The organism is Nostoc linckia z4 (assembly GCF_002608075.1).
In the GTDB taxonomy this organism is placed as follows: domain Bacteria; phylum Cyanobacteriota; class Cyanobacteriia; order Cyanobacteriales; family Nostocaceae; genus Nostoc; species Nostoc linckia.
Genome location: NZ_LAHA01000065.1, coordinates 1 through 46,480 on the forward strand (window position 1 = coordinate 1; position 46,480 = coordinate 46,480).

38 protein-coding genes and 6 pseudogenes are annotated in these 46,480 nt (G+C 45.3%); 17 read left to right on the top strand and 27 right to left on the bottom strand.

Annotated elements, in window-relative coordinates; translation table 11 throughout:
• The first annotated feature begins 232 nt into the window (after positions 1-232).
• The 5 genes from ssb (at position 233) to VF06_RS32375 (ending at position 4,568) form a co-directional block, all read left to right on the top strand.
• Positions 233-580 (top strand): single-stranded DNA-binding protein, encoded by a 348-nt coding sequence (gene ssb, locus VF06_RS32355; RefSeq protein WP_099070195.1) that lies wholly within the window; start codon positions 233-235, stop codon positions 578-580.
• Between the two features lie 73 nt (positions 581-653).
• Positions 654-1,073, top strand: a complete 420-nt coding sequence (locus tag VF06_RS32360) for a hypothetical protein (RefSeq protein ID WP_053458066.1) — start codon at positions 654-656, stop codon at positions 1,071-1,073.
• A gap of 138 nt (positions 1,074-1,211) precedes the next feature.
• Positions 1,212-2,006 (top strand): ParA family protein, encoded by a 795-nt coding sequence (locus VF06_RS32365; protein WP_099070194.1) that lies wholly within the window; start codon positions 1,212-1,214, stop codon positions 2,004-2,006.
• Between the two features lie 207 nt (positions 2,007-2,213).
• Positions 2,214-3,497, top strand: coding sequence for an RNA-guided endonuclease IscB (gene iscB / locus VF06_RS32370; RefSeq protein WP_099070193.1), 1,284 nt, complete (start codon positions 2,214-2,216; stop codon positions 3,495-3,497).
• Between the two features lie 84 nt (positions 3,498-3,581).
• Positions 3,582-4,568: a ParB/RepB/Spo0J family partition protein gene (locus tag VF06_RS32375; protein WP_099070192.1), complete on the top strand. Its 987-nt coding sequence runs from the start codon at positions 3,582-3,584 to the stop codon at positions 4,566-4,568.
• 307 nt (positions 4,569-4,875) lie between these two features.
• Here VF06_RS32375 and VF06_RS32380 read toward each other — a convergent pair whose 3' ends face one another.
• The 14 genes and pseudogenes from VF06_RS32380 to VF06_RS32445 form a co-directional block, all read right to left on the bottom strand.
• Positions 4,876-5,472 (bottom strand): nucleotidyltransferase family protein, encoded by a 597-nt coding sequence (locus VF06_RS32380; RefSeq protein WP_099070191.1) that lies wholly within the window; start codon positions 5,470-5,472, stop codon positions 4,876-4,878.
• Positions 5,451-6,611 carry an XdhC family protein gene (locus VF06_RS32385; protein ID WP_099070190.1) on the bottom strand — a complete coding sequence of 387 codons (1,161 nt, stop codon included), beginning with the start codon at positions 6,609-6,611 and terminating at the stop codon, positions 5,451-5,453. The genes VF06_RS32380 and VF06_RS32385 overlap by 22 nt, the downstream gene beginning before the upstream one ends.
• Positions 6,612-6,668: 57 nt before the next feature.
• Positions 6,669-8,960, bottom strand: a complete 2,292-nt coding sequence (locus VF06_RS32390) for a xanthine dehydrogenase family protein molybdopterin-binding subunit (RefSeq protein ID WP_099070189.1) — start codon at positions 8,958-8,960, stop codon at positions 6,669-6,671.
• 119 nt (positions 8,961-9,079) lie between these two features.
• Entirely contained in the window at positions 9,080-10,072 is a 993-nt protein-coding gene (locus VF06_RS32395; RefSeq protein WP_099070188.1) for an FAD binding domain-containing protein, read from the bottom strand.
• The gene (locus tag VF06_RS32400; protein WP_099070187.1) at positions 10,059-10,901 is read right to left on the bottom strand and encodes a 2Fe-2S iron-sulfur cluster-binding protein; all 843 of its coding nucleotides are present in this window, start codon (positions 10,899-10,901) and stop codon (positions 10,059-10,061) included. Before VF06_RS32400 ends, VF06_RS32395 begins: the two co-directional genes overlap by 14 nt.
• A 103-nt stretch (positions 10,902-11,004) precedes the next feature.
• A pseudogene (locus VF06_RS32405) lies at positions 11,005-11,268 on the bottom strand (transposase); the annotation flags it as partial.
• A 192-nt stretch (positions 11,269-11,460) separates the two neighbouring features.
• A complete protein-coding gene (locus VF06_RS32410) occupies positions 11,461-12,015 on the bottom strand; it encodes a general stress protein (protein WP_099070186.1) in 555 nt (184 codons plus the stop codon).
• An 80-nt stretch (positions 12,016-12,095) separates the two neighbouring features.
• Entirely contained in the window at positions 12,096-13,358 is a 1,263-nt protein-coding gene (locus VF06_RS32415) for an RNA-guided endonuclease InsQ/TnpB family protein (RefSeq protein WP_099070185.1), read from the bottom strand.
• Between the two features lie 233 nt (positions 13,359-13,591).
• A pseudogene (locus VF06_RS32420) lies at positions 13,592-14,152 on the bottom strand (HdeD family acid-resistance protein).
• A 105-nt stretch (positions 14,153-14,257) separates the two neighbouring features.
• The gene (clpB, locus tag VF06_RS32425; RefSeq protein WP_099070184.1) at positions 14,258-16,879 is read right to left on the bottom strand and encodes an ATP-dependent chaperone ClpB; all 2,622 of its coding nucleotides are present in this window, start codon (positions 16,877-16,879) and stop codon (positions 14,258-14,260) included.
• A gap of 61 nt (positions 16,880-16,940) precedes the next feature.
• Entirely contained in the window at positions 16,941-17,249 is a 309-nt protein-coding gene (locus VF06_RS32430; RefSeq protein WP_099070183.1) for a chaperone modulator CbpM, read from the bottom strand.
• Positions 17,246-18,253 carry a DnaJ C-terminal domain-containing protein gene (locus VF06_RS32435; RefSeq protein WP_099070182.1) on the bottom strand — a complete coding sequence of 336 codons (1,008 nt, stop codon included), beginning with the start codon at positions 18,251-18,253 and terminating at the stop codon, positions 17,246-17,248. Before VF06_RS32435 ends, VF06_RS32430 begins: the two co-directional genes overlap by 4 nt.
• A 270-nt stretch (positions 18,254-18,523) precedes the next feature.
• Positions 18,524-19,498, bottom strand: coding sequence for a YfdX family protein (locus VF06_RS32440; protein WP_099070181.1), 975 nt, complete (start codon positions 19,496-19,498; stop codon positions 18,524-18,526).
• Positions 19,499-19,654: 156 nt separating this feature from the next.
• On the bottom strand, positions 19,655-20,512 hold the full coding sequence (locus tag VF06_RS32445) for a YfdX family protein (RefSeq protein ID WP_099070180.1): 858 nt from the start codon (positions 20,510-20,512) through the stop codon (positions 19,655-19,657).
• A 180-nt stretch (positions 20,513-20,692) separates the two neighbouring features.
• On the opposite strand from VF06_RS32445, the gene VF06_RS32450 reads away from it, so the two are divergent.
• Positions 20,693-21,958 (top strand): RNA-guided endonuclease InsQ/TnpB family protein, encoded by a 1,266-nt coding sequence (locus VF06_RS32450; protein ID WP_099070197.1) that lies wholly within the window; start codon positions 20,693-20,695, stop codon positions 21,956-21,958.
• A 102-nt stretch (positions 21,959-22,060) separates the two neighbouring features.
• Here the strand turns inward: VF06_RS32450 and VF06_RS32455 are convergent, their stop codons facing one another.
• The 6 genes from VF06_RS32455 to groES form a co-directional block, all read right to left on the bottom strand.
• Entirely contained in the window at positions 22,061-22,834 is a 774-nt protein-coding gene (locus VF06_RS32455; RefSeq protein ID WP_099070179.1) for a ChaB family protein, read from the bottom strand.
• A gap of 185 nt (positions 22,835-23,019) precedes the next feature.
• The gene (gene dnaK, locus VF06_RS32460) at positions 23,020-24,909 is read right to left on the bottom strand and encodes a molecular chaperone DnaK (protein ID WP_099070178.1); all 1,890 of its coding nucleotides are present in this window, start codon (positions 24,907-24,909) and stop codon (positions 23,020-23,022) included.
• Positions 24,910-25,211: 302 nt separating this feature from the next.
• Positions 25,212-25,754 carry a DsbA family protein gene (locus tag VF06_RS32470; protein WP_099070176.1) on the bottom strand — a complete coding sequence of 181 codons (543 nt, stop codon included), beginning with the start codon at positions 25,752-25,754 and terminating at the stop codon, positions 25,212-25,214.
• 45 nt (positions 25,755-25,799) lie between these two features.
• Positions 25,800-26,270, bottom strand: a complete 471-nt coding sequence (locus VF06_RS32475) for an Hsp20/alpha crystallin family protein (protein WP_011316759.1) — start codon at positions 26,268-26,270, stop codon at positions 25,800-25,802.
• A gap of 337 nt (positions 26,271-26,607) precedes the next feature.
• The gene (groL, locus tag VF06_RS32480) at positions 26,608-28,245 is read right to left on the bottom strand and encodes a chaperonin GroEL (RefSeq protein ID WP_099070175.1); all 1,638 of its coding nucleotides are present in this window, start codon (positions 28,243-28,245) and stop codon (positions 26,608-26,610) included.
• A gap of 176 nt (positions 28,246-28,421) precedes the next feature.
• Positions 28,422-28,733 carry a co-chaperone GroES gene (groES, locus tag VF06_RS32485; protein WP_099070174.1) on the bottom strand — a complete coding sequence of 104 codons (312 nt, stop codon included), beginning with the start codon at positions 28,731-28,733 and terminating at the stop codon, positions 28,422-28,424.
• A 519-nt stretch (positions 28,734-29,252) separates the two neighbouring features.
• On the opposite strand from groES, the gene VF06_RS32490 reads away from it, so the two are divergent.
• Positions 29,253-29,702 carry a DUF1931 family protein gene (locus VF06_RS32490; RefSeq protein ID WP_099070173.1) on the top strand — a complete coding sequence of 150 codons (450 nt, stop codon included), beginning with the start codon at positions 29,253-29,255 and terminating at the stop codon, positions 29,700-29,702.
• A gap of 95 nt (positions 29,703-29,797) precedes the next feature.
• Here the strand turns inward: VF06_RS32490 and VF06_RS32495 are convergent, their stop codons facing one another.
• The gene (locus tag VF06_RS32495) at positions 29,798-31,051 is read right to left on the bottom strand and encodes an RNA-guided endonuclease InsQ/TnpB family protein (protein ID WP_099070172.1); all 1,254 of its coding nucleotides are present in this window, start codon (positions 31,049-31,051) and stop codon (positions 29,798-29,800) included.
• Positions 31,052-31,731: 680 nt separating this feature from the next.
• On the opposite strand from VF06_RS32495, the gene fldA reads away from it, so the two are divergent.
• The 4 genes from fldA (at position 31,732) to VF06_RS32515 (ending at position 37,744) form a co-directional block, all read left to right on the top strand.
• Positions 31,732-32,244 carry a flavodoxin FldA gene (gene fldA, locus VF06_RS32500; protein ID WP_099070171.1) on the top strand — a complete coding sequence of 171 codons (513 nt, stop codon included), beginning with the start codon at positions 31,732-31,734 and terminating at the stop codon, positions 32,242-32,244.
• A 170-nt stretch (positions 32,245-32,414) separates the two neighbouring features.
• A complete protein-coding gene (locus VF06_RS32505; protein ID WP_099070170.1) occupies positions 32,415-34,613 on the top strand; it encodes a response regulator in 2,199 nt (732 codons plus the stop codon).
• 583 nt (positions 34,614-35,196) lie between these two features.
• A complete protein-coding gene (locus VF06_RS32510; protein ID WP_099070169.1) occupies positions 35,197-35,580 on the top strand; it encodes a response regulator in 384 nt (127 codons plus the stop codon).
• 1,066 nt (positions 35,581-36,646) lie between these two features.
• Entirely contained in the window at positions 36,647-37,744 is a 1,098-nt protein-coding gene (locus VF06_RS32515; RefSeq protein ID WP_099070168.1) for a glycosyltransferase family 4 protein, read from the top strand.
• A 56-nt stretch (positions 37,745-37,800) separates the two neighbouring features.
• On the opposite strand, the pseudogene VF06_RS32520 reads toward VF06_RS32515, so the two are convergent.
• Positions 37,801-38,084 (bottom strand): annotated as a pseudogene (locus VF06_RS32520) (transposase); the annotation flags it as partial.
• Between the two features lie 87 nt (positions 38,085-38,171).
• Between VF06_RS32520 and VF06_RS32525 the strand changes: the two are divergent.
• On the top strand, positions 38,172-38,360 hold the full coding sequence (locus VF06_RS32525) for a hypothetical protein (RefSeq protein WP_099070167.1): 189 nt from the start codon (positions 38,172-38,174) through the stop codon (positions 38,358-38,360).
• 105 nt (positions 38,361-38,465) lie between these two features.
• Here VF06_RS32525 and VF06_RS32530 read toward each other — a convergent pair.
• A pseudogene (locus tag VF06_RS32530) lies at positions 38,466-39,060 on the bottom strand (IS4 family transposase); the annotation flags it as partial.
• A gap of 315 nt (positions 39,061-39,375) precedes the next feature.
• Positions 39,376-40,275, bottom strand: coding sequence for a hypothetical protein (locus tag VF06_RS32535; RefSeq protein WP_099070166.1), 900 nt, complete (start codon positions 40,273-40,275; stop codon positions 39,376-39,378).
• A gap of 113 nt (positions 40,276-40,388) precedes the next feature.
• Here VF06_RS32535 and VF06_RS39785 point away from each other — a divergent pair, with 113 nt between their 5' ends.
• Entirely contained in the window at positions 40,389-40,577 is a 189-nt protein-coding gene (locus tag VF06_RS39785) for a hypothetical protein (protein ID WP_100793681.1), read from the top strand.
• A gap of 312 nt (positions 40,578-40,889) precedes the next feature.
• On the opposite strand, the pseudogene VF06_RS43430 reads toward VF06_RS39785, so the two are convergent.
• Positions 40,890-41,090: pseudogene (locus VF06_RS43430) on the bottom strand (hypothetical protein); the annotation flags it as partial.
• A gap of 252 nt (positions 41,091-41,342) precedes the next feature.
• Here VF06_RS43430 and VF06_RS32550 point away from each other — a divergent pair.
• The 3 genes from VF06_RS32550 to zwf all read left to right on the top strand — a co-directional run bounded on the left by VF06_RS32550 (position 41,343) and on the right by zwf (position 44,337).
• Positions 41,343-41,834 carry a hypothetical protein gene (locus VF06_RS32550; RefSeq protein WP_099070165.1) on the top strand — a complete coding sequence of 164 codons (492 nt, stop codon included), beginning with the start codon at positions 41,343-41,345 and terminating at the stop codon, positions 41,832-41,834.
• Between the two features lie 26 nt (positions 41,835-41,860).
• Complete coding sequence (gene gnd, locus VF06_RS32555; RefSeq protein ID WP_257208147.1) at positions 41,861-42,862, top strand: phosphogluconate dehydrogenase (NAD(+)-dependent, decarboxylating); 1,002 nt, start codon at positions 41,861-41,863, stop codon at positions 42,860-42,862.
• Between the two features lie 98 nt (positions 42,863-42,960).
• Positions 42,961-44,337, top strand: a complete 1,377-nt coding sequence (gene zwf, locus VF06_RS32560) for a glucose-6-phosphate dehydrogenase (protein ID WP_099070163.1) — start codon at positions 42,961-42,963, stop codon at positions 44,335-44,337.
• A 493-nt stretch (positions 44,338-44,830) separates the two neighbouring features.
• Here the strand turns inward: zwf and VF06_RS32565 are convergent, their stop codons facing one another.
• The gene (locus VF06_RS32565) at positions 44,831-45,049 is read right to left on the bottom strand and encodes a metallothionein (protein WP_099070196.1); all 219 of its coding nucleotides are present in this window, start codon (positions 45,047-45,049) and stop codon (positions 44,831-44,833) included.
• A gap of 711 nt (positions 45,050-45,760) precedes the next feature.
• On the bottom strand, positions 45,761-45,892 hold the full coding sequence (locus tag VF06_RS43095; RefSeq protein ID WP_257207619.1) for a hypothetical protein: 132 nt from the start codon (positions 45,890-45,892) through the stop codon (positions 45,761-45,763).
• A gap of 88 nt (positions 45,893-45,980) precedes the next feature.
• Between VF06_RS43095 and VF06_RS43100 the strand changes: the two are divergent.
• Positions 45,981-46,247 (top strand): annotated as a pseudogene (locus VF06_RS43100) (oxidoreductase); the annotation flags it as partial.
• Positions 46,248-46,480 lie beyond the last annotated feature (233 nt).

Genomic DNA, 46,480 nt, shown 5'->3' on the forward strand with positions numbered 1-46,480 from the left:
TCAAATTTTTAGTCAAGCAAGTTGAATACATCTATTATTTGGGCGATACCGTAAATTGTTCATTCTGAATTTATAATTCAACAGGTTAAAAATCTTCTCAGCAATTGACAATTAAATTTTTCGAGAGTGCCTTCAGGTACAAGCAACGTTTTTAGCTGTTTTTGTTCTCGTAAGACACACGCGAACAAATTATGATTTATTCCACTATCTATTTTCCCTTAACCGAGCAGTATTGGGACAAGAACCCGATCTGAAATATTTCGAGTCCGGTGCAGTTAAGGCTTCAATCTCTATTGCAGTAAGACCGCCCTACAGAAGTGAACAAGCCCTTTGGTTTGATTTAGTCGCTTGGGGAAATCAAGCAGAAGTGATTGGAAATTACGTTCGTAAAGGAACTCAGATTGCAATTACTGGTGAGTTTGGATTCGACCGTTGGGCTGATAAAAATTCTGGCACTATGCGGCAAAAACCTGTAATCACAATCAACGCCATCGAATTATTAGGTTCACCCCGTAAGGAAGAATCTATATCTACTTCTGTACCAAACGAAACACAGGCTGTAGCTAACGCAAATTTCTAGAAAATTACAAATCGCCTATGCAGTATAAATCATAGGCGATCAACCATCTAATCAATCTACAAACCAAACGACCATGATTCATAATACTGCAACTATTAATCTTAAATCAGTGAACACAACCCACGACAAAGAAGGTTCCTTGATTGCTTTTGGGATTGCTGAATTCTACTATCGTTCCAAGGAAGGAGTCGTTACTGACGAGATACCATTCCGTTCCAAGGGCGCACCTGCTGTCGTCATCAACGAACAGGGGGAAGGCGTACATGGTACAGCAGAAGGATATCTTGATTTAGTGGTAGATAACAGGGGTGAGTACAAAGAAAAGATTGCCACATTCGTAATTAGAAACTTTATCTCAGCACAACCTATTAACGAACTTACCCAAGTTAGCAAAAACTCTCACTCGCCTGAAACTCCGGATTTTGCTAAGGAACTACTCGAAGATAACGTTACTTCGACAAATGAAGACCTAGATGAAGAACCTCCATTTTAGAAGCAATTAACTGAATAATGCTAGTCCAGACAGGTTTACTTGTTTGAACTAGCGTTATTTTTTTTCAAAAATCTAAAATAAAAATCCACTGTTTGGTAGAATCGCTGACATAAATTCAAAAAATCGCTTCAGCAACATATGTTATCAACCAAAATAATCGCAACTTTCAATCAGTCAGGCGGTGCAGCTAAGACAACTATTACACACAATCTTGGATACCACCTTGCTAAAAAACACCGTGTACTGCTTGTGGATATGGACCCACAAGCATCACTAACAGCTTTTATGGGATTAGGAGAAGTCAAGCTGCAAACTGAACAAACTATCTATGGTGCGATCGCTGAAGAAACTCCCCTGTATATATGGGAAAAACCTATTCACGGGATGCACATTGTACCAACAAATATCCAATTGGCAGGTACGGAGCAAAAAATTTTTCATGACTTGACCATCGACAACCGCCAACGGCTCAAGTTTGTGCTATCAAATGTACTTGACCAGTATGATTATATTTTGATTGATTGCCCGCCTTCTCTAGGAATCCTAAGCATTATGAGCTTAGTAGCTGCTTCACACGTTATTATTCCTGTTGAAACGCAATATAAGTGCTATCTTGGCACCAACCAACTGCTAGAAACAATTGCCCGGCTCAAAAAAGGAGGACACCAGAAATTACAAATTGCCTGTATAATTCCAACCAAATACGATAATCGTAATCTTCAAGACACAGGAATACTGGAAGAAATTAAACAACAGGTTGAAGGACGGATACACGTTACTGCCCCCATTCCTAAATCAACAGCTTTTCCTGATGCAACCCAAGCACATCTACCACTTGCACTCCACAAGAAAAACCACCCCGCAGTTAGCATACTCGAAGAAATTACAAAATATATTACTCAACTGTCAGTAACTCAGGGACAAAGCCACTGAGCTTGTAAAAGAAATCAAGCAAGCTGTACTGACCAGTCTAAGTCTTAGCTGACTACGTTTTTTGAGTCACGATACCAGAGAATGCGAAGCTAGTTTTCTGCTCTATCATTTGCAATTAAACAGTTTTAAAGTCACTGAAACAGTGTTGCAAATCTAAAAAGCTCTTAAAACATTGACGAAGCTAACATTACCCGAAAGGAGGGACTAATGTCCAAAGTATTTGTTTTAGATACCGAAAAAAGACCCTTAGACCCAATTCATCCAGCGCAAGCTAGACAGTTATTACGAAACAAAAAAGCAGCAGTATTTCGGCGTTTTCCTTTCACAATTATTCTGAAAGAATCTAGAGCAGATGCATCTGTATCTGACTTGAGAATTAAGCTAGACTCTGGAGCTAAAATAACGGGAATAGCATTAGTCAATGATTCCACAGGTGAAGTAGTTTTTGCTGCTGAATTAAAGCATAGAGGCTTCGCTATCAGAGATGCTTTGATTTCTAGAAGGCAACTAAGACGTAGTAGGAGGAATCGCAAAACACGATACAGAAAACCCAGATTTCTCAACAGAACTAGACCAGAAGGATGGTTAGCTCCTAGCCTTATGAGTCGGGTTCACAATGTAGAAACATGGGTAAACAGATTACGCAAATTCGCACCAATCACAGCGATTAGTACCGAATTAGTCAAGTTTGATATGCAATTAATGCGTAATCCTGAAATCGAAGGTAAGGAATATCAACAAGGTACGTTAGCTGGATATGAAACCAGAGAATTTCTTCTAGAAAAATGGAACAGACAATGCGCCTATTGTGGTATCAAAAATATACCTTTACAGATTGAACACATTCACCCACGCTCAAAGGGAGGTTCTAATTCAATCACTAACCTTACTTTGAGTTGCGAAAAATGTAACGTCAAAAAAGGGACTAAAGATATTAAAGACTTTCTCAAAAAAGATCCCACTAGATTACAGAAAATTTTGGCACAAGCCAAGAAACCATTAGCTGATGCAGCAGCAGTCAATGCCACTAGATACAAACTTCTAGAGGTTTTAAAATCAACTGACTTACCCGTTGAGTGTGGTTCTGGTGGATTAACGAAGTTCAATAGAACTAATCAACAATTACAAAAAACTCATTGGTTAGACGCTGCTTGTGTTGGTCAATCAACTCCAATATTAATTATCAAAGGTATCAAACCGTTGTTAATTACCGCTAATGGACACGGAACAAGGCAGATGTGTAGAACTGACAAATTTGGATTTCCTAATAGATATGTTCCCAAACTGAAATTTATCAAAGGTTTTCAGACAGGTGATATTGTTAAAGCTGTTGTCACCAATGGAAAAAAAATTGGTGAATACATTGGACGTGTAGCTGTACGTTCTACAGGTAGCTTTAATATCTCTGCTCAGAGAGGATTGATTCAAGGAATAAACTATAAGTTCTGTAAATCAATTCACAAAAAAGATGGTTACAGTTATTCAAGTTAAAAAGACCTCAGCGAATAAATTCGCTCCCGTCGCTTCCCTCTCAGGGCTAAAGCCTCTGAGTTTCCCGCTTACCGAGGATTTTGTATGAGCCAAAAACGCGAACTAGAAAAACTTACTGGACTTGATAATTTATTTGGAGATGAAGAAGAACAATCTTTATCTGATTCCACTTTACCTTTATCTCAAATTATCCTTCCGCCAAGTCAGCCCCGTCGCTATTTTGACCCCATAAAACTCAAATCACTCGCTGACAGCATCAAGGAAGTGGGGTTACTAGAACCCATTGTCGTTAGAAAGCTTCAGGAAGACAAGTACGAGCTAGTAGCTGGTGAACGCCGTCTCAAAGCTTGTGAAATTGTAAAACTTGAGGAAATACCCGTAGTCATTATTGAGTGCGACGAGAAAAAAGCTCGTAAACTACGCTTGGTTGAAAACCTCCAAAGGGAAGACCTCAACGCTTACGAGGAAACTATCGGAATTCTCGAATTACTAGCCGAAGAACTCGATGTTGACCAAGAGACAGTGGTCAAACTGCTCTATGACATGAATAACGAAAGCAAAGGTAATTCTAACCATAACGTTATGGTTAGTGATGAAGGACGAATCATACAAGATGTATTCTCGAAGTTAGGAAAAATTACTTGGCAGTCATTTGTAGCCAATCGTCTTCCTTTACTCAAACTCCATTTAGATATCCAAACTGCACTGCAAAAAGGCGAAATTGAATATACAAAAGCTAAGGAAATCAACCGGATAAAAAATGATGATGAAAGACAGAAAGTCTTAAATAAAGCGATCGCAGAAAGTTTATCACTATCTGAAATTAGGATTCTAGTAGGAAATATTCTTCAGCAACAGTCAGAAAGTAAGCCATCATCTCATAACCAAGAGCAAAAAGAAAAAGTTGACAAAATATACAAAGCACTTAGAAAAAGTAAAATTTGGAATGATGAGAAAAAGCTAAAAAAAATTAATAAGCTTTTTGCTCAAATTGAAGCACTTCTAGAAGAAGAAAACAAAGATGATATTTCTTTACAGTCAGGTAGTCTAGTCTCGGAGAACTCTTTGTAAAAGGTACTGGATGGCTAGAAGTCAACTCATAAATTAAGTCATCATTAGAGAGTATGTTAACTGAGCTATAAGGACTAATATAATCAGAACTGTGAAAATCTCGATTTAATAGTATTTTTGAAAACGGGTGTGGTCAAAACCAGTTGTTGGCTAGTACTCAACGCTTAACCATTAACTGTCCGCTTGGCATAGATGTATGCCTGGACAACTACCCACTTCTGACTACATCCCTTACAGTCGTATGAGCATTCATGCTAGTCTATTGCATACTTTTGCTTATTGACTAATAGCTCTAAAGCTTAACTTGTTAACGATGATGCTTGTGAAGTTGTTCATAATCCTCAAGAGTATCTAGATCAATAACTCCCTCAGCAAAATAAATGCTTGAACAGTTTGAATAATGCTGACGAATGATTTTTCTAGCACCGATATCATCCTGGAGAAGAGCTAGTTCTGAAAATAACGTTTTGTGAAATATAGTAGGAACACCAAGGATACCCGCGTATTCCGAAGCAACTATCATCGAATTTGTAGCTTGATATCTTGTAACAAGTTGATTAATCAGGTCGGAGGAAACAAACGGTTGATCGCATAACATCAGTACGATCGCTTCAATATCAGATGCGATTGCCCCAATAGCATTTAGTCCACATCGAATGGAACTGGCCATACCAGTTGACCATTTTTGATTATAAACAATGTGGATATCTAAATTTCTCAGATGCGGCTCAATAGTTTCGACGTAAGCACCCAACACAACAACAACTGGCCGACACTGAGAATTAATCGCCGCCTCCGTGATATGTCGAATTAGTGATTTACCTTGGTAAGCTAGGATCTGTTTAGGCTGACCAAGCCTTGTGGAAGCGCCTGCTGCCAAAATTATAATGCCAATGTTAGACATGGTTGCTCTAAGAGAGAATGGATCGAGCCTGGGCGATCGCGCAAGAAACTACCCCTACGTCCGCCAATTACAGCTTGAATTTCTGCCACGATGGACAGGGCGATTTCTTGGGGTGTTTCCGCAGCAATGTCTAGTCCTACAGGGTTATAAATTCGTTGTTCTTGTGCAGATCTGGTAATGATATTTTCTTCAGACAGATCATCCCACAATTTTTGCATCCGGCGTTTTGGGCCTAACACTCCCAGGTAACGCACCTGGGACGGAATCAGAGTCTTGAGAAATGCTAGGTCGCTTAGATAGCGGTGTGTCATAACAACTGCTACAGTTTGCGGTGTCAGCAAATGTTTGTATGAGTGGGAATCATTGAGTTCGCACCAGAGAATTTGGTCAACTTGAGGAAAGCGATCGCCCCTCAAATACCCTGGTCGATCGTCAATTACGGTAACGTGCCAACCCAGATATTTCGCCAAATGCACCACGGGAATCGTATCATATCCAGAACCAAATACGAGCAGTGGTACTAATGGATGAATTACTTCAATCAACACATCAGTGCGTCCTTGAGGTAAAGTATATGACTGTACGCAAGTTTGTTTTTTTCTCAGTGCCTGGTGAGTGTCTATTTCTATCTTTTGAGCAATAAAAATATTAGCAACGTGATTGATGACAGTGCCATCCCATTTCAGCATCATTCGAGAACCAACTGTAATATCTGACGCTCCCTCTATTTTAAAGACAGTAGCGATCGCTCCCACTTGCCCAGACTGCAAACAATCTTGAATGAAAGACATTTGGCTAGCAGCAGTTTCATCACCTAAAGATTCAATCAAAACATCGACAACGCCATTACACCCCAACCCAAAGCCAAATACAATGTCTTCATCCGATGTAGTGTCATATCTTACTACTATCGGTTCACCACCGCCAAACATCAGCGATTGCGCCCGTTCAAAAACATCACCTTCCAAACAGCCACCGCTAATCGCACTAATCATTTGTCCATCTTCAACCAGTAACATCCTCGCCCCTGGTCGGCGATAAACCGAGCCACTTGTTTGTACTACCGTTGCTAAAGCACTACGCTGTGCTGACTTTTGGCTATGTACAAATGCTTGCAGGATATGCTGTAACTCGTTCATATAGTTATTGCTCACTTACGGAACTATGTAATGGCGCTAAATTTGCGGCAGCAAATTCTACAAGAGTTTGTCAGGCGTGATGGGCAAATCTCTGATTCGCTTGCCGGTCGCGTGAAAAACCGCATTGGCGATCGCCGCCGGAATTCCGACCATACCGAGTTCGCCCATGCCTTTAACACCGAGCGGATTGACGATTTTATCGTCCTCCTCAACAAAGATCGTTTCGATCTCCAGAATATCGGCATTAACCGGCACATGGTAGTGCTGCAAATTCGGGTTCACGATCCGCCCGTAACGATGGTCGATTTCAGTCGCCTCTTGCAGTGCCATGCCGATGCCCCAAACAACGCCGCCAATTTCCTGGCTGTGCGAGGCCTTCGGATTCAAGATCTTGCCGCTGGCGGTCACTTCAATGGCCCGCGTAACGTGGACAGTCCCCACATCCGGATCGACCTTCACTTCAATGAACTGCGCGCCGTGCGCCAACGTCGCATACTTCTCGCGCTCCTCTGAGGGACGCGACTCGAATGTTTCCGTGATTGCGGTGAGACCATTACGCTTCATCACTCCAGAGATATTGACGAAACGCGACGGGTCGCTTTTTAGTCGCAGTCTCCCGTCGAGCATCTCGACATCGGCGGCGGCTGCCCCCTTGAGCGGAGAATTCGGTTCCTGGTTCGCGAGTGCGAGCAACTTCGTGCCGATGGCCAGAGCCGCCCCGCGCACCGCCGAGCCGACGCTCGCCGTCGTCCAAGAGCCCCCCTGCGACGGTGAGCGAGGGAACTTCGTGTCGCCGAGTTCAAATTTCACTTGCTCCAACTTCAGCCCCAGATACTCGGCAGCGATCGCGGTCATCACGGTGTAGGTGCCGGGGCCGATGTCGCTGGTCGCACTAGCAACTTGCGCCGTGCCATCCACCCGCAGCGTGATGAGGGCGGCAGCAGGCATCTGGAAAGCGCCCCAGACGCCGGTTGCCATACCCCAACCGACGAGTAGGCGTCCGTCGCGCATTGAGCGCGGCTCAAACTGGCGCTTCTTCCAACCGAATTTTTCCGCGCCGAGCCGATAGCACTCCCGCAACGCCTTACTCGAAAATGGCTTGCCGCTCTCGGGGTCTACTTCGGCGTAGTTGATCAGCCGTAGTTCGAGCGGGTCGATCTTGAGCGCGTAGGCCAGCTCATCCATCGCGCATTCGAGCGCGAACATACCGCTAACGGCCCCCGGTGCACGCATCCAGGTCGGGGTGGGGAGGTCAGTGTTGGTAATCTTCAGCGGCGCGTAGAGGTTCGGGCAGGCGTAGACCTGGCGCGTGAAAAGTGTGGTTTCGTCTGAGAACTCCTCGATGTTGGAGGTGTTGTGTACGACTTCATGAATCATCGTGGAGAGCTTTCCCGATCGCTCTGCGCCGAGCGCGACCTTCTGAATCGTGTACGGACGATAGCCGTGGCCAGTGAACATTTGTGTGCGCGTATAGACGACCTTGACTGGGCGTTTGAGTTCCCGGGCAGCCATCGCCGTCAGCGCCGGATAATAGTTCGGGCGCAGCGACGATCCGAAAGCCCCGCCGACGAAGGGTGAGAGCACGCTCACGTTTTCCTCAGGCACGCCGAAGCTCGAAGCCAAATGTGCGCGCACGCCATAGACCCCCTGCGTCTTGTCGAAGATCGTGAGCTTGTCGCCTTGCCAGACCGCGATGGCCGCGTGCGGCTCTATGGGGTTGTGGTGCTCGATAGGAATGCGGTACTCGGCCTCTACCTTCACAGCCGCTGTACGCATCGTCTCTTCGGGATTACCGCGCGTTAAAGTATGTTCAACAACTAACGGCTGAGTCTCAATCGCCGCTGTACGCATCGTCTCTTCGGGATTACCGGGCGGCTCTAGAGGCGGCGCTTGGGTGGGGACGCGCGCGATCGCTCGCACCGCCTCGGTGTCGGTCGTGTGCGGCTCTGTGTTGTAGGAGACTTTGACCAGACGTGCCGCATAACGCGCTTGCTCGTATGTCTCGGCGACAACGAGTGCCACAGGCTGCATATTGAAGAAGATTTTGTCGGACTGGAGCGCCCGAAACGACTTGTCGTGCTCATCGGTAGCGCGCGACGGAGCCTGCACCATGGAAAACTTCGGATCGAGCTTTGGTGTGTTCAGATGCGTGAAGACGCGAATTACGCCCGCAGCGCATTCAGCCTCACGCGTGTCGATTGATTTAATCGTGCCCTTTGCTACGGTTCCCAGCACGATAAAACCGTAAGCGAGATTGGAAACCTGAAATTCTGCGGCGTATTTTGCCTTGCCCGTTACTTTTGCGATGCCGTCTACGCGGCTCATTTCTTTTCCGATGTATCTTGCCATTTCTTTTATTCTCCCTACTTATACCAATTCTCTATAATCTCGCAACAGATCAATCTCCGCGTCTCCCTGTCCCTGCGTCCCAGTGTCATCATCTGTAGCCATCTTTTGGGGAATTGGTATTACGCAACACCGCCCGACATCGCTCGCTGCAAAGCGAGAACAATGGCGCGTTTTCCGAGTTCGACTTTATAACCGTTATGTTCAAGCGGTTTCGCATCTTTGAGAGCCACTTCGGCAGCAGCCCGAAAAGTTTCTTCCGTCGCTGGTTTTCCGATCAAAACTCTTTCCGCTTCGGCTGAACGCCAAGGTTTATGCGCGACGCTTCCCAAAACAACGCGTGCCTGTTTGATGTTGTTGCCTGTTGTTTCTAAAGCAGCAGCCACGGCAACCAGTGCGAAAGCATATGAAGTGCGATCGCGAACTTTTAGGTAATAAGACTTGTCGGCGAAGTTATTCCTCGGCATTTCGATGGCAACGATCAATTCGCCATGCTGAAGATTGTTATCTTTTTCCGGCGTGTCGCCCGGCAAGCGATGAAAATCCTGGATCGGGATTGTGCGTTCTTGCCCGTTCGTGCCGCGAATCCTCACTACTGCATCAAGCGCATAAAGCGCATTCGCCATATCGCCTGGGTAAGTTGCCACGCATTTATCGCTGTAGCCAAAAATGGCATGAATGCGATTGAGTCCCTGAATAGCTCCGCATCCGCTGCCAGGCTCGCGTTTGTTACACGGCATAGCGATGTCGTAAAAATACTGGCAACGGGTACGTTGCATTAAATTTCCCCCGTTGGTCGCCATATTGCGAAGCTGTACGGAGGCACCAGCTAAAATCGCCATTGACAGAAGCGGGTAATTTTGCCGGACGAGCGCATGGTTGGCCGTATCAGTATTTTTGGCTAACGCGCCGATAGAAATTCCGTTCGAGGTCGAGCTAATTTGCGCCAGATTCAAACCTAAGATGTCAACAAGTTCGCTGGGACGCTCGACGTATTCTTTCATCAAATCAATCAAATTTGTCCCGCCTGCGAGAAACTGTGCCGTTTGATTAGCGGAAACGGTGCCAACGGCGTTTGCTACGTCGGTTGCGCTAGAATATTTAAACGATTTCATCGGCTTTGCCCTCATTGAATGCAATGGCAATTTCTTCATCGTTTGCAAAATGCCTGGTCTGGGCTGTTTCGCGCCCGGAATGAACTTCTCTGATTGCCGCAACGATTCCTGGATAAGCGCCGCAACGGCAAATGTTGCCGCTCATGCGTTCTCTGATTTCTTCATCAGAGAGCTCTAAATTCTGGGGACTCGTCCGCAAATTGTTAGTGACATGACTCACGTCGCCGTTTTTGGCTTCCTGCAAAAGCGCCACTGCCGAACATATTTGCCCCGGCGTGCAGTAGCCGCACTGGAAGCCGTCGTGTTTGATGAACGCCGCCTGCATGGGATGAAGATTGTCGGCGTCAGCCAGCCCTTCGATGGTCGTCACCTCTTTTCCCTCGCAGCTCGCGACAAGTGTCAGACACGAAAGCACGCGGCGTCCGTCAACGATCGCTGTACAAGCACCGCACTGTCCTTGATCGCACCCTTTTTTGGTGCCGGTCAATCCAAGTCTTTCGCGTAGGGCATCGAGCAGCACCGTGCGCGAATCCACTTCCAGGCGTTGAGTAGAGCCGTTGATTTTCAATAAGACTTTAACGGCGTTTTCCACCCCAGCGGTCGAAGCGAAAACTGCGTCGGGCGAAGCGGCGAGCGTGGCAAAGACCTCCTCTTTAGCCAGCAGGTGGAAGGCGAAGGTGCCGAGTGCCGCAGCCATGTTTTGCCCCAAGAATTTTCGGCGAGCAGCACCAACAATACCGAGTTCGTCGAGTAGTGTTTTTTCGTCCGCGCTGAGTTGCTCATCGCTTTCGGTTAGATCGAAGTCTTGTCGTTCTTGATTGTCGTCCATGATTCTCCTTGCAACATTCTCGAACAAGCCCTGGACAAGTGTTTGTTTTTCGCGCCGACTCTTCTCACGGTCTGCACCCACCAAAGGCGCAGAAGCACCTTCGCTCAATCCGCCCTTGCACTGCAAGAGTTGCTTGTCTATCAGATAAATTCTCTAGATATTGCATCACCAGTATCATCGCCAACCGCCAAGGTGCTTGCGCTGGCTGACCCCATTGTGGATACAGTGATGCGAAATCTTCATCTTTATAAAAGACTCCAAGTTCATCACGCAGTCGCATATATAAATTACCTTTGGGGAACGCGGCTTTGGCTACACGTACCGTTTCATCAGGAATAGGAGGAAGTTCTTCGGCATGTAAGCACATATACTGCCTCCATAAGTATTTCTCCTAGTTTATTGATTATTGAGGCAGCTAACTTAATTTTTTTCTCCCATGTAATATACGAAAAGGGATATCTATCTTCTCCAAGTAATACACGGTAAATCCACCGTTTTTTTGTTAAGCAATATTTCGCCAACGGTATCCGTATCTCGGCGGCCACCCAAGAAGGCTTATTTAAACCTGTGGTAGCTCATAGATACCCCAATAGTTAATATCATGCTTCTTCAAAATGACTTCAGCATTTTGGATCTCCTCATCTTTGCCTTTTAGTACTAGTAAATATTCACAGCACTGGATGCGATCACAATAACGTCTAGCTCGGTCTTCAGGAATACCTAAACTAGCTAGCACCTTTACTAAATGATTTGTGGCTATAGTACTAACTGCAACACCCGCTACACTGATAATGAATGCTGTTCCAACCGAACCGACTGCAATTATTACTCCAATACCGCCAGGAAGTACCAAACTGCTAAGACCAACTAATACGCTTCCCCAAAAACTTGTAGTTAAAGCGTCACCAACTGCTCCAGTTGTATCTACACTTTGATTGTTGATACGGGAACTGACTGATACTTCGCCAATAGAATTTATGCGATCTGCAAATCTTGCAAAAATCGCAACTTTTTCCATTGGAAAGCTTGAGGCTTTCAATTCATTAACTGATTGCTCCGCTGCTTTACGGTTAGTAAATACTCCAACAGCGTGCTTGTTATCTGTTGTAATCATATTATCCTTATTTCAGTGAGGCAGCACTAGCTCACCATTGACATCCTCCCCGACCTGAAAGGTGCGGGGATTCCCAACAATCACTTGTTGAGTTTTCTGCTTCGTCCCGTGCCAGCTAGACTAACGTTACTGCTAGTCCCCGCCGCATCCGGTCTACAGACATTTTGTTTTACTTCCACGACAAGACCTGCCGCAGAACTGGAAACTAATTCCAAGCCGCGATTTCTAACCACCTGTGCTGCCGCTACATCCCGCGAAGTAGTGTAGAAACACACCGGACAACAATGAATACGTTGGCTCAATTCCTTCTTGCCCGTATGCGTCCCACATTCGGGACACTGCTGCGAAGTATAGTTTTTATCTACCTTGGCAAAGAATACACCTCGCTTAAAACACACCCATTGTAGGATGTGAACGAATTGTCCAAAACCAGCGTCGGCACTATGTTTTGAAAACATCCCTCTCGCCCAACAACGAAAGTCAATGTCTTCAACAAATATCATTCCTGCACCATCACAAAGACGGTTAGCCAGTTTAAAATGCCAGTCTTTCCTCGTGTCAGTAATTCGCTGATGAATTCTCGCTATTTTACGATTGAGTTTGTGTCGATTATTAGACCCTTTTTTCTTATGCTTTAACCTACGTTGCAGCAATTGCAGCTCGCGTTGTAATGTTTGCAAAAAGCGAGGTCTATTAATTTGTTCGTTATCACTCGTGGCTACAAACTTATCAAACCCTAAATCTAACCCTCGCGGATGACCGGATATTGGTGTATCTGGTAGTGATACATCTAACTGTAATGCCAACATGACAAAGTAGCCTGATGCCCGTCGCACAATCCTGGCTTGTTTAATCTCAAACCCTTCTGGAATTGGACGGGACAAACGTAAACCAATCCACCCTAGTTGAGGTAGTTTGAGCAAACTGCCTTGAATTGGATTTTTGCCCAATTGAGGAAATACAATTGACCGCATTCGGTATTTATTTTTGAAGCGAGGAAACCCTAATTTCTTCGCTCTCATGTCCTCAAATGCCCTGTCCAATGTCCTTAAGACTTGTTGGAGGACTTGCGAATGTACTTGCTTGAGAAGGGGGAATTGCTCTTTGGCAAGAGTTAACCGCTTGGCTTGAGTGTGGTAACTAGGGTATGGTTCATCAGCACCAAGAATGTATTCCTGAACAATGGAACAAGCGTTAACAGGCGACTTGCGGGAATTTAACCAGTCCTTTCTTTCGCGTAAAGCAAAGTTCCACACTTTGCGACACACATCGAATATTCCTTCGATGATATCGATCTGCTTTGGAGTTGGTTTTAACTTAAATTCCCATGTCATGTTTAGCATAGAAGTATTTTACACTAAGCCTATAGCTGTGTAATGCCGTCCTCCACTTCGTTAAAGGACGGGGTTTTAGACCCAAAATTTTCGATCAAACCGAAAGTTATTTCAACAAATTAGTAAATAGTTAACAGTAAACTGTTTTTCAGTTGGGAGTCAAAGTTCCTCACCACTATTGCGTGCTACGTTTGAGTTGGGGTCTAAATCTCCAACTCAAACTTTGATAACTGATAACTGCTTTAAACTCTTGCCCTATGGTCAGGAAGACTACGAGAAGCTAATGAAAGCATGATCATCCAAACACCCGTCAACAAAAAATTAATCCCTACAAATACTCCCAATACTCAAACTGCGCTGACAGGCCATTGATACAGAATCAAAATCCCTAGAATAATAGCCATGATCCCGCTAAATAGTACCCAACCCCAGTTTGGATCTGGACGCATTTGAAATGCTGCAATCACCTCCAATACACCCTCAATAAAAATGATCAATCCAAAAGCTAAGGTGAGAGAGAGCGCAGCACCAAAGATGTTGCTAAGCAGCAGAATCCCACCAATTACGTATAGAACACCAACTACTAGTGTTGTCCAGAAGCCTCGTTTGTGACGTGATTGAAATGCATGAACAATTCGGACGATGCCAGCAATAATTAAAGTCCAGGAGAATACGATTGTGATGGCAATAGTGGCAATAAATGGTTCTGCGATCGCTGCAATTCCCAGCAGAATCATCAAAACACCTAAGACAATTGGCAATGCTGAATTTGTTCTGGTTTCTCTAAAATCTTCGGAAGTCATAGCTTTTCCAAAAATGTTTTGATATGTTGTTAAATTTTGAAAGAGAAACGCGATTAACCCAAGTCTTTCCAAGAGTTATCTCTCCCTTGTGCTCCTCTGCCCCCTCTAAGCATTGACCAGTTCAGGTGATAAGCGCTTCAACACCAGTCGTTCGTGTTCCACATGGACGTAGATTGTGTCGCCTTCGTGGAACTCGCCGCGTAGAATCGCTTTAGCAATCGGAGTTTCTAGTTCTCGCTGAATCGCCCGCTTCAGGGGACGAGCACCGTAAACTGGGTCATAACCGACCTGAACAATCCAATCGAGAGCCTCGTCGGAGATTTTGAGCGAGAGTTTACGCTCGCGCAATCGCTCCTCTAAACGCTGCACTTGTAGTTTGACAATTTCGCGCAACTCGTCCTTCCGCAAGCTATGGAAGATAATGATTTCATCAATGCGGTTGAGGAATTCGGGGCGGAAACTTTCTCGCACTGCTTCCATGACCCGATCGCGCATTTGTTTGTACTTGCTATCGTCTCCTGCCACATCCAAAATGTATATTGAACCAATATTGCTGGTCATAATCGCGATCGTATTTTTAAAATCTACTGTGCGTCCCTGAGAATCAGTTAGGCGACCATCATCCAGGATTTGCAGCAGGACGTTGAATACATCAGGATGAGCTTTCTCAATTTCGTCAAACAGAATTACAGAATAAGGTCGGCGGCGAATCGCTTCGGTGAGTTGTCCGCCTTCTTCATAGCCCACGTAACCTGGAGGCGCACCGATGAGACGGGCAACAGTGTGTTTCTCCATGTATTCGGACATATCGATCCGCACCAGTGCATCTTCGGTATCAAACAGATATACCGCTAAAGCTTTTGCCAGTTCTGTTTTTCCCACCCCGGTCGGGCCTAAGAAAATAAAGCTAGCAATGGGACGATTCGGGTCTGCCAACCCAGCACGGGAACGTTGAATTGCATCAGCAACAGCTCTTACAGCTTCGTCCTGACCAATCACACGTTTATGTAGCTCTTCTTCCAGATGCAAGAGTTTTTGCATTTCCGATTCAACCAGTCTGCTCAACGGAATACCCGTCCACTTGGAGATAATTTCGGCAATGTCAGCTTCGGTGACTTCTTCGCGCAACAGAGATTTACCGCTAGTCTGGATTTGAGCTAGTCGCGCTTCGGCTTCTTCTAGTTGTCGTTGCAGCTCAGTGAGTTTGCTGTATTTCAGTTCTGCTGCCCGGTTGAGGTCGTAATCGCGTTCGGCTTGCTGAATTTCTACGTTGACACGCTCAATCTCTTGTCTAATTTGGCGAATGCGATCGATAATTTGCTTCTCTGCCTGCCATTGAGCATTGAGAGCAACTTGCCGTTCTTTTAACTCCGCAAGTTCTCTCTCTAGCCGTTCTAAACGCTCTCTGGAAGCACTGTCTGTTTCTTTTTGCAGTGACAGCCGCTCCATTTCCAGTTGCAGAATTTTGCGATCAATTTCGTCTAATTCTTCTGGTTTGGAAGTAATTTCCATTTTTAGTTTAGCCGCAGCTTCATCCACCAAATCAATAGCTTTGTCGGGTAGGAAGCGATCGCTAATATATCTCGCAGACAGAGTAGCTGCCGCAACTAACGCACTATCAGAAATCTTCACGCCGTGGTGTAACTCGTAGCGCTCTTTCAAACCGCGCAGAATTGAGATGGTATCTTCCACACTGGGCTGATCGACATACACCTGCTGAAAACGACGTTCCAAAGCCGCATCTTTTTCAATGTACTTGCGGTATTCATCTAGCGTGGTGGCACCAATACAGCGCAATTCGCCGCGAGCGAGCATCGGCTTGAGCAAGTTGCTAGCATCCATCGATCCTTGCGTTGCACCCGCACCAACTACAGTGTGAATTTCGTCAATGAACAAGACGATTTGTCCCTGTGCTTCTTGGATTTCTTTTAAGACAGCTTTCAGGCGTTCTTCAAATTCTCCCCGGTATTTGGCTCCGGCAATTAACGCACCCATGTCTAAAGCTATTAGTTTGCGATCGCGCAATGATTCCGGGACATCACCACTGATAATGCGCTGCGCTAATCCTTCTACAATTGCCGTTTTACCGACACCGGGTTCACCAATCAGCACGGGGTTATTTTTAGTCCGACGAGAAAGGATTTGAATCGTGCGGCGAATTTCTTCATCTCGTCCAATCACTGGGTCGAGTATGCCCTCACGTGCCAATTGGGTTAAATCGCGTCCGTATTTTTCTAGCGCTTCATATTTAACTTCCGGGTTTTGATCTGTCACTTTTTGACTCCCTCGAATCTGTTGAATGATGTTGCGGAGTTTTTTTTCATCCAGTCCAAATTCTTGAAACAACCCTTTACCAAAGCGATCGTCTTTGGCAAAGGCAAGTATTAAATGTTCAATAGAAATATATTCATCACCAAACTCTTTGCGGTATTGTTCGGCGCGATCAAGCAGCCTCTCTAAACTGTGTCCGATGTATACCGAACCACTGCTAGCCCCCGATACTTTGGGCTGACGGTTGATGAAGTCGATAGTGCGCTCGTGGAGTTTTTGAACATTTACCCCGGCTTTGTTGAAAATAGAACTGGCGAGTCCTTCCTGTTCCAGTAGCGCTGGCATCAAATGTTCGCTCTCAATCTGCTGATGCTGAAACTGCTTGGCAATTTCGGGAGTCCGAACAAGGGCTTCCCAGGCTTTTTCGGTAAATTGCTGGGGATTGGTTGGTTGCATAATCGTGCCCCTTAGCTGAGAAATAAATTATTTAGGCAGTCAAACCAATTCGTAATTCGTACTAACGTAATTCAGCACGGTAGGCACGCAGTTGCGCCTTGAGTTGGTCAATTTCAGTTACCATATCTAGCACCATTGCTGCTCCGACCCAATTCAAGTTCAGATCGCGGTGCAACCTTTGAATCTGCACAACGCGAAAGATATCCTGTGGGCGCAGCATGATTCCTACAGGTTCAATTAGTCCCAGGCGGGCAAATCGTTCTAGTAATAAAACCGAGGTTTGGGTGAGGTAGGCGGCTTGCTCGAAACTATAGAGGCGATCGCCTGTTTCTGACCACACCACGCAAGACAAACTCAGGTTAGAACTCATAACCGCACCTCCACCAAGCCTTGACGGGGATTAAAACTGCTAACTTGTCGCAATTTTTCATAGCACTCTCTTTCTTGGGGACTCAAATCTTTGGGTGTCACAATTTTTAACCGCACAATCAAAGCGGTACGATTACCTTTTGGATCGCGCCAGCCCTTGCCACGTAGTCGGAGTGCTTGGCCGGAATCCACACCGGCCGGAATCTTCATCGTTACCTTGCCATCAGGCGTAGGAACATCTATTTGTGCGCCAAGCACTGCTTCTTCTGGGCTGACAGGTAGTTCACAAGCAAGATTGTCGCCCTCAAATTTGAAGAAAGGATGAGGCAATAATTCAATTGTCAGATACAAATCGCCGCGTTGCTGGTTAAAAGGACTCATCTGTCCTTTGCCTTTGACTCGAATGCGGCTTCCCGATTTTACTCCCGGCGGAATGCGAACAGTGATAGTTTCTCCATCAATTTGTAGCTGCTTCTGTGTACCGTGAAATGCTTCAGAAAAAGTGAGAGCGATCGCTGCTTCCGTATCCTGTGCGGGAACATCTGTGAAGCGGCCGAAAGGGTCTTCTCCATAGCCAAAGTCGGCGTATTCCCGGAATCCTTCTGGTCTTCTTGTAGTGCGATAATTAGCTTTGCGCTGCCTTGTACGACCGCCACTGCGACCTAACCCTCCCAGCAACTCATCAATGAAATCATTAAAGTTGCCATACTGGCTAAAGTCATAACCTTGTGTACCCGCCCCTCTGGGTGGAGGTGCACCCGCCGCAGCTTGTTGCCAGTACTGACCATACTGGTCATACTTCTGGCGTTTTTCCGGGTCGGACAGCACTTCATTAGCTTCGTTAATTTCTTTGAACCGCGCTTCCGCTTGCTTATCGTTAGGATTTAAGTCCGGGTGATGTTTCCGTGCCAATTTCCGGTAGGCTTTTTTGATATCCTCCGGAGTGGCGTTCTTACTAACACCCAGAATTTTGTAATAATCTTTGAAATCGGTTGCTGCAACCATCAGCACCTCTTGAGATTAACGCGATGGGACGGGTGGGCAGAGGGGCAGGGGGAGATAAAACTCCTCACTCTTATAGAGACGCGATGAATCGCGTCTCTACTTTTAATTTTTGGACAGACGCGACGCCAGTCGCTACAACGGGGAGGCAGCCGTGTGGGCGGGTTTCCCGACTTGAACGGACTGCCGTGGGAACCCCCCTTCGGGTTCGGGAGTTCGCAATCGACGGGAACCGCCAAGATTGCGACTCCCTCACCGCAACGCGCTGGCTCATTAATCGCGTCTCCTGGCTTCTGCCCTATTTGAGGAATCACCTGGTTTGACGACTTCGGATACTCGGTTGAAGAAACTAGAGAATTGTTCTTGAAGCTTGGCAAATGCGCCTGCTGTGTTCTCACGTGCCTTAACTTGCCGCTCTAGATTTTTAATTGCTTTGTCAAATGCTGCATACTCGCGATCGCCTCTGGCATATCCTAGTTCTTGAGCTAACTTGAGTTGGGTACGAGCATCTTCTAGCAACCTCTGTGCTGCGTCACGATCCTTCTGTGCTAAAGTAACCGCAGTCACTAGATCGGTATGGGCTTTGACTAGCGGCAGGGGTCGAGCTTGTTCTGTGACCACTAAAGTTGAGAGCGCAAGTTGCAGCACGCCTTTGGCTTCATCAATTTTGCCTTCGTTCAACAACCGAGCTGCCTGCTTTGTTGCATCTGGATATCTCTCTAATGGCAGATTGACGATGGCTGTGCGAATCTCGCTCATCAGGTTGTTCAACAGTTCGCGAGCCGCCGGAAAATCTTCTGCATTTACAGCAGACTTAACTTGTTTGCGAATTCGGTCAACCAAATTAAAGTCCTGAGGGGCAAAATCGATTATCGCTACCTCAGTCGCCACCGGAATTAGAGCTAGTTTAGGGTATTGTGCCACCAGTATGTCAATTTTTCCAGTTGCTCGTTCTAGGGCAGCAATTGCTTCTTGAGTCTTTCCCCGCTCAATGGCAGCGATCGCTTTTTTAGTTTCTTCGATTGCAGCGATCGCTTCTCGATCCAGCTTACTTTCAGCCTCAGCTGTTGCCTGTTGTCTCTCCTTTTCAATCTCCTGCTGAAGACTAGTATCAAGCTGATTCAATCTTTCAGGAGATACCGCAGCAGAGCTAACTGCATGAACGGGAGCGATGAATAAAAGCGAGGAGAAAAGAATACCCACTAACAGGACTTGCAGCCTTCTAAAGAATCTGTGATATTGGTTCACGATCGTTCTCCTGGTTTATTAACTTGTTTTGCACCTGGATTGAAGAAGGTAGGGGGCGGAGGGGCAGGGAAGCAGGGGAGCAGAGGGGCAGGGGGGCAAAGGAGCGGAGCATTGATTCTCCCTATCCCCCTATCCTCTTCTCACCTTCTGCCTTCATCAAGCTGGTTGGGCGGGGGCGGTTCCGGATATACGTTTGAAGAAACTAGAGAATTTTTCCAGGAGCCGACTCAATGGGTCTGCGGTTCTCTCGTTTGCCCTAACTTGCCGCTCGATATCGTGGATTGCCTGCTCAAGTTCTGCATACTCAGGATCGCCTTTGGCATAGCCCAGTTGTTGAGTCAACCTGAGATGGTAGCGAGCATCTTCCAGCAACCTCAGCGTTCTTTCGCGATCGCTGTCTGCTATGGCAATTGCACTCATTATGTCAATATCGGCTCTAAGCAGCGGTAGGGGTCGAGCAACTTCTGTCACCACTAGGGTTGAGAGGGCAAGTTGCAGCACCGTTTTGGCTTCATCGGTTTTACCTTCGTTCAACAACCGGGCTGCTTCCTTCATGGCATCAGGATATGTCTCTAGTGGCAGATTAAAGATTGTTGTGCGAATCTCACTCACCAGGCTGTTCAACAGTTGACGAGCAGTACGAAAATCGTCCCCATTCACAGTACTCTTAATTTGATTACGAATTCGCTCAATCTCATTAGAATCGTCAGGGGCAAGATCGATTATATTTACTTGAGCCGACACAGGAACAAAACCCAGTTCAGGGTATCGTGCTACTAGAATTTCAAGTTTTCCTGTTGCTCGTTCTAAAGCTTGAAGTGCTTCTTGAGTATTTCCCTGGTCAATGGCATTAATTGCATTTCGAGTTTCTTTGAGCGCGGAAACTGCTTCTTGATCTATGCATCTTTGAGCTTCATCTGTTGCCTTTTGTCTCTCGTTGTCAATCTCTTGCTGATTACGAGCATCTTCTTGCCGATCGCGATTATCTTGTGGATTCGATGTTTGGGCGTTCATAATTATTCTCCTGATTTGTTAACCTAATGGGGGGTTCGGGGGGCTATAAGTCCCGCTAGGAAGCTGAAGGTCAGCGTCGGGATACATGGACTCCCCTTGAAAAGTCGATTCCCCTCGATGGGGATGAGGCAAGCATTTACCAGTAGCTATAGCTACTGGTAAACTATAGCTATGCTGACAATGAACTACACCTACCGAATCTATCCATCTGCCATCCAGCAAGCCGAACTGCTGGAATGGTTGGAGACGTGCAGAGGCGTGTATAACTACGCTTTGCGCGAACTCAAGGACTGGATCGCTTCGCGTAAGTGTCCGATAGACCGATGTTCGTTGGAGAAGGAATACATCATTCCTGCCAATGAGCCGTTCCCGTCTTACCATCGTCAGCAAAACAACCTGCCCAAAGCTAAGAAGCAATTCCCGCATTTGGGTAAAGTGCATTCTCAGGTGTTGCAGACTACGATTCGCAGACTGCATGATACCTGGGAGGCTTTTCAGAAGCGTGGGCATGGGTTCCCGCGTTTCAAAAAGTTTGGTCAATACAAGTCCTTTGTCTTTCCTCAGTTCAAAGACAATCCTGTCAATGGCTTCACTATCAGGCTGCCGAAAATCGGGGAAGTTCCCATCAATTTGCATCGCCCCATCCCTGACGGGTTTAAGGTGAAACAGGTGCGGGTACTGTCCAGGGTGCGAGGAACGCAATGGTACGTAGTTGTCACCATTGAATCGAGTGTGTCGGTTCCCGATGCTCCGGTTCACGGTCGAGCGATTGGAATTGACCTCGGATTGGAGCGATTCTTGACGGCTTCGGATGGCAGTTTCCAAGAGCGTCCCAAGTTTTTCACTTTCGTGCAACGCAAGCTGAAATTGCTGCAACGCAGAGCGGCGAGAAAACAGAAGGGTTCTCAAAACTGGGAGAAGGCGCAAATCGAAGTTGCCAGAATGCACCATCGGATTGTGAACCGTCGCAAAGACTTTCACCTGAAAACGGCTCACAAGCTTTGCGACCAAGCGCAGACCATCTTTGCAGAAGACCTCAATGTCAAAGGATTGACGCGGGGAATGCTGCGAAAAGATTGTGTGGATGCTGCTTTTGGACAGTTCTTGTCTCTGACAGAATGGGTTTGTTGGAAGCGTGGCGTGTACTTTGCTAAGGTCAACCCCAATGGCACCAGCCAAACCTGCCCTAACTGCCTTGTGACTGTTGGCAAAGAGTTGGAGATCAGAGAGCATCATTGTCCTGAGTGTGGGTATCGGACTCATCGTGACCATGCCGCAGCAGAGATAGTATTGCATCGTGGACTAGAACAAGTAAGTAGCCAGGGACTCTGGCGAAACGAAAGTGCCTGTCAAATCGTCGGTCTGTCGGGGGTCTATGACCTAGATAAGTGGCGTGGGGCAGGAATGCCTAACTGCGAGGTTGGGAAGCCCGCGCTGTACCCGTAGGGTCAGCGTCGGGAGGATGTCACGTTGTTTTGTGACTGGAATAAGTGCCTTTTTCGTCGCGATGGGCTACGCCCCACCGTAGGCGATCGCAACTCTGGAAATTTACGATCTGACTTTAGACTTGGAATAAGTGCCTTTTTCGTCGCGATCGAACACCTGTTTGACCCGATCCCAAGCCTTCGTCAAGGCATTATCTTTTCCATTGGCTTCTCTGAACGATCGATTGTAGGTATCAACAAAAGTTTTTTGCGCGTCGTCCGACAGATTTGCTCTAATTTCTGGTGAAATCTGCTCATTATCTGCCAGTTCACCTTTTGGTTGACGGGGAATCTTCATGTCAGTGATAGCGACTTCTTCCGCACCCGCACTTTCTAACAGTGAGACAACTTCGTCTGCTTGTTCTTGTGGCACTTCCGCGACCAGTAAAAACTCACCTGCTTTCAGGCGTGTTTCGTAAATAGTAGCTTTGTCCTCCGGCATACCCATTGCGATTAAGGCAGATCCAATGCCTGCTCCCAAGGAACCATATAAAGCACCGCCTGCCGCTCCTAATAATGCTGCTCCCAAAGGGCCTGCTGCTACTACGGTTCCCAAAAAGGGAATGAACAACACACCCACGCCCGTAAGTAAAGCCAATAGAGAACCAAACAGCGATCCAAAAATCGCTCCGGTGGCGAGTCCATCCAAGATCACATCTTGTTTAGTCACAAATCCGGAGATGCGAGTTTCGGCGTGGAAGTCGCGACCAATAATCGAAATGTTATCTTTGAGAACGCCGCGATCGATTAGACGCTCCACCACTTCTTGCATCTTCTTCTCATCTTTGAAGATAGCAGAGACACTTTTGAGGGCGGTTTTTTCAGATGTAGAAGTCATAAAAATTACTCCAAATTAAAAAACTAGATAACATCACGAAATGTGGTGCAGATTTAAGGAAGCGGGGATAGGAAGAGAGTATTTGATAATTTCACTGCGTCACCCAGAGGGTGACGCACGCAGGCTCGCTAAAGCAGTTCCTTTAACTCTGAGAACCAGAGCAACGGACTGCTCGCTGCGTCTTGTTACTTTTGTTCCACAAAGTCTGCATCAATGACATCTTCACCACTGCGTTGTCCGTCTGGGGAGGTACCGCCATCTGGAGATGCACCTGCTTGTGAGTAGACCGCAGTGCCGATTTGCATCAGGGCTTGTTGAATTTCGTTGGTGAGGGACTTCATGCGATCGATGTTGTTCTGCTCAATTGCCTGACGCAAGTCTCGAATTAAGCCTTCCACACGGGACTTGTCTGCTGCTGGCACTTTGTCGCCCAAATCCTGAAGTTGTTTCTCGGCTTGATAGGCAACGGAATCTGCCATATTTTTGGTATCGATTTGTTCGCGCCGCCTACGGTCTTCTTCCGCATTGCGCTCGGCTTCTTTCACCATCCGCTCGACTTCAGATTTGTCGAGGGTAGACGCACCTGTGATGCTAATGGACTGTTCTTTACCTGTGGCTTTTTCTTTGGCAGTTGCTGACAGAATCCCGTTAGCATCAATGTCAAAAGTAACTTCAATCTGTGGCATACCTCTGGGAGCTGGAGGAATCCCATCTAGTCGGAAGGTTCCCAGGCTCTTGTTGTCGGATGCCATTTCGCGTTCACCTTGCAGAACATGGATTTCTACATTTGTTTGTGCGTCAGCCGCCGTTGAGAACACCTCAGACTTCTTCACTGGGACAGTGGTATTGCGCGGAATAATCTTGGTCGTCACACCACCTAGAGTTTCAACACCCAGCGACAACGGCGTGACATCTAGGAGCAGTACGTCTTTTACCTCACCCCCAAGCACACCCGCCTGAATCGCTGCACCCACTGCTACGACTTCATCCGGGTTGACACCCTGGTGTGGGTCTTTGCCTATTATCTGCCGTACCAGTTGCTGGACAGCCGGCATTCGAGTTGCACCACCCACTAGGATTACTTCGTCAATATCTGCGGGACTCAGTTTTGCATCGCGCAGAGCTTGTTCGACAGGAATGCGGCTGCGATCGAACAAGTCGGCGCACATTTGCTCGAACTGTACCCGCGTTAAGGTCATATCTAGATGTTTCGGGCCTTCCGGGGTTGCAGTAATAAAAGGTAAGTTAATGTTCGTCTGTGTTGCGCTTGACAGTTCAATTTTGGCTTTTTCTGCTGCTTCGGTGAGGCGTTGCAGAGCTTGTTTGTCTTTACGGAGGTCGATGCCTTCGTTACGCTGGAATTCGGTTGCTAGCCAGTCTACGATTCTCTTATCAAAGTCATCACCGCCCAAGTGGGTGTCGCCACTGGTAGCTTTCACTTCAAACACACCATCACCCACTTCTAGGATAGATACATCAAACGTCCCACCGCCTAAGTCAAATACCAAGATAGTTTCGTTAGTTTTCTTGTCAAGTCCGTAGGCGAGGGCAGCCGCCGTTGGCTCGTTGATAATTCGCAGAACTTCAATCCCGGCAATTCTACCGGCATCTTTGGTGGCCTGCCTCTGAGAGTCATTGAAATAGGCAGGGGTGGTAATTACCGCTTGCCTCACTGGTTCCCCCAGATATGTGCTGGCATCATCTATCAGCTTGCGGACTACCTCAGCCGAGATTTCTTCCGGTGAAAATTCCTTGTTCAGAGCGGGACAGTGTAGCTTGACGTTGCCATTACTGTCACGTACCACTTTGTAAGTAACTTGTTTTGCCTCTTGGGTGACTTCATCATACCTGCGCCCGATGAACCGCTTCACAGAATAAAAAGTGTTTTCTGGGTTCATTACACCCTGGCGCTTGGCAATTTGCCCGACAAGTTTTTCGCCCTTCTTGGTGTAGGCAACCACAGACGGAGTTGTGCGACCGCCTTCTGTGTTCGGAATGACGACGGGTTGTCCGCCCTCTATTACAGCTATACAGGAATTTGTAGTTCCTAAATCAATACCAACGATTTTTGCCATCGTTAGCAACCTCCTTCAAAGATTGAGATAAAAAATTGAGAGTTTGGATTCAGGACAAGTTGAATAAATGGTATTAAGAAGGCAGAGGGCAGGAGGCAGAGGAGCCAGTGCGGTGGCGGGGGAACCCCGCTTATAGCACCTGGCGTGGCAGAAGGGGAATCCCCATAAATAAATTTAGGGGATTTAACAACGGCTTCTGAAAGTAAGAATTTCCCGACTTGAGCAAACTGGCGTGGGCTTGTGACCTCTTGGCAGGGGGTAGAATCTATCCTTGAACCTTCTGCCCTCTGGCTCCTTAGCACTCAGGATTCGGCTGCGTTTTCAATCGCGGCTAACAATGAGCGGAGGTCGTAAGAGCCATCGTGGCGCACACCGTTGATGAAAAAAGTCGGCGTGCCGTTGACCCCGCTCTGGATTCCGCTGAGTAAGTCTTCGCGTATCTTGGCTACGTGGGCGTGCTCGGCGAGTTCGTGACTAAACCGAGGCACATTAAGACCGAGGTTAGCGGCATATTCTATTAGATGTTTGCGATCGAGCGCCTGTTGATGTTCAAAGAGATGGTCGTGCATCTCCCAGAACTTACCTTGCGCCCCAGCTGCCTCTGCTGCTTCTGCTGCCTGCTCAGCGTGGGGATGCAGGTTAGTTAACGGGAAGTGGCGGTAGACAAAGCGCATGAGATCCCCGGTCAACTGCTGGAGTTCTTTGACGATGAAATGGGCGCGACCGCAATAGGGACACTCATAGTCGCCGTATTCCACGAGGGTGACGGGTGCGTTTTTTGGCCCTCGGATATGGTCGCGATCGCTAACTGGGAGGCTAAGTTCGCCCATTGCTGTTGTGATCATGTTGTCACCTCTTGCTCTTAAGGGAGTGCTTTGGAAAACATTGCGTCACTGTCCTTGCCCGTTGCCCCTGTGCCCGTCACCTAAGTTTACTTTCACAACCTTGTTCCTATCTTCTTCAGCCTTGGGCAGCCTCAGCTTGAGAATGCCATCTTTGTATTCTGCTTGCACCTGATCGTGCTGGACACGGGTAGGCAACGGAATTACGCGCTGAAACCTGCCATAGCGGAATTCGGTGCGGGTGATGCCTCTTTCTTCCGTTTTGATTTCTGACTTGCGCTCACCGGAAATAGATACTGCCTCTGGCGATACCTGCACATCTAGGTCTTTGGGGTCTACACCGGGAATTTCTACCTTGAGATGAACCGCATCGGGGGTTTCTTGAATCTCTGCGGAGGGAATAAAGGCAATGCCTTCCTCTTCTCTACGACCTGTCGGTGCTATTTCATCAAACAAGCGGTTTAACTGCCGCTGCAAACTTTCAACTTCTCGGAAAGGTTCCCAACGAACGAGTGCCATAAATTTAAGTCTCCTGATGATCTATACTTGGGTGTTTAGAATTCTGCATTAGACTGGGTTTTGTCAGTCGCTGAAACAGCGTTGCTATGCCAGTGCTGAACTCTGTTGACACTATAAAGAAGAAATCTAAGGGCTTTCTGAGGAAATTATGATGATTGGGGATTGGGACAAGGCAAAATTGTAAGGGGAAAAACAAATAACTTCCCTTTAACCTTTCTTAGTCACGCCAGTTCGCTCAAGTCGGGAAACCCGCCCACGCGACTGGCTCCGCAACGCAGTGTCTCCCAAAGACCGCACTTCTCTTTGCACACGACTGGCTCCCCAATACCCAGTCTCCTCAATAATCGAAGCCTTCGCCAGGGCCAGGGCCGACACCAGCTGGCGCTTTCGCCTGCTTGTCAGGTTTTTCTACCACAACACCCTCAGTGGTCAGCACCATACCACCAATAGATGCAGCATTCTGCAAAGCACTACGAGTCACCTTCGCTGGATCGACAATGCCCGCCTCGAACATATTCACAAATTTATTAGCAACGGCATCGTATCCCTCATCAAAGGGCAGTTCACGGACGCGCTCCACAATCACTGCACCATTAGCACCAGCATTATCAGCAATGCGACGTAGTGGAGCATAAAGGGCGCGAGCCACAATCATTGTGCCCGTCAACTCTTCATCCTTCATTTGGCTCTTTGCCCATTCCTCAAGCTGGGGAGCTATGTGTGCTATTGTTGTACCGCCACCGGGCACAATTCCTTCTTCAACTGCGGCTTTGGTGGCATTAATTGCATCTTCTAGACGTAGCTTACGGTCTTTGAGTTCAGTTTCGGTGGCAGCACCGACCTTAATCACCGCGACACCACCTACCAGTTTCGCCAGCCGTTGTTGCAGTTTTTCCTTATCGTAGGAGGATTCAACTTCTTGGATTTGGCGACGAATTTGTTCGATGCGAGCTTTGACAGCTTCTTCGTTGCCTTCTGCCACGATGGTTGTGTCGTCTTTGGTAACGATCGCTCGCCTTGCTCTACCAAGCATTTCTAACCTGACATTTTCTAGCTTCAAGCCCGTATCTTCGCTAATCACCTGACCACCTGTGAGCGCCGCGATGTCTTCCAGCATGGCTTTACGTTGAGCGCCAAAGCCGGGAGCCTTCACCGCCGCGACTCGCAGCACACCGCGCAAATGGTTGACAACTAAAGTTGCCAAGGCTTCTTTTTCAATGTCATCCGCAATGATTAGTAGGGGTTTGCCCGTGCGAGCAATTTGCTCCAGAATCGGCACTAAATCTTGAACCATTGTAATCTTGCGATCGGTGATTAAAATGTGGGGTTCTTCCAGTACTGCCTCCATTCGCTCAGGATCGGTCACAAAGTAAGGCGAAATGTAGCCTCTATCAAAGCGCATTCCTTCAGTGACTTCCAGTTCGGTCGTTGTGGATCTGCCTTCTTCTAGAGAGATTACACCTTCTTTGCCCACTCTTTCCATCGCCTCAGCCACAATCCGACCTACTTCGGGGTCATTACCCGCTGAAATGGTTGCAACCTGCTCAATGTCCCTAGAATCTTTAATTGGACGGGCGTGTTCTTTAATTTTTTCGATGACGAATTCCGTAGCTTTATCAATCCCCCGTTTCACCGTCAGGGGATCGGCACCAGCCGTAATGTTGCGTAGCCCTTCTTTAAGCATCGTGTGAGCCAGCACAATTGCAGTGGTGGTTCCGTCACCCGCGACATCGTTTGTCTTGGAGGCTGCTTGACGTAGCAAGGAAATCCCGGTATTCTCAGTAGGATCTTCTAGTTCAATTTCTTTGGCAATAGTTACTCCATCATTGACGATTTGAGGAGCGCCAAATTTTTTCTCCAAAACTATATTCCGCCCTTTGGGACCGAGGGTGACAGCGACGGCTTCGGTCAGAGCGTCAAAGCCTTTTTCCAATGTCCAACGGGCCGTGTCCTTGTACAGAATTGTCTTTGCCATAGAAATGTTGTCCTTGTTAATTTTAATTAGGATGTTTTCAGTAGTGCTGATTTCAGTAGTGCCAAATAGAGACGCGATAAATCGCGTCTGTACAATCTGTACAAGGGTTAGGAGTTTTATCTCCCCCTGCTCCCCCTGCTCTCTTTTCCCCAATACTCAGTCCCTTTGAAAGCTGCTTACTCCACGAGCGCCAGGACATCTTTTTCAGACAACAACACGTATTCTTCGCTACCGAGTTTAATGTCGGTTCCGGCATATCTGGAATAGAGAACTCGCTCGCCAATTTTCACTTCCATTGGCTGACGAGATCCATCCTCATTACGCTTCCCCGGGCCGACTTGCACTACTTCTCCAATCTGTGGCTTTTCTTTGGCGGTGTCGGGCAATAAAATTCCCCCAGCAGTTTTTTCTTCCGCTTGCGCGACCTTAATAAAGATGCGATCGCCCAATGGTTTTACTGTCGAAATACTCAGCGATACGGCTGCCATAGGCTATTCTCCTGTTGAGAAGGCAGGAGGCAGTAGGTACATTAGTGAGTGGGCTTTAAACCCACAACTAAAGTTTTTGTCATCTTTCTTCTGTACCCCGCAGTATGTCTCCTACCTTTTTTGTCAAAAATATTGATTGGTAGTGCTCAGTGCTTATTACCTTAACCAAAAAATCTAAGGACTTTCTGAGGAAATCATGGAAGTTGCAAAACAGTTGTATGGCAAAAACCGGGCGTGCAAGAATTTCTGTTAAGGTTCAGCTTAATTGAGTACGATGGTGGGATGTACTGATAGTTGCAGATATCGGCTGAGTTGCAAAGCACCGCAAATGTGATTGATTGTGAGATTTAGCTCACAGGCTAAAGGGTGCGGCTACTATTAACCGAACTGTATTGAAATAAAACCTCATTGGAGCGGACTGAAGAGAGCCGCCAGTACTAAGTTCAAGGTTATTAGCATCTGCTCAATTCAACCGTTAAACACTGAGGTTGTTTAATGTTCTCAAAGAGGATTTAAATCATGTCAGTAATCAGTATTTCTAAGTTCGAGCGCTTCTTCCGCACTGTGGCAGGTCTAGACGTGGACAAGAACGACCTTAAGCGTTATAGCGACTTCGTTAATCATAAAACCTACGATCTTCTCCTTCGTGGCCAGGCTACGGCGAAGGCGAACGGGCGCGACATCATCGAACCTTTTGATGTACCTATTACAAAGGGACTGGAGGAGAGAATTCACAACTTCAAGGAGATCAACGAGGAGATTGAGCTAAAGCCCATACTGGATTACATGACGACGCGGCCACTGCTCGACCTGGACTACAGTAAAGAGACCGAGGCACGGCTTCCAGACATCGTGGGTGGACTTAGTGTGGCACTTGCCCGCACCTTCAAGATCATCGATCCCGATCTCAAGAACCCCCAGACGATACAGTGGGAGCGCGCCTTCAGCATTTTTGACTTGCTGCTGTAGACTCAGTAAATAGATGGAACGGCATCGAAAAATGGGCGGGGGCTACTTCCGCTTTTTTGTCAAATACCAAAATTAACAATGGTTAAGCGCGTGAACTACCTACACTGTACCTTCAGGTCAGTGTAGGCTTCCTGTCCAACAGAAAGCGCAGTAGTGGATTTCTTACGTCCTCCCTTACTGCGACTTACATCTGGACGACAGGCTTTATCCCCCGTTCCAGAGGAGCCAGCGCCGTGGGCGGGTTTCCCGACTTGAGGCGACTGGCGTGTCAAAATCCGTAGTCCCTCATCTCTGAGGTTAATAGCAGCATTCACATCCCGATCATGTTTTGTATGGCAGTTTTCGCAAGTCCAGAATCTTACGTCTAGAGGTAAACTACCAACTTGATTCAAGCACACATGACAGGTTTTTGAACTGGGGAAGAATCTATCAACTTCCTGATATATTTTCCCTGCCATTTCTGCCTTGTATTTCAACATTGTGCAAAACATTCCCCATCCAACTTGATGGATGGATTTAGCTAGTTTATGGTTTTGCATCATGCCTTTAACATTAAGATTTTCCACAACAATAACTTGGTTTTCGTTAACTATCCTACGGGATAGCTTATGTAGAAAATCCTCACGGCAGTTAGTTATTTTTCTATGAACTCTAGCAACTTTTTTTCTAGCTTTGACACGGTTATTAGAACCTTTCTGTTTTCTAGATAACTGCTGCTGTTTGAGTTTTAAATTCTTGTCATGCTTAGTTAGTATTCTAGGATTATCAAATTTAGACTCATCGCTGGTAACAGCAAAGTGAGTTAACCCCAAATCAATACCTATTGCCTTGCCATCTGTGTTTACGGAAGGCTTGTCTTTACCATCATCAAATAGAATAGCCGCAAAGTATTGGTTAGAGCAGTTCTTGGATATAGTTACAGTTTTTATTTTTCTCTCAATCGGTCTATGGATAATTGCTGTTACATCTCCTATTTTTGGGACTGTTACGCAATTATCAGCAACTTTGACGTTTTGAGGATATTGTATTGACTGTTTACCATGTTTAGATTTGAATCTAGGGTATTTAGCTCGTTTTTCAAAAAAGTTATTAAAAGCTACTCCTAGATTTAGACAGACCTGCTGCAAACATTGTGAATAAGTTAAAGATAACCACTCATACTCTTTTTTGAGTTGAGGAATTATCTTTTTCACTTCGTATCCAGACAAACCCTTACCAGTTTCTTTATATGTCTGATTCATCAAGTTTAGGCAATAATTCCATAGCCAGCGACAACTGCCAAAAGCTTGCGCCAATGACTGCTGCTGTTGGATATCTGGATATAACCTGACCTTGACGACTCTTAGCATATTAGAGTAAACAACGTTTGCTATAAAAAAGTGTAACAAAACAATTGTGAGTTTTCTCCATGTACCCTTCCCTCTCTACGAGACGCTACGCGAACGCCTATCGGCATTGGTCAGGGTACTGTCGTCAACTCACCCGCCATTCATGAGGCAGTGCGTTGGGCGGCTCTGCCGACTTGAAGCAACTGCCGTCCCACGCTGCACGAAGTGAGAGACGTGGGGCTTCTGTCGGTTCAAGCTAAATCAGATGAGTATACCCAAATGAAATCAATATGAATTTACGTCATTAGGCATAAACTATTTTCAATCCATTGGATGGATGAAGCCTTATGTTAATTTATTTAAGCTTAGTTGCATTACAGATTAATACTTATTTGTGTTATTAAGATTAATTAATTGTAATTTTGATTAAAAATTTTTATTTTTATTTATATAAAATTGTTACATTAACTTGAAATCCTATTTATAAATGAAAAATATATAAGAATATATTACAGCACAAGGCACTTCAAACACAAGACAATTCAATATTTTTGAAATAACGCAAAATAAAAAAGTTACATTTACTTTACCAATGCTTTTTACAATTATTACACTTAAAATTTTATTCCAAGATACTAACAACTAATTATTAATAACTATGTAGATTTAAATAATTTTGAAAATTTATAAAAGGAGTACAAATGTCTAAAATTGGTTTATTTTTTGGTACTCAAACAGGCAATACCCAAACTGAATCAGAAATAATTCAGAAGGAATTTGGTGGTGATAGCGTTGTAACGTTAAATGATGTTTCACAAGCTGAACCAAGTGATTTTAATAACTACGACTATATCATTGTTGGTTGTCCTACTTGGAATGTTGGAGAATTGCAAAGTGATTGGGAAGATTTTTATGATGAGTTAGATAACATTGACTTCACGGGCAAAAAAGTTGCTTATTTTGGTACTGGAGACCAGGTTGGTTATCCAGATACATTTCAAGATGCACTCGGTATTCTAGAGGAAAAAATTTCAGAAAATGGTGCTGAAACAGTTGGCTATTGGCCTACAGAAGGTTATGAATTCAGCGAGTCTAAAGCTGTTCGTGATGGTAAATTTGTAGGTCTTGCCCTTGATGAAGATAATCAATCCGATTTAACAGAGGAAAGAATCAAAGCTTGGGTTACACAATTGAAGCCAGAGTTTGGTTTGTAAAGCTTTATTCACTAAAATGCTTGTTACCTAATTAGGTAAATTTGAGAATTCTTTGCCCGTCTCAAAGATGAAACTGCGCGAAAGAAACTAGTGAAAACCATTCTCTAAAACATAACTTGCTTCGGGTTGCCTTTGAAATACTTGGCTCAATTGCGTGAAAAATAGGTTTTATGAAACTGCTTATCGTTGAGAATGATCGAGATACGGCGGCTGCTCTCACCACTTCTTTGGTAGCACAGCAGTTTACAGTTGATACCGTTAGTGATAGTCGATCGGCACTAGAGTTAGCTGAGGCAACAGAGTATGACCTGATCGTGCTAGATGTTATGCTACCCGATGAGAATGGAATTCGTCTGTGTCGCCAACTAAGGACACAGAATCAGCAAAAGCCTATTTTGCTGCTCACAAGGAAGGTTGATCCGGCAGATAGAATAGCAGGCTTTGAGGCAGGAGCAGATGACTCTATTACTAAACCCTATGAGCTATCAGAACTGCTAGCTCGGATTCGGGCATTACTGCGACGAGGCAGCACAGTATTAACCAAAGTACTCTGCTGGGGTCAGTTGCAGCTCGATCCGAATAATTGCGAAGTCATCTGTCAAGGCAAAGGCTTACATCTCACGCCTAAAGAATACAAACTGCTGGAGCTATTTTTGCGACATCCGCGGCGGATTTTTGACCGAAGGACTCTGCTCGATCGCATCTGTTCGATTGATGAATGTCCCGGTGAAGAAGCTATAACAACTCAAATTCGCGGGTTGCGGCGCAAACTCCAGATGGCTGGGCTGAATTCCGATCCAATTGAAACATTGTATGGGCTGGGGTATCGGCTGAAATCTGTGCCAGAAGAGCGGGAGCAGGGGTCGGAGCAAGGACACGGGGATACGGAGACACGGGGACAAGGGGACACGGGGAATATATTTGATAGGCTCTCCGCGTTACCCTTTGGGGCCACCAGTCGCCACAAGTCTTTGCCTTCTGGGTTCGGAAGTGATGCTCCTAACGTCGCTAACGCTGTGCTAACGGACTCGACGGGAAATGGAGCCACTCCGGTCTTGGGATCTCACGCCACTCCCCTCTCTGCGAGACGCTACGCGAACAAGTCGGGAAACCCGCCCACAGGGGTGGCTCCCCAAGTGGAGAATGCGACATCCAAGACTCTGACTTCTTCACCGCAAAGCGGCTCAGTCCAAGGTGCTGGTTCACCGCATCTCCCCATCTCTGCGTTTTCCTCATCCTACCTGCTGAATGCAAATCGATATGATGCAGAGGCGGAGACAGTGGCGGCAATTCAGCAGATGTGGCAGGATTATCAGGAGCGATTGCAGGGCCAACTAGCAAAGCTGGAGGAGGCGATCGCCCACCTCTCTACTAATAGTCTCACCCCTGACGGACGGCAGTTCGCCCAGACCATCGCCCATCGGCTGATTGGCTCTTTGGGGGCATTTGGTATGCCGCAAGCAGCAGAACTTGCCCGCCAGATCGAACGCACCTTGAAAACACCAACGCCTGCTGTCCAATCAGAGGAAGCGGTTCAACTAAAATCGCTGCTTGGGCAACTGAGGCAAGTTATCCAGCAGTTACCTACTTTTGCTACAACAGCGCCCACTCCAGTACTGAAGTCTAGCGATCGCGTGGTTTTGTTGATTGATGATGATACTGACTTGATTGAGCAAATGCAGGCAAATGCCTCAAACTGGAGCATTCACCTGGAAACCGTCACTGACCTTACTCTCGCCCGCCAACGCCTTCAGTACCTCACGCCCGATGCCATCATATTGGATCTTACCTTTCCCAATACCACCGAAAGCGGCTTGACCCTACTGGCACAGTTGAAGCACCAATTTCCCACTATTCCTGTGCTGGTGCTGACAGGACTTGGCGATTTAACCAAGCGCGTAGAAGTCACCCGTTTAGGAGCCAACGCCTTTTTGCAAAAGCCTGCCACTCCTACCGAAGTGTTTCAAGCCGTCAGCCAACTCCTCCACCGGATTGACACTATCAATGCCAGACTGCTGATTGTGGATGACGATCCGGCATTGTTGTCCCTTTTACAAGCCCAACTGCAACCGTGGGGTTTTCAGGTCACAACCTTGGCAGATTCAAGCCAGTTTTGGCAATACTTGGAAGCCACCACTCCCGATCTGCTATTGCTGGATGTCGCTATGCCTGGGTTTAGCGGCATTGAACTATGCCAGGTAGTCAAGAGCGATCCGCGTTGGAGTCGGCTACCTGTGTTGTTGTTATCGGCTCATGCCGATGCTGATACCCTGTACCGGGCCCTAACAGCGGGGGCAGATGACTATATCTTAAAACCAATCGTAGAAACCGATTTGATTCAGCGAATTTTAAATTTCAATTCCTGGTAGGGATTTAAAATAAGGGACTTCCAAATAAAAAAATAACCAATCACTGTGTTAGCAGGGGAGCCAGTGCTGTGGTGTTAGCGTAGCGGTAGCGACGCAGGAGCGTCGGCAGTCCGATCTTGGGGGTTTCCCCCAGGAGGAACTGCCGTTAGCGAAGCGGTAGCGAGTCTTCGAGCGTCAAGGGTTTCCCGACTTGAGCAAACTGGCGTGAGCAGGGGGAGTAAGAAAAATAGAATTATGAATAAATTGGATCATTTATTTCTTGGAAATTCCTAATTAGTAATTGATACTTCATCCCTTAGAGCTGATTCGTAAAGAAAATCTTAAGGGTACTTAACTCATTACTAGGTCTGAGTTTCAGCGAATAAGCGCTTTATTAACTTAAATGCCTAAAACCCTTACTAGACAAGTAGTTTACTTTAGTTTACAAATTAGCTCTCAAGAGATTGATTCAAATAATGATGCTAGCAGCAATGCTACGCGAACGTACTTTGTTATTTTCCATCAATCAATTTAGAGAGAAGTTGTATTGCATGAAACCAGATTAAATCTGACGCCCCTTCATTACGAATAACGAATTGGTATTATGTCCTCTTATACAAATCGATGCATCCTGGTGATTGACGATGAACCTGACCTGTGCAGCATTGTCAAGTTCACGCTAGAACGCCTCAAAAGCTGGAAAATCCTCACAGCTGAGTCTGCACAGGCAGGACTGATGCAGGCAGAAACGCAGCACCCAGACGTGATTTTGCTCGATCTAAGCCTGTATGGTGAAGATAGACTGACTATGCTGCAATCTTTGAAAACTAATCCGACTACGCAGTCGATTCCGGTTATCTTGTTTACCGCCACAGACCCGTCAGACGATTCGCTGGGATTTGACCCCTCTGAATTTGCTGGAGTGATCCTGAAGCCGTTCAATGTCTTGCAGCTTGGCGAGCAGATTATTGAGCAACTGGGGTGGTAAGGTTAGGTGCAATGCCTTTTTTAGGCTTTGTTGCATGAAACAGAAAAAAGACACACCAACTATTAGCAGAGTTAATGATTATTTTTCCACTTTGTAGCTATCTGGTTTGCCTAATTAAATCATGCGATTAAGTGCAGCACATTGCAGAAATAACTTAACAGCTTGATTGTCAAAAAAGTGCCGTCTTAGCTTACCGCCAAAAATAATTTTGAGTTGAAACATAGCTGTCTCGGATAATGAACGTCGATGATACCCACTTTCTTGTTTCCATTGTTTACATCCGACTTGGTTCACCCGCAGCAGATTTTCATCTCTAGGATGAGGCTTCGTGTTGCTGTTTGTGCGTTGTTAAATTTTTGCGTTACTGCGCGGTGGAATTACCACTTCGGTCCCAGCTTGTGAAATGGTGTTGTAACAGTCAAATGTGTCAGGAGCAACGCGAATTTGTGATGTCGGACTTTAAACGAGCGATGCCTGCGGCGGGCTGCGCCTACGCTAAAACGTATATTTAAGTATAAGGTTACTTTATTTACATAAGTTTGTTAAAAACCACGACAATAAATCTTGATGAGTTGTCTCAAAAAGATTGAAAATAAGTAATTTGGTAATAATCGAGATTTATTACTTAGTATTTAATACAACAAAAACTTTGCTAAGAGATAACTTGAGTATAAATTTTATCAAGCACAAAATGGCTGGAGGAAAGAATTAAAAATAGAGCCTACATATTTGTCCCAACTTTTAGCTAGGAATTGGCATCGCAGATGTAACATGATCTCTGGGATTTTTGTATACAAATATGGTAACTGCCAATTACTACTTTTGAAGTATTAATTTATTGGAAACCTAAGACTATTGATAGAAAATAAATAATTCTTTTTTAACTATAACTCTAAGCAATAAAAACGTTAGGAAAATCAATTTGTTCCAAGTTTGATAATTAAAAGATACATAGGGGTAGGGGTAGGGTTACGGAAGCTGCGGCCAAGGGCAAACGCGCACTGTAAAACCCTTTTTAAAAGAAAGACTTTCTTGAAATTCTAGTCTTAAGTTTTTAGGAGTTTCTATGCGGATTGCTCAAATTGCTCCTCTTTGGGAGAGAGTTCCACCTCTTGGTTATGGTGGAACAGAATTAGTCGTGGGCTTATTGACCGATGAATTAGTTAGGCGAGGGCATGAAGTAACGCTATTTGCATCGGGAGATTCAATAACTTTGGCAAAGCTGCAATCAGTTCATCCTTATGCTTTGAGACTAGATTCAAGCATCAAAGAGTGTAACATCTATGAAATGTTGGAACTGGCTTTGGTATATGAGCGAGCCCAAACCTTTGACATAATTCATTCACATATGGGCTGGAGTGCGTTGCCCTATGCGAATTTAGTTAATACTCCGACAGTTACCACGTTACATGGTATCTTTACCCCTGATAACGAAAAGATGTTTCAATATGCCAAAAACCAGCCCTATGTAAGTATTTCCAATTCCCAACGTGAATCTAGGTTAGGGTTGAATTATGTAGCAACTGTCTACAATGGCATTGATATCAGTAGTCATAAGTTTCATCCTCAGCCGGACGAACCACCTTATCTGGCTTTTTTGGGAAGAATTTCACCAGAAAAGGGAACGCACTTAGCAATACAGATTGCAAAAGAGGCTGGTTGGCGTTTAAAGATGGCAGCTAAGGTGGATGTCGTTGATATGGAGTATTTTGAGCGAGAAATTCAGCCCTTAATTGATGGTCAGCAAATTCAGTATTTGGGTGAAGCTAACCATGTTCAAAAGAATGCTTTGATGGGGGGTGCAGTAGCAACTTTATTTACGATTACTTGGCGAGAACCCTTTGGTTTGGTAATGACAGAATCAATGGCAGCAGGAACACCAGTCATCGCCATGAATTTAGGTTCAGTTCCTGAAGTAATTGTTTACGGAAAAACTGGCTTTATTTGTAATAGTATTTCTGAATGTGTTAATGCCGTTAACAAAGTGGCAGAACTAGATCGTCATGCTTGTCGTCAACATGTCGAGAATTGTTTTAGCGTACAAAAAATGGTAGATGGCTATGAAGAAGTTTATTGGCAGATTCTGGCAGAACGCATGACTCAAAATGGAAAAATTATGCATTTTGGCGATTTTAAACATAAACATCAAATCCAGAAATGTTGAATCTAATACAAAACTTTACATATTTAGTTAAATTAGCTTTAAAAAGCCTAAAATAGTCAATAAAACATAATCTCCTCAAACCAATAAGCATAACTGATTTTCTGACACATACAAGATTGTAAATAGCTGAGTTTATCTAATAGCGTATGTCCCAATTTTTGTGGGATAGATAATATCTGTAAAATTAGATAGGCTATTAAAGTAAGATAAATTTGTATAGTGATACCATTGACATTCTTAGTAATTAAATTGTCAAGTTTTAAGTGATCTTTAAAAACTTCCATAACAATTCAACTCCCCAACGCAATCAATAAATATCCCTAATTTCATCATCACTAACTTTGCTTGGTTAAAAATGTTGTAATTTTCTTAACTAAATAAATCAGTTCATCACATAACATCTTAAAAAGCTAGATTAAAGACCATCATGTCTCTCATCAAAATTTACTCTGTTATTGGCATTGAAAACTTTACTTTAGTGGTGTTTAACACACAGATATATTTCTGGCAGTTTCGGTTAGTTAGTGCTGATGGCGCGGTATTTGGTGAACAAAGACTGTATTATACCCCTCAAGCAGCAGCAGCAGCAGGCCGGAAGTGTATTCAAGTGGATTAGTAATGAACCCAGGCTCTTCAAGATATACAGGATACCAGAAATGTTGAATTGTAGATACAAAACTTTACATATTTAGTTAAAATAACTCTAAAAAGCCTAAAATAGTCAACATAACATTATCTCATCAAGCCAATGAACATAACTAATTTTTTGACACATACATGATTGTAAATAACGGAATTTATTTAATAGAGTATCTCCCCATTGTTTGGGTATAGATAAAAGCTGTAAAATCAAATATGCAATTAAACTGATGTAAATTTGTATGGTGATACCATTGACGTTCTTAGTAATTAATTTGTCAAGTTTTAAGTGCATCTTTAAAAACTTCCATAACAATTCAACTCCCCAACGTAACCGATAAATATCCCTAATTTCGTCATCACTAACTGCGGCATCTCCCGATGCTGGTAAATTAGTCACTAAGCGAAACTTAGTTTTCGTGTCTAAATCACAAAAATTAATGACTCTATAAGCTTGAGCATCATCAGATGTACCGACTTTGACTAATCCAGTTGAGTTCTGAAATTCTAGTTTCCAATTGTTTTTTATCCGCAACACAAAATATTTATTTTCTTGTACTAATTCTTGGATAAATTTTAATCCAGCGAAACCCCTATCTATTCCCCCCAACAGCATTTAGCGTGAGATTAGACATCATTTTTGAGCCAAATTTATAATCATGGTCATGACCAAAGTTGGTTGGCCGCCGCGCATCGTCAGAGATAGTTTTCAAGCCCCGGCAAGAGATGACTACACCAATCGTAACTAGAGCCAAGCCTATTATTGTCTCTCGCATCATCTCTTCCAGTTCTCGATAACTGAAGGCATAGAGACAATACCACCGGATGGATTGCAGAATAACCTCAGGCAGGAAGTGATACTAATTTATAATTCGTAATGACGCTCGCGGACTCGCTACCGCTACGAAGACAGTAATTCGTAATTAAGACATATCGAAAAAGGTTTGATAAAGGCTGTTTACTCATAGTCTTTAAGGATGGGAGACTTTCCTTTAACTTGAGGTAGGAGCCAGCCAGAGGGCTAAGTTTTGCACATAGGCTTTAATATGTTCAAGGGCTTGTGGGTTTTGCTTCATCCCATCTCCAGGGGGTTCGGTTACAAAGCTAGGTGCGCCCATATCAACATCCCAATTGTAGTCGGCGAAATGGTGGAAGCTTGATTCAGCGATCGCACGTCCTAAAATATTTCCTTGTTCATCCTGCGTACTTTCAAATGCAACTACTAAGTTGAAGTCCCGACCGGAGACTGAGCTTTTACCCAAGGCAATTACTCGTGCATTCTTCTCGTTTGCAGGCACACCTACGGCTCCTTCATGGGGATGAGCCGGAAAGAATTCAATCTCCTCAGAAGGTGATGTAGGATTCTTGAGTAAGTCATGAATAGGTTCTATGGGAGTAATTTTCTCGTAGTCACCATTTAACCCAGAATGGAAGTTGGGCCAGGAAATATTCTTAGTGTAGATGTCATCAGGGTAGTGGTGCGAAGGATCGGGATCGGGATTCTTACTGTGAAAGTAATGGGCTGCGCCGACACCACCAAGATTGCAAACCGAACAACCTAAATCCTGATGGTCACGGCTGACCAATAAACCGCCGCCGCGCTGACGGAAGGCACTGATGCTCTGACACTCCTTTGGAGTTATGCCATCCCCTACATCCACAGCAAACAGCCACAGTTCATCAAAATCTGAATTCTCCAGCGTACTTAAAACTGGATCGTTTTTTTCAGCAGTATTTTCTCGATCCCTTGCTGTTACCTGGTACAGCGGTTCCCCAGTGTCACTTTTCAACGAAGCTAAATAGTCCTTTAGCAAAGAAAATCGCCCAATATACCAATCATCTTCATTGGTGGGAATTGTTGTCTGTAACAGAATTTGAATTGGTTTAGTCATGATCTCACTCCCTAGGGTTCCTCTTGCAGCATGAGCTAATTACTAGATCAACATGGGAATTGTAGCGAGATAATCTAAGCAAAAAATGAGGACGTTTAAAGAGCAATGCTTTTGTGAAAGCAGAGAGTCGAACTGAAGTTTTCTCAATTTTAGCAGCCGTTTGTATGACTGGTGCCATTGGGGGATGGATACTCCCGATTCTTATTAAAACTCAGCAAAAGTATGAAGAGCAACAGTTTGACAATCCAATGACTGATAGCAACTCCCAAAATGATGCAGATCAGCCCGATGACTACTACTAAAACGCGCCACGCATCGTCAGAGATAGTTTTCAAGCCCCGGCAAGAGATGACTATACCAATCGTAACCAGAGCCAAGCCTATTATTGTCTCTTGCATCATCTCTTCCAGTTCTCGATAACTGAAGGCATAGAGACAATACCATCGGATGGATTGCAGAATGACCTCAGGCAGGAAGTGATACTAATTTATAATTCGTAATGACGCTCGCGGACTCGCTACCGCTACGAAGACAGTAATTCGTAATTAAGACATATCGAAAAAGGTTTGATAAAGGCTGTTTACACATAGTCTTTAAGGATGGGAGACTTTCCTTTAACTTGAGGTAGGAGCCAGCCAGAGGGCTAAGTTTCGCACATAGGCTTTAATATGTTCAAGGGCTTGTGGGTTTTGCTTCATCCCATTTCCAGGGGGTTCGGTTACAAAGTTAGGTGCGCCCATATCAACATCCCAATTGTAGTCGGCGAAATGGTGGAAGCTTGATTCAGCGATCGCACGTCCTAAAATATTTCCTTTGCTGTTACCTGGGAATTGTAGCGAGATAATCTAAGCAAAAAATGAGGATGTTTAAAGAGCAATGCTTTTGTGAAAGCAGAGATAAGTGTTTCTAAACGCAATTTAGTATCAGTATCTGCTCAGATTTTCCTTAGATTTGTCAACTAACGTTAGGGCAGATTCGTTAAGAAGATAAGGAAATGGAAAAAATTGGACAAATCCTAGATTCAGGCTTGGTTAACTGATTCGTCTTTGTAGAAAGGTATAAGACCTATGGTTAACAAAATTGTAACTACATTTGAACAAGACCATAACCGACCAGAATCAAAAGAATTTTATTGGAAACATTTTCTCTATAGTCTAGTTTGGCTGACGGTGCTAATGCTGGGATATGGAGGATTGGGATGGACTCTCTGGCTCGATCGCCATTTCTCGACGATTGCAATACCGATGTTAATTTTGGCAATTGCCGCAGTCCGTGGCTGCATACTCACTGGCTTTCCCGTCTGGGCGGGATTGTTATCTCTCACATTCGGTTCTGCATGGATTCTAACTGGAGCATCGATATCAAGCGGATTATTGGGCTGGGCAATAGCGATCGCTCTATCCTGGATTGGCATTTTTACCCTGGATATGGCATTAGACCAGTCCGTCGAACATTTGTTGCTAATAGAGTTTAGCCGAACTGAAGTTTTTTCAATTCTAACAGCCGTCTGCGCTACTGGTGCTATTGCGGGATGGATACTCCCAATTTTTCTCACTTGAATACAGGGCATGTTATGGAACTAGGAATGATAGGACTAGGACGAATGGGAGCTAACATGGCACACCGTCTAACCCAGGCTGGACATACCGTCATTGGCTACACTCGTCAGCCACAAAAAGCAGAGGTGCTGGTTCAGGAAGGAGCGATCGCCCGTGGTGTAACATCATTCGTTGAACTCATCGAAGCACTCACGCCACCCCGCACCGTCTGGCTGATGCTACCCGCCGCGACAGTAGATGCTACCCTACACACTCTCATGCCGTTTCTAGACGCTGACGACATTATCATTGATGGTGGCAATTCTTACTATATTGATGACATTCGTCGTGCAGATCAATTAAAAGTCAAAGGAATTGAATACATTGATTGTGGAACTAGCGGTGGCATTTGGGGGGCAGAACGCGGCTACTGTCTGATGATTGGTGGTGCATTGGCGGTGGTGAAATATCTTGACCCCATCTTTGCAGCGCTGGCTCCTGGTGTATCAGCTGCACCGCGCACCCCTGGTCGTGAGTTAATGGGGGGAACAGCTGAACAGGGCTATTTGCATTGTGGCTCTCACGGTGCAGGGCACTTTGTCAAAATGGTTCACAACGGCATTGAATACGGCATCATGGCAGCTTATGCCGAAGGGTTGAACATTCTTCACCATGCCAATATTGGCAAACAGTTGCATCAAGTCGATGCAGAAACGGCTCCCTTGCGAAATCCGGAATTCTACCAATACGACTTTAATCTCGCAGATATAGCAGAGGTGTGGCGCAGGGGGAGCGTGATTAGTTCTTGGTTACTTGATTTAATCGCGATCGCCCTTCTCAAAGACCCCGATTTAGCCAACTTCGAGGGGCGCGTATCTGACTCTGGAGAAGGTCGATGGACACTAATGGCAGCCATTGAAGAAGGAGTTCCTATTCCCGTCCTTAGTACAGCCCTCTACACACGATTTAGCTCTCGCGGTCAATCAGACTTTGCCAATAAACTCATCTCTGCGTTGCGCTACGAGTTCGGTGGGCATCTGGAAAAATGACACGGGGACACGGGGATTTTAATCAGCTTTCTTCCTCTGTGCCCCTCTACCCCCCTGCTCCCCTGCTTCCCCTGTCTGCGTCGATATGGAGGTTAATCATGGCAGCTTTACTCTCCGATGCCCTGGTATTTTTTGGGATCACAAGTGATTTAGCCTATAAAAAAATCTTTCCTGCCTTACAAGCGATGATTCAGCGCGGTCATTTTGACATTCCAATTATTGGAGTGGGTAGGCGAGATTGGAGCATCGAACAATTACAATCTTATGTGCGTAAGAGCCTGGAGGAACATGCTAGCGTTGATGAGGCAGCTTTCCAGAAACTGTGTTCATTACTTTACTATATTTTTGGTGATTATAGCGATCGCGCCACCTATGATAAATTATGCCAGGTACTCCAAATAGCTGAAGCTCCTCTGTATTACTTAGCCATTCCTCCCAGTTTGTTTGCGACGGTTGTCGAAGGGTTAGGTCAATCAAGTTGTGTAAAGAATGGTCGCGTTATGGTAGAAAAACCCTTTGGACGCGATCTAGAATCGGCTAGAATACTGAACTGCATTCTGCACTCTATCTTTCCCGAAAGTCATATTTTTCGGATTGACCATTACTTGGGAAAAGAACCAGTCCAAAACCTTCTCTACACTCGCTTCGCCAATTCATTACTTGAACCGATTTGGCATCGCGTCAGTATTGCCAGCATCCAAATCACGATGGCTGAAAAATTTGGCATCGATGGACGGGGACAGTTTTATGAAGAGACAGGCGCTATTCGGGATGTGGTGCAAAATCATCTACTTCAGGTGACGGCGTGTTTAATGATGGATCCGCCCATCAACGAGCAGCATGAAGCCATCCGAGATGAAAGAGCGCGATTGCTCAAGTCCATAGATCCAATCGAACCCTCAAATGTAGTGCGCGGGCAGTACAAGGGCTATGCCTCAGAATCTGGTGTAGCTCCTGATTCCAAGGTCGAAACCTTCGCGGCGGTTAAGCTCAACATTGATACTTGGCGCTGGGCTAGCGTTCCGATTTACATTCGTGCAGGCAAATGTTTACCGAGTACAACTACTGAAGTTGTGGTCAGGCTCAAGCGTCCGCCGCAGGATGTTTTTGGCGAGCGTGCCTTTGGATTAGCAAATTATTTCTACTTTCGTCTTAGTCCAAATGTGCTGACTGCGATCGGCATTCGCTCTAAAACCCCAGGCGACGGAATGGTGGGTAGCGAAGTCGGACTAGTCGCTCAAGTCGAGCATGGCAATGAGATGAATCCCTACGAGCGGCTTTTTGAAGATGCCATGAAAGGCGACTCCATGTTATTTGCTCGCCAAGATGAGGTGGAAGCACAGTGGCAAATTGTCGCTCCTATCCTAGATCGAGCAACCCCTGTTTACGAATACGCACCCCATAGCTGGGGGCCTCCTTTGGCGGATCGTATGATTCCCCCCGACGGCGGTTGGCATAATCCTAATGAGACGTGATATCTTCCTATACTGTACTCGAAGAGTTGGTATTGGTTTTCAAGTTTACTCATTAATGCATCTCTCCCATGTCTCAAATCGCAATTATAGAAGCCTTCGCCGAACTAAATTTCCGGCAGTCCCATTTTTTTCATCACCTCTAGCAGCAGAACAACATCATCGATTCGTTCTGAAATTATTCGTTGGGGTATGTGTACCATTTTTCACTCTTACCACCTAAAGTTACTTCACAACAAGTTTTTTGCTGGGACAAGGCTTGGCGAGCGCCTGTTTTCGGAAAGCTTGCTTCTTCACATATCCCCTATTTTATCAAATTCATTTCTACTGACCTATCAGTAGTAAAAGATGCTCTGCTTCATGATTGTGTACTTAATCATTAGGTGAGCGTCCGGTTCACTATGTCTTGTCACGCTTTTTGAACCACAGAAAGAGTGTGAGTGCATTAAAATTATCCACTGAATTTTTGATTCAGTGGTGCTTCTAGGTCGTGAGTTCAAGCTACCACTGATTGTAACTGCGAATTGTGAATTGGTAATTGCGAATTGGATTGACAATCACAGCCTGTGTGACCACAGCCTTGCCCATTGGGATGATTATTGGCACATTCTTCTCCACAGTAAGCTTTACCATCTTTGATGACAGCATCAGTCAGAGAAACAACGCATAGGCAAGATGGACAAGCACATTTCATTTGAGTAACGGTTGTAGTCATGGATAACATCAAATTTGTTTTGAAGTCATATTATTGAATTGTTTAATAAATAACCATTTGTCTCAAGTAACTATTAAGCTGCTTCAATAGCTATAATTTATACAACCTGATTTTTAACGGCTCTTTGCATCTGCATAATCAAATTTGGCTTTATGTCAGCCGTTTAAAAAGAAGTACCAGACAAGTTTTTTCTCATCTATTTACCCTCAAACAGATGCTTGAATTTTTACGCCAAGCCATAGACCGTAACTATGGACTAGCCTGCGAAATTTATTTACCGTCTGGCTGATTTTGGTCGTTTTACCACTTTTATTCTAAGTTCGACTTATATTTGTTTTCTCGAAATCGGCTGTTGTACATTCCTGAAAAAACGGTATCATAAACTACTATTTTTTAGCGATCGCCAAACTTTTCGGTCTACTGACAATTATCTATGTCATTTTTGAATCTTCTTTAGTTTTTATTAGGAAATAAGATGCGTTTCCCCTGGACTACCTCCTACCTTCTGCCTCCCAGCATCTCCTCAGATTTTCCTTAGATTTACCAACTAGCGTTAGTGTTCAAGTTCAGCAAACAATGTCTATGTTATGGAACTGGGTGGGAGCCAACATGCCACTCTAATGTAGGCTGGGTCATACATCGGCGCACCGCAAGGTTCTACCTATGTCCGTCCCGGTGATGTTTTAATCTTATATGGTCGCTTTGCTGCGTTCAGTGAGCTTGATTCACGACAAGCAGGAATTTTGGGAGAATATGCTCACAAAGATGCGATGGGCTATGCCCCGCCGTAGGCGATCGCAAATCAGCAGAGACTCCTTTGAGAACACGATCGTCAAGATTCATAAATACCAGTTTCCACCTATCAGTCTGCCAAAAAAAGTTGAAAGTCAAACGTTAAGTGTGAGTTCATAAAGCACCGAAAAGTCAAATCATGACTACACAGAACATAACAACTTTGTCATCATCTCCAGCCCAGACCGAATTAAAAACCCCAGGTTATCAAGGCTGTCAATCAAGGAGTCTGCACGACTCGGAAATACCCGAAGTGGATTTGTTTACTCCACTAATAATTCGAGATATCACCTTGCCAAGTCGCGTGGCGATGTCACCAATGTGTCAATACTCAGCAAAGAATGGATTTGCTAACGATTGGCACTTCGTCCACTTAGGGAGTCGGGCTGTGGGAGGAACTGGTCTCAATACTGCTCGGTTAAGGAGAAATAGAGGTAAAACAAAGAAAATTTTGTTCGCAAATGTTTTACGCGAACAAGATGATTGGACTTACTTTTTCTCTTTGAGGCTATCGTACAAGTCCACCCAATTTTGACGAAGAGAGTCGATGCAGGAAGTTAAGTGATCGATTTGAGTTCTTCTAGCCACAGAGAGGACAGCATCAATATGAGCAGGGCTTCCAGCCTTACCCAAATGCTT

Excerpts from the sequence above, each read along its gene's own strand:
- VF06_RS32360 (WP_053458066.1), top strand. The coding sequence starts at position 654 with ATGATTCATAATACTGCAACTATTAATCTTAAATCAGTGAACACAACC.
- VF06_RS32365 (WP_099070194.1), top strand. The coding sequence starts at position 1,212 with ATGTTATCAACCAAAATAATCGCAACTTTCAATCAGTCAGGCGGTGCA.
- iscB (WP_099070193.1), top strand. The coding sequence starts at position 2,214 with ATGTCCAAAGTATTTGTTTTAGATACCGAAAAAAGACCCTTAGACCCA.
- VF06_RS32375 (WP_099070192.1), top strand. The coding sequence starts at position 3,582 with ATGAGCCAAAAACGCGAACTAGAAAAACTTACTGGACTTGATAATTTA.
- VF06_RS32380 (WP_099070191.1), bottom strand. The coding sequence starts at position 5,472 with ATGTCTAACATTGGCATTATAATTTTGGCAGCAGGCGCTTCCACAAGG.
- VF06_RS32385 (WP_099070190.1), bottom strand. The coding sequence starts at position 6,611 with ATGAACGAGTTACAGCATATCCTGCAAGCATTTGTACATAGCCAAAAG.
- VF06_RS32390 (WP_099070189.1), bottom strand. The coding sequence starts at position 8,960 with ATGGCAAGATACATCGGAAAAGAAATGAGCCGCGTAGACGGCATCGCA.
- VF06_RS32395 (WP_099070188.1), bottom strand. The coding sequence starts at position 10,072 with ATGAAATCGTTTAAATATTCTAGCGCAACCGACGTAGCAAACGCCGTT.
- VF06_RS32400 (WP_099070187.1), bottom strand. The coding sequence starts at position 10,901 with ATGGACGACAATCAAGAACGACAAGACTTCGATCTAACCGAAAGCGAT.
- VF06_RS32410 (WP_099070186.1), bottom strand. The coding sequence starts at position 12,015 with ATGATTACAACAGATAACAAGCACGCTGTTGGAGTATTTACTAACCGT.
- VF06_RS32415 (WP_099070185.1), bottom strand. The coding sequence starts at position 13,358 with ATGCTAAACATGACATGGGAATTTAAGTTAAAACCAACTCCAAAGCAG.
- clpB (WP_099070184.1), bottom strand. The coding sequence starts at position 16,879 with ATGCAACCAACCAATCCCCAGCAATTTACCGAAAAAGCCTGGGAAGCC.
- VF06_RS32430 (WP_099070183.1), bottom strand. The coding sequence starts at position 17,249 with ATGAGTTCTAACCTGAGTTTGTCTTGCGTGGTGTGGTCAGAAACAGGC.
- VF06_RS32435 (WP_099070182.1), bottom strand. The coding sequence starts at position 18,253 with ATGGTTGCAGCAACCGATTTCAAAGATTATTACAAAATTCTGGGTGTT.
- VF06_RS32445 (WP_099070180.1), bottom strand. The coding sequence starts at position 20,512 with ATGAACGCCCAAACATCGAATCCACAAGATAATCGCGATCGGCAAGAA.
- VF06_RS32450 (WP_099070197.1), top strand. The coding sequence starts at position 20,693 with ATGAACTACACCTACCGAATCTATCCATCTGCCATCCAGCAAGCCGAA.
- VF06_RS32455 (WP_099070179.1), bottom strand. The coding sequence starts at position 22,834 with ATGACTTCTACATCTGAAAAAACCGCCCTCAAAAGTGTCTCTGCTATC.
- dnaK (WP_099070178.1), bottom strand. The coding sequence starts at position 24,909 with ATGGCAAAAATCGTTGGTATTGATTTAGGAACTACAAATTCCTGTATA.
- VF06_RS32470 (WP_099070176.1), bottom strand. The coding sequence starts at position 25,754 with ATGATCACAACAGCAATGGGCGAACTTAGCCTCCCAGTTAGCGATCGC.
- VF06_RS32475 (WP_011316759.1), bottom strand. The coding sequence starts at position 26,270 with ATGGCACTCGTTCGTTGGGAACCTTTCCGAGAAGTTGAAAGTTTGCAG.
- groL (WP_099070175.1), bottom strand. The coding sequence starts at position 28,245 with ATGGCAAAGACAATTCTGTACAAGGACACGGCCCGTTGGACATTGGAA.
- groES (WP_099070174.1), bottom strand. The coding sequence starts at position 28,733 with ATGGCAGCCGTATCGCTGAGTATTTCGACAGTAAAACCATTGGGCGAT.
- VF06_RS32490 (WP_099070173.1), top strand. The coding sequence starts at position 29,253 with ATGTCAGTAATCAGTATTTCTAAGTTCGAGCGCTTCTTCCGCACTGTG.
- VF06_RS32495 (WP_099070172.1), bottom strand. The coding sequence starts at position 31,051 with ATGCTAAGAGTCGTCAAGGTCAGGTTATATCCAGATATCCAACAGCAG.
- fldA (WP_099070171.1), top strand. The coding sequence starts at position 31,732 with ATGTCTAAAATTGGTTTATTTTTTGGTACTCAAACAGGCAATACCCAA.
- VF06_RS32505 (WP_099070170.1), top strand. The coding sequence starts at position 32,415 with ATGAAACTGCTTATCGTTGAGAATGATCGAGATACGGCGGCTGCTCTC.
- VF06_RS32510 (WP_099070169.1), top strand. The coding sequence starts at position 35,197 with ATGTCCTCTTATACAAATCGATGCATCCTGGTGATTGACGATGAACCT.
- VF06_RS32515 (WP_099070168.1), top strand. The coding sequence starts at position 36,647 with ATGCGGATTGCTCAAATTGCTCCTCTTTGGGAGAGAGTTCCACCTCTT.
- VF06_RS32525 (WP_099070167.1), top strand. The coding sequence starts at position 38,172 with ATGTCTCTCATCAAAATTTACTCTGTTATTGGCATTGAAAACTTTACT.
- VF06_RS32535 (WP_099070166.1), bottom strand. The coding sequence starts at position 40,275 with ATGACTAAACCAATTCAAATTCTGTTACAGACAACAATTCCCACCAAT.
- VF06_RS32550 (WP_099070165.1), top strand. The coding sequence starts at position 41,343 with ATGGTTAACAAAATTGTAACTACATTTGAACAAGACCATAACCGACCA.
- gnd (WP_257208147.1), top strand. The coding sequence starts at position 41,861 with ATGATAGGACTAGGACGAATGGGAGCTAACATGGCACACCGTCTAACC.
- zwf (WP_099070163.1), top strand. The coding sequence starts at position 42,961 with ATGGCAGCTTTACTCTCCGATGCCCTGGTATTTTTTGGGATCACAAGT.
- VF06_RS32565 (WP_099070196.1), bottom strand. The coding sequence starts at position 45,049 with ATGACTACAACCGTTACTCAAATGAAATGTGCTTGTCCATCTTGCCTA.
- VF06_RS43095 (WP_257207619.1), bottom strand. The coding sequence starts at position 45,892 with ATGAATCTTGACGATCGTGTTCTCAAAGGAGTCTCTGCTGATTTGCGA.